Origin of the sequence: Microbacterium sp. PI-1, assembly GCF_004337555.1 — a bacterium.
GTDB classification, from domain to species: domain Bacteria; phylum Actinomycetota; class Actinomycetes; order Actinomycetales; family Microbacteriaceae; genus Microbacterium; species Microbacterium aurugineum.
In genome coordinates this window covers 45,140-95,757 of sequence record NZ_SJYZ01000016.1, presented here as the reverse complement: position 1 = coordinate 95,757, position 50,618 = coordinate 45,140, and the positions used below count along the sequence as shown (strand labels likewise).

The 50,618-nt window shown below is 67.8% G+C and carries 47 protein-coding genes and 1 pseudogene; 16 read left to right on the top strand and 32 right to left on the bottom strand.

Going from position 1 to position 50,618, the window contains the following annotated elements; translation table 11 throughout:
• Positions 1-11 precede the first annotated feature (11 nt).
• Positions 12-812: an alpha/beta hydrolase gene (locus tag E0W80_RS13835; RefSeq protein WP_205802360.1), complete on the top strand. Its 801-nt coding sequence runs from the start codon at positions 12-14 to the stop codon at positions 810-812.
• 142 nt (positions 813-954) lie between these two features.
• Here the strand turns inward: E0W80_RS13835 and msrA are convergent, their stop codons facing one another.
• The 11 genes from msrA to E0W80_RS13780 form a co-directional block, all read right to left on the bottom strand.
• On the bottom strand, positions 955-1,500 hold the full coding sequence (msrA, locus tag E0W80_RS13830) for a peptide-methionine (S)-S-oxide reductase MsrA (RefSeq protein ID WP_047522878.1): 546 nt from the start codon (positions 1,498-1,500) through the stop codon (positions 955-957).
• Complete coding sequence (gene msrB / locus E0W80_RS13825; protein ID WP_047522879.1) at positions 1,497-1,973, bottom strand: peptide-methionine (R)-S-oxide reductase MsrB; 477 nt, start codon at positions 1,971-1,973, stop codon at positions 1,497-1,499. Before msrB ends, msrA begins: the two co-directional genes overlap by 4 nt.
• A 138-nt stretch (positions 1,974-2,111) precedes the next feature.
• Complete coding sequence (locus E0W80_RS13820; protein ID WP_131493292.1) at positions 2,112-5,057, bottom strand: exo-alpha-sialidase; 2,946 nt, start codon at positions 5,055-5,057, stop codon at positions 2,112-2,114.
• A 121-nt stretch (positions 5,058-5,178) separates the two neighbouring features.
• On the bottom strand, positions 5,179-6,099 hold the full coding sequence (locus tag E0W80_RS13815; protein WP_131493290.1) for a DUF4862 family protein: 921 nt from the start codon (positions 6,097-6,099) through the stop codon (positions 5,179-5,181).
• Positions 6,096-6,782 (bottom strand): putative N-acetylmannosamine-6-phosphate 2-epimerase, encoded by a 687-nt coding sequence (locus tag E0W80_RS13810; RefSeq protein ID WP_131493288.1) that lies wholly within the window; start codon positions 6,780-6,782, stop codon positions 6,096-6,098. The genes E0W80_RS13815 and E0W80_RS13810 overlap by 4 nt, the downstream gene beginning before the upstream one ends.
• Positions 6,779-7,714, bottom strand: a complete 936-nt coding sequence (locus E0W80_RS13805; RefSeq protein ID WP_205802357.1) for an ROK family protein — start codon at positions 7,712-7,714, stop codon at positions 6,779-6,781. The genes E0W80_RS13810 and E0W80_RS13805 overlap by 4 nt, the downstream gene beginning before the upstream one ends.
• On the bottom strand, positions 7,714-8,661 hold the full coding sequence (locus E0W80_RS13800) for a dihydrodipicolinate synthase family protein (protein WP_131493286.1): 948 nt from the start codon (positions 8,659-8,661) through the stop codon (positions 7,714-7,716). The genes E0W80_RS13805 and E0W80_RS13800 overlap by 1 nt, the downstream gene beginning before the upstream one ends.
• A 16-nt stretch (positions 8,662-8,677) precedes the next feature.
• Positions 8,678-9,478 (bottom strand): ABC transporter ATP-binding protein, encoded by an 801-nt coding sequence (locus tag E0W80_RS13795; RefSeq protein ID WP_131493284.1) that lies wholly within the window; start codon positions 9,476-9,478, stop codon positions 8,678-8,680.
• Entirely contained in the window at positions 9,475-11,526 is a 2,052-nt protein-coding gene (locus E0W80_RS13790; RefSeq protein ID WP_131493282.1) for a dipeptide/oligopeptide/nickel ABC transporter permease/ATP-binding protein, read from the bottom strand. Before E0W80_RS13790 ends, E0W80_RS13795 begins: the two co-directional genes overlap by 4 nt.
• 1 nt (position 11,527) lies before the next feature.
• A complete protein-coding gene (locus E0W80_RS13785) occupies positions 11,528-12,484 on the bottom strand; it encodes an ABC transporter permease (RefSeq protein ID WP_131493280.1) in 957 nt (318 codons plus the stop codon).
• Between the two features lie 77 nt (positions 12,485-12,561).
• A complete protein-coding gene (locus E0W80_RS13780) occupies positions 12,562-14,160 on the bottom strand; it encodes an ABC transporter substrate-binding protein (RefSeq protein WP_131493278.1) in 1,599 nt (532 codons plus the stop codon).
• 130 nt (positions 14,161-14,290) lie between these two features.
• On the opposite strand from E0W80_RS13780, the gene E0W80_RS13775 reads away from it, so the two are divergent.
• Both E0W80_RS13775 and E0W80_RS13770 read left to right on the top strand, forming a co-directional pair.
• The gene (locus E0W80_RS13775; RefSeq protein ID WP_240740538.1) at positions 14,291-15,016 is read left to right on the top strand and encodes a FadR/GntR family transcriptional regulator; all 726 of its coding nucleotides are present in this window, start codon (positions 14,291-14,293) and stop codon (positions 15,014-15,016) included.
• Between the two features lie 78 nt (positions 15,017-15,094).
• Positions 15,095-16,012, top strand: coding sequence for a DUF808 domain-containing protein (locus E0W80_RS13770; protein WP_131493276.1), 918 nt, complete (start codon positions 15,095-15,097; stop codon positions 16,010-16,012).
• A 152-nt stretch (positions 16,013-16,164) separates the two neighbouring features.
• Here the strand turns inward: E0W80_RS13770 and E0W80_RS19510 are convergent, their stop codons facing one another.
• From E0W80_RS19510 to sbnA, 9 genes are read right to left on the bottom strand one after another with little or no spacing between them, the layout of a single operon-like run.
• The gene (locus tag E0W80_RS19510; RefSeq protein WP_276320543.1) at positions 16,165-16,824 is read right to left on the bottom strand and encodes a 4'-phosphopantetheinyl transferase superfamily protein; all 660 of its coding nucleotides are present in this window, start codon (positions 16,822-16,824) and stop codon (positions 16,165-16,167) included.
• A gap of 11 nt (positions 16,825-16,835) precedes the next feature.
• Entirely contained in the window at positions 16,836-18,089 is a 1,254-nt protein-coding gene (locus E0W80_RS13760; protein ID WP_205802356.1) for an MFS transporter, read from the bottom strand.
• Positions 18,086-19,312, bottom strand: coding sequence for an ATP-grasp domain-containing protein (locus E0W80_RS13755; RefSeq protein ID WP_205802355.1), 1,227 nt, complete (start codon positions 19,310-19,312; stop codon positions 18,086-18,088). Before E0W80_RS13755 ends, E0W80_RS13760 begins: the two co-directional genes overlap by 4 nt.
• Positions 19,313-19,326: 14 nt before the next feature.
• Positions 19,327-20,637, bottom strand: coding sequence for an ATP-grasp domain-containing protein (locus E0W80_RS13750; protein ID WP_165875470.1), 1,311 nt, complete (start codon positions 20,635-20,637; stop codon positions 19,327-19,329).
• Positions 20,624-21,334, bottom strand: coding sequence for a thioesterase domain-containing protein (locus tag E0W80_RS13745; protein WP_131493268.1), 711 nt, complete (start codon positions 21,332-21,334; stop codon positions 20,624-20,626). Before E0W80_RS13745 ends, E0W80_RS13750 begins: the two co-directional genes overlap by 14 nt.
• The gene (locus E0W80_RS13740; protein ID WP_131493266.1) at positions 21,331-23,091 is read right to left on the bottom strand and encodes a non-ribosomal peptide synthetase; all 1,761 of its coding nucleotides are present in this window, start codon (positions 23,089-23,091) and stop codon (positions 21,331-21,333) included. The genes E0W80_RS13745 and E0W80_RS13740 overlap by 4 nt, the downstream gene beginning before the upstream one ends.
• Entirely contained in the window at positions 23,088-26,426 is a 3,339-nt protein-coding gene (locus E0W80_RS13735) for an amino acid adenylation domain-containing protein (RefSeq protein ID WP_205802354.1), read from the bottom strand. Before E0W80_RS13735 ends, E0W80_RS13740 begins: the two co-directional genes overlap by 4 nt.
• Positions 26,423-27,415 (bottom strand): 2,3-diaminopropionate biosynthesis protein SbnB, encoded by a 993-nt coding sequence (gene sbnB, locus E0W80_RS13730; protein ID WP_131493264.1) that lies wholly within the window; start codon positions 27,413-27,415, stop codon positions 26,423-26,425. The genes E0W80_RS13735 and sbnB overlap by 4 nt, the downstream gene beginning before the upstream one ends.
• On the bottom strand, positions 27,408-28,394 hold the full coding sequence (sbnA, locus tag E0W80_RS13725; protein WP_227992044.1) for a 2,3-diaminopropionate biosynthesis protein SbnA: 987 nt from the start codon (positions 28,392-28,394) through the stop codon (positions 27,408-27,410). The genes sbnB and sbnA overlap by 8 nt, the downstream gene beginning before the upstream one ends.
• A gap of 716 nt (positions 28,395-29,110) precedes the next feature.
• Between sbnA and E0W80_RS13720 the strand changes: the two genes are divergently transcribed.
• The 3 genes from E0W80_RS13720 (at position 29,111) to pnuC (ending at position 31,690) form a co-directional block, all read left to right on the top strand.
• On the top strand, positions 29,111-30,319 hold the full coding sequence (locus tag E0W80_RS13720; protein WP_131493260.1) for a hypothetical protein: 1,209 nt from the start codon (positions 29,111-29,113) through the stop codon (positions 30,317-30,319).
• Positions 30,320-30,443: 124 nt separating this feature from the next.
• Positions 30,444-30,971, top strand: a complete 528-nt coding sequence (locus E0W80_RS13715; RefSeq protein WP_131493258.1) for a GNAT family N-acetyltransferase — start codon at positions 30,444-30,446, stop codon at positions 30,969-30,971.
• Between the two features lie 2 nt (positions 30,972-30,973).
• Positions 30,974-31,690 carry a nicotinamide riboside transporter PnuC gene (gene pnuC / locus E0W80_RS13710; protein ID WP_131493256.1) on the top strand — a complete coding sequence of 239 codons (717 nt, stop codon included), beginning with the start codon at positions 30,974-30,976 and terminating at the stop codon, positions 31,688-31,690.
• 20 nt (positions 31,691-31,710) lie between these two features.
• Here pnuC and E0W80_RS13705 read toward each other — a convergent pair whose 3' ends face one another.
• Genes E0W80_RS13705 through E0W80_RS13680 form a run of 6 tightly spaced genes read right to left on the bottom strand, consistent with a single transcriptional unit; the run spans position 31,711 to position 37,412 of the window.
• Entirely contained in the window at positions 31,711-32,448 is a 738-nt protein-coding gene (locus E0W80_RS13705) for an amino acid ABC transporter ATP-binding protein (protein WP_131493254.1), read from the bottom strand.
• Positions 32,445-33,311: an amino acid ABC transporter permease gene (locus E0W80_RS13700; RefSeq protein ID WP_047522889.1), complete on the bottom strand. Its 867-nt coding sequence runs from the start codon at positions 33,309-33,311 to the stop codon at positions 32,445-32,447. Before E0W80_RS13700 ends, E0W80_RS13705 begins: the two co-directional genes overlap by 4 nt.
• Positions 33,308-34,159, bottom strand: a complete 852-nt coding sequence (locus tag E0W80_RS13695; RefSeq protein ID WP_131493253.1) for an ABC transporter substrate-binding protein — start codon at positions 34,157-34,159, stop codon at positions 33,308-33,310. The genes E0W80_RS13700 and E0W80_RS13695 overlap by 4 nt, the downstream gene beginning before the upstream one ends.
• A 58-nt stretch (positions 34,160-34,217) precedes the next feature.
• A complete protein-coding gene (locus E0W80_RS13690; RefSeq protein ID WP_131493251.1) occupies positions 34,218-34,646 on the bottom strand; it encodes a cupin domain-containing protein in 429 nt (142 codons plus the stop codon).
• A gap of 31 nt (positions 34,647-34,677) precedes the next feature.
• The gene (locus E0W80_RS13685) at positions 34,678-35,973 is read right to left on the bottom strand and encodes an amidohydrolase family protein (protein WP_131493249.1); all 1,296 of its coding nucleotides are present in this window, start codon (positions 35,971-35,973) and stop codon (positions 34,678-34,680) included.
• A complete protein-coding gene (locus E0W80_RS13680; RefSeq protein WP_131493247.1) occupies positions 35,970-37,412 on the bottom strand; it encodes an adenosylhomocysteinase in 1,443 nt (480 codons plus the stop codon). Before E0W80_RS13680 ends, E0W80_RS13685 begins: the two co-directional genes overlap by 4 nt.
• Before the next feature lie 122 nt (positions 37,413-37,534).
• On the opposite strand from E0W80_RS13680, the gene E0W80_RS13675 reads away from it, so the two are divergent.
• A complete protein-coding gene (locus E0W80_RS13675) occupies positions 37,535-38,917 on the top strand; it encodes an LLM class flavin-dependent oxidoreductase (protein WP_205802352.1) in 1,383 nt (460 codons plus the stop codon).
• 26 nt (positions 38,918-38,943) lie between these two features.
• Here the strand turns inward: E0W80_RS13675 and E0W80_RS19215 are convergent, their stop codons facing one another.
• Both E0W80_RS19215 and E0W80_RS13670 read right to left on the bottom strand, forming a co-directional pair.
• The gene (locus E0W80_RS19215; RefSeq protein WP_047522894.1) at positions 38,944-39,120 is read right to left on the bottom strand and encodes a hypothetical protein; all 177 of its coding nucleotides are present in this window, start codon (positions 39,118-39,120) and stop codon (positions 38,944-38,946) included.
• On the bottom strand, positions 39,117-39,833 hold the full coding sequence (locus tag E0W80_RS13670) for a MerR family transcriptional regulator (RefSeq protein ID WP_240740536.1): 717 nt from the start codon (positions 39,831-39,833) through the stop codon (positions 39,117-39,119). The genes E0W80_RS19215 and E0W80_RS13670 overlap by 4 nt, the downstream gene beginning before the upstream one ends.
• Positions 39,834-39,912: 79 nt before the next feature.
• On the opposite strand from E0W80_RS13670, the gene E0W80_RS13665 reads away from it, so the two are divergent.
• From E0W80_RS13665 to E0W80_RS13640, 6 genes are all read left to right on the top strand, one after another.
• Entirely contained in the window at positions 39,913-40,359 is a 447-nt protein-coding gene (locus tag E0W80_RS13665; protein WP_131493245.1) for a DUF6194 family protein, read from the top strand.
• Positions 40,356-40,886 carry a putative immunity protein gene (locus tag E0W80_RS13660; RefSeq protein ID WP_131493243.1) on the top strand — a complete coding sequence of 177 codons (531 nt, stop codon included), beginning with the start codon at positions 40,356-40,358 and terminating at the stop codon, positions 40,884-40,886. Before E0W80_RS13665 ends, E0W80_RS13660 begins: the two co-directional genes overlap by 4 nt.
• A 118-nt stretch (positions 40,887-41,004) precedes the next feature.
• Positions 41,005-41,682 carry a response regulator transcription factor gene (locus E0W80_RS13655; protein ID WP_131493241.1) on the top strand — a complete coding sequence of 226 codons (678 nt, stop codon included), beginning with the start codon at positions 41,005-41,007 and terminating at the stop codon, positions 41,680-41,682.
• A 16-nt stretch (positions 41,683-41,698) separates the two neighbouring features.
• Complete coding sequence (locus E0W80_RS13650) at positions 41,699-42,991, top strand: HAMP domain-containing sensor histidine kinase (protein ID WP_131493239.1); 1,293 nt, start codon at positions 41,699-41,701, stop codon at positions 42,989-42,991.
• Between the two features lie 79 nt (positions 42,992-43,070).
• On the top strand, positions 43,071-43,904 hold the full coding sequence (locus E0W80_RS13645) for a hypothetical protein (RefSeq protein WP_131493237.1): 834 nt from the start codon (positions 43,071-43,073) through the stop codon (positions 43,902-43,904).
• Between the two features lie 96 nt (positions 43,905-44,000).
• Positions 44,001-44,228: an RNA-binding S4 domain-containing protein gene (locus E0W80_RS13640; RefSeq protein ID WP_131493235.1), complete on the top strand. Its 228-nt coding sequence runs from the start codon at positions 44,001-44,003 to the stop codon at positions 44,226-44,228.
• A 4-nt stretch (positions 44,229-44,232) separates the two neighbouring features.
• On the opposite strand, the gene E0W80_RS13635 is transcribed toward E0W80_RS13640, so the two are convergent.
• Positions 44,233-44,847 carry a class I SAM-dependent methyltransferase gene (locus E0W80_RS13635; protein WP_131493234.1) on the bottom strand — a complete coding sequence of 205 codons (615 nt, stop codon included), beginning with the start codon at positions 44,845-44,847 and terminating at the stop codon, positions 44,233-44,235.
• A gap of 118 nt (positions 44,848-44,965) precedes the next feature.
• On the bottom strand, positions 44,966-45,526 hold the full coding sequence (locus E0W80_RS13630; RefSeq protein WP_131493232.1) for a heme-binding protein: 561 nt from the start codon (positions 45,524-45,526) through the stop codon (positions 44,966-44,968).
• Positions 45,527-45,659: 133 nt separating this feature from the next.
• Between E0W80_RS13630 and E0W80_RS13625 the strand changes: the two genes are divergently transcribed.
• The 3 genes from E0W80_RS13625 (at position 45,660) to E0W80_RS13615 (ending at position 48,312) form a co-directional block, all read left to right on the top strand.
• Positions 45,660-46,841 carry a sensor histidine kinase gene (locus E0W80_RS13625; protein ID WP_165875468.1) on the top strand — a complete coding sequence of 394 codons (1,182 nt, stop codon included), beginning with the start codon at positions 45,660-45,662 and terminating at the stop codon, positions 46,839-46,841.
• A complete protein-coding gene (locus E0W80_RS13620) occupies positions 46,838-47,461 on the top strand; it encodes a response regulator transcription factor (protein WP_131493228.1) in 624 nt (207 codons plus the stop codon). Before E0W80_RS13625 ends, E0W80_RS13620 begins: the two co-directional genes overlap by 4 nt.
• Before the next feature lie 104 nt (positions 47,462-47,565).
• Positions 47,566-48,312 (top strand): ankyrin repeat domain-containing protein, encoded by a 747-nt coding sequence (locus tag E0W80_RS13615; RefSeq protein ID WP_131493227.1) that lies wholly within the window; start codon positions 47,566-47,568, stop codon positions 48,310-48,312.
• A gap of 25 nt (positions 48,313-48,337) precedes the next feature.
• Here E0W80_RS13615 and E0W80_RS13610 read toward each other — a convergent pair whose 3' ends face one another.
• Both E0W80_RS13610 and E0W80_RS13605 read right to left on the bottom strand, forming a co-directional pair.
• Positions 48,338-49,534, bottom strand: a complete 1,197-nt coding sequence (locus E0W80_RS13610) for a hypothetical protein (RefSeq protein ID WP_131493225.1) — start codon at positions 49,532-49,534, stop codon at positions 48,338-48,340.
• A gap of 17 nt (positions 49,535-49,551) precedes the next feature.
• Positions 49,552-50,618: pseudogene (locus E0W80_RS13605) on the bottom strand (hypothetical protein); the annotation flags it as partial.

Here is a 50,618-nt window from a genome sequence, read left to right as displayed (position 1 = left end):
GAATGGATGGCGTGACCGTCCCGCTCTCCGACCTGACCTCCATGCCCGACCCCCAGCACGTGTACGCCCTCGACGGCACACGGCTGGCCACCTACACCTGGGGGGAGCTCGATGCCCCCGTCGTGGTGATCGTGCACGGCTTCGCCTCGAGCGCGCGCGACAACTGGGTGCTCACCGGGTGGGTGCGCGCGCTCACGGGCGCCGGATACCGCGTACTGGCACTCGACCAACGCGGGCACGGCCTCAGCGAGAAGCCGCATGACCCCGACGGGTACCGCATCCGCACCCTCGTCACGGACGTCGAGACCGTGATGGACACGTACCTGGTTGACGACGCCTTCTACGTCGGATACTCGCTCGGAGCCCGCGTGGGATGGGAGGTCGTCCGTGAGCTTCCGCACCGCATCGGACGGGCCGTGCTGGGTGGCGTGCCCGACGGCATCCCCCTCGCCCGGCTCGACCTCGAGCAAGTGCGGGCCTACATCGCGGACGGCACCCCCGTCGAGGATCGGACCACGCAGAACTACATCACGCTCACCGAGAGGGTTCCCGGCAACGACCTGCAGGCGCTGGTCGCGCTCGCGGAGGGCATGCGGGCCTCGGGCATGATCGACCCCGATCCTTCGGATGCTCCGACCCGGCCGATCCTCTTCGCCACCGGCTCCAAGGACGCGATCATCGAGGGGTCCCGGGCTCTGGCCGCCGCGGCCCCCGACGGGCGTTTCTTCGAGATCCCGAACCGGAACCACTTCAACGCGCCCGGCTCGCGCGACTTCAAGGAAGCGGCGGTCGCTTTCCTCGCCGAGGCATAGCGAGGCATAGCGAGGCATAGCGCCGAAACCCCCCCTCCGCCGCCGAGCCCCCCTCCTGCTGACGTCAGCAGGAGGGGGTCTCGGCGCGGTGCGGGGGTCTCGGCGCGGTGGGCGACCGGGCAGCTCCCGGGGGAGGTCCGCGTCAGACCGCGGCGGCCTCGTCACGCTTCGGCAGCACCCAACCCGCACGCGGGAAGTGGCAGGTGTATCCGTTCGGGTACTTGACCAGGTAGTCCTGGTGCTCCTCCTCAGCCTGCCAGAACGGACCGGCGGGCTCGATCGTGGTGACGGCCTTCGCCGGCCACAGGCCCGAGGCGTCGACGTCGGCGATCGTGTCGCGTGCGACCGTCTCCTGCTCAGGGGTGAGCGGGAAGATCGCGGAACGGTAGCTCGACCCGATGTCGTTGCCCTGACGGTTCAGCGTCGACGGATCATGGATCTGGAAGAAGAACGCGAGGATGTCGCGGTACGTCGTCTTCGCCGGATCGAACACGATCTCCACGGCCTCCGCGTGACCGGGGTGGTTGCGGTACGTGGCATGGTCGTTCGAGCCGCCGGTGTAGCCGACCCGGGTGTCGAGGACTCCCGGCTGGCGGCGGATCAGGTCTTCCATGCCCCAGAAGCAGCCGCCGGCGAGGACGGCCGTCTCGGTCCCGGGCGTGCGGGTGATGGTTCCGGTGTCGGTCATGACTGCTCCTCAGAAGAATCGGTGGTGGGGTGTGCGAAGAGGGGACTGTAGCGACCGTACCCCTCCTCTTCCAGCCTGTCAGCCGGGATGAAGCGCAAGGCCGCCGAGTTCATGCAGTAGCGCAGGCCGCCCTCGGCGCGGGGACCGTCGTCGAACACGTGCCCGAGGTGGCTGTCGGCGCCCGCCGAACGTGCCTCGGTGCGCGTCATCCACAGCGAGCGGTCGGTCCGCGTGGTCACCGCATCCGCATCGATCGGCTTGGTGAAGCTCGGCCATCCGGTGCCGCTGTCGAACTTGTCGGTGGACGAGAACAGAGGCTCGCCCGAGACGACGTCGACGTAGATGCCGTCGTCGTGGTTGTTCCAGTACGCGTTGCGGAACGGAGGCTCGGTCGCGTCCTGCTGGGTCACCTCGTATTGCAGGGGGCTGAGGCCGCTGACGGCCTCGGGGGTCTTGCCGTAGTCGTTCGACATGATCTGACTCCTTGTCCGACGTCGCTGGCTGCGGCGTCATAGAGGAGAACCGACGAGCGGCCCGTTTTGGTCCCGCAGCCCTGGGAACGGGCTGTGAGTTTCGGGCCGCTCGTCGGAGCGATGCCGTCCGATGCCGACTCAGCCGACCTTCTGCCAGGGACCCCCGGTCGCCGCCGCGTGCGGCTGCTGGTTGCGCGTCCACCACTTCGCCTCGAAGCGCGTGCCGTCGTGCACCACGTCGTCGCCGGCGGTGAAGACACGGGAGGGCGTCCACACCGTCGCGCCCTCTTCGTCCGACGCGAGCTCCTGCCAGGGACCGACGGGATCGCCGGGGCGCTGGTCGCGGGTCCACCACGACGCCTGCCACAGGCGGCCGTCGAGCGAAACGAGCTCCCCCTCGGTGTAGACGCTCTTCGCACTCCACGCCGCCGCGGTGGGCAGAGTCAGCGTCCCGGCGTCGGACGAGGTCGACACGGTGCGGGCCCCGTTCGCCGCCGTCGCCTCGAAGGGCTCCGCCGCGAGCGAGCCCTGCGCCACGTCGTCGGTCGTGAGTCGGACCACGACCGGATCGAGGGTCACCGCTTCACCGGGCGCGAGCGCACCCACGTCGGCTCCGGCGGCCGTCACGGCTTCGAGCGCGACGTTGCCGGTGTTCTCGACGGTGCGGGTCCAGGTCACGGTGTCGAACGCGTCCGCCACCCCGTTCCCGTTCTCGTCCGCCCACTCGCCTGCGGTCTGGCCGGAGACCGCGGGGGTGCGCGCGATCACATCGACTTCTCCCCCCGCCACCGTCAGCTGCGTCGTCGTCTGCCCTGCCGCCTCGACGGTCCAGGTCGTGTCGGCGACGAAGAAGCCGCGGTCGATGTCGGTCTGGGTGACGGTGTGACGTGCCGTGCCGCAGTCATAGCCCGCGCCGAGCGACAGGTTCCGGTAGCGGCAGTTCCCGGCCGCGGGTGGGAGGAACGGCGAGAAGTCGCCGGTCGCAGGAACGACGGTCACGGTCATCGGGCTGCCGTTGTCGACCCGGAACGCGTAGGGAACCTGCTCGCCGACCGTGTAGGGGTTCGACCCGAGGTCGCGCCCGGCGTCGGCCCGCGCCCCCGTGATCGTGGCGGTCAGGACCCCGTCCCGGAGCACCACCGGAGCCCCCGTGTGGGTCACGGTCACCGCGGGGGCGGAGCCGTCGACCGGCGCCACCGTGAAGGCGAACTCGGGTGTGTACCAGCCACGGTCGATATCGGCCTGAGTGAGCGTACGCCGCGGTGTGTTGCAGTTGTATGCGTCGTAGGCCGGCAGGCTCAGCCACCGGCAGGCGGTGGGGGCGAAGCCCGTCGTGAAGGTGTTCGCCGCCGGAGTCACGACCGTCGTCATGCCCGCTGTGCTCACGACCCGCACCTGGAAGCTCAGCTGCTCCCCCGCGGTGTACGGGTCCGTGACGACGTTCCGCGCCGCCGACGTGTTCGTCATCGTGAGGGTCGCTCCGAGCACCGACGTCTGCGGCAGCGTGAACGTCGCGGTCGTCTGGCTCAGGCGTCCGTCCGCGGCGGTGAAAGCGGCCTGCAGGCGCTGAGCGCCGGCGGCCCCTTGCGGTGCGGTGACCTGCAGCTCGACGGTGGTGGTCGCGCCGGGTGCGAGATCCGCGATCTGCGCGGTGGTCGCCGTCCATCCGGCCGGCGTGTGGAGGGTGACGGACCCACTGAGCGCCGTCGCCTCCTGGTTCGTGACCGTGACGGGGACCGCGGTGGCCACGCCTGCGGTGAGTGCTATCGCCGGCACCGAGAGCGGCGCGCACACCGCATTCATCCACTCCTCGTCGAACGACGAGAACTGCATCGTGTCGGTGTACCCCGCCTCCCACAACACGCCCACCCTGCCTTCGTCGATCGCCGTCGCGCTCGAGTAGGCGAAGGTCCCCGTCTCGAGCGTGCGCAGCCCGGGCCAGGTCTCGCCGTCGTCGCAGGAGAGCCGCACCGCTCCGTTCACGCGGTTGCCGTTGGCGCCGTTGTTGGCGTTGGTGAAGATCAGCTTCTTCGCATCGACGGTGCCTTCGGCGGCCTCCGGGTGCAGACGGGTGATCGAGGCGTTGTTCGTGGGGTCGGGCAGCTCGGCGTCGCGGATGACCGGACCGTAGCTGTGGCCCCCGTCGGTAGAGATCGCGACTTTGCGCAGACGCCCGTTGGAACTGTCCCGTGAGTTGAGCATGACACGCCCGTCGGACAGCTCGACGACCTTGTTCTCGTCCATTCCGGTGCCGATGTACTCGCCGCGCTCCCAGGTCTCGCCGCCGTCGTCGGAGTACACCGAGTACGCCTGGATCGCGGTCGATCCATCGGTCTGCCGCACCGTGCCGGCGTACTGCTGGATGAGACGCCCGGCGTGCTCGCCGTAGCGCAGCTGGATCCCCTCACCCGAGGTGGCGAACATTCCCTTCACGTCTCCGGCGACCGGGCTGTAGACGCCGCCGCTCATCGTGCCGTTCGAGGTCTTCACGACGTCCGTGATCAGTCGTGGCGCGCTCCACGTCGCTCCGCCGTCGTCGGAGTGGATCACCGCAGCGCCCATGATCTGCCGGTTCGCATCGTCGTCTCCGTACGCGCTCCCCTGGAATCCCTGATCCTTGGAGTGCACGAAGAACGCGAAGACGCGACCGCTCTCCCGGTCGACGACGTAGCTCGGGTCGGAGTAGCCGTACCGGTCGCTCCCCGTCTTCCCCGCGGCGATGATCTGCAGCGGACCCCAGGTGCGACCGTTGTCGGTCGAGCGGCGCTGGATGATCGAGTTCGGGTTCGGGGCGTCAGCCGCGCTCCCCGGCCGCGCGTCCCATGCCGCGATGACGACACCGTCACCGAGGTGGGCGAGCGCGGGGATGCGGTAGAAGTAGTTCGCCGCGGTGCGGTCGGCACCGAGGTTCAGTTCGAGGTAGTCGCCGGGCGCGGAGTTCGGGTCGGTCAGGTAGCCGGGTGCGGGCGCAGCCGTGGCCGCCGTGGCCGGGAGGCTCAGCGCGAGCACCAGCGCCCCGATCGTGCCGCATCGCAGCCAGTGCCGACGGCGACTCCGGGGGGCGGGCGTGGGAGGAACGTGCATGGACAGACCTTTCTGTTCGTGCGGAAATCAGACGTCTGATGTCTGATTTCAAGTCACTCTAGCGAGGGTCCTCCCGCCGGACAAGAGCTCGATCTCGCGAGGATGCGGGAGTGCCCGGCGCTCAGCCCGCGGCGCGCACGACCGCGAGGTTCCGGGCGACCGTGCGCAGAGCATCCACAGCGGTGACGTCCTCGGGGCGTCTGGCCACCTTGAGCCCCAGCCAATCGACGTGACCCGCGGCGGTGAGCGCCTCGACCACCTGCGCCTCATCGAGGAGGGAACCGGATTCGGGGTGGGTCGAAGCGATCGGCAGGTGCGCATCGACCCACGCCGCCCCATACGGTCCCTGAACCGGCGCCGCACCCGAGAACGCCAGCCCCGTGAGGAGCCCGGAGGCCGCAGCCGTCGCGATCTGCGTGGTCACGGCATCGGCATGGCGCACCTCGATCGCGGAACGCCCCCAGTTGAGCCACAGTCCGATCGGCACCTCAGCCGCACGGATCGCGGTGATCTCCTCGTCGAGCGTCAGGAACCCCTTCTCCGGAACCTGGCCGGGCACGAACGCGTCGCAGTGCTCGACCACCAGACGGGCACCCGACCACTCGAACGCGGCGATCTCGTGGAGAGACCTCACGAGGGACTCCCCGGCTCCAGCCGCTCGTGGAGCGGTGTGCACCGTGACCACCGCGACGGAAGCGGCACTCTCGTCGTTGAGGCGTGCGACGTCGGCGGCGACACGCTGCAGGTCGGCGATCGCCGCCGCCCGTCCGTCCTCGTCGACCGACGCGAGGCCGTACCGAGGATCGTCCCCGAGTCGCCTCATGACGAACGGGATCGGGGTCACGGCGAGCGCGACCGCCGGCACGTTCGCGAGGAACCAGGCGTCGTCGTGCGGATGGAGGCCTCCCATCCACGGCACCTCGAGCCCGCCGACCCCGGGCAGCGCGCACAGTGCGGGCAGCAGCTCGGCTTCGAGCGCCGGATCCCATCGTGCGTGCGCGGGAGAGGCGGGGTACGCGCTGACGAGGACCGGCGCGGTCATGAGCGGGCTCCCCCGACCGCCTCAGCGAACCATGCCGTGATCGTCGAGGGATGGGTGATCGCGGTGCCGACGCACACGGCGAACGCCCCGGCGCTGATCGCGGCCGCGGCCTGCACCGGAGTGTGGATACGCCCCTCGGCGACGATCGGACGGCTGCACCGGGCGGCGGCCAGCTCGATGAGCTCCACGTCCGGCCCCGTGCTCTTCGGGCGCTCGTCCGTGTAGCCCGAGAGGGTGGTGCCGAGGAGGTCGGCGCCCGCGGCCTCGGCGGCGATCGCATCGTCGAGGGAGCCGCAATCGGCCATGATCAGCGCATCGGTGTGCGCACGGAGGCCGGTGATCGTCTCCGCGAGGGTCAGTCCGTCCGGGCGGCGTCGGCGCGTCCCGTCGAGCGCGACGATGTCGGCACCGGCGTCGGCGACGGCCTTCGCGTGCGCGAGGGTCGGAGTGATGAACACCTCGGCGTCGCCGTCCTTCCACAGCCCCACGACGGGGACCGGGAGGTGCGCGGTCGCGCGGATGTCCTCGATCCCCTGCACGCGGATGCCGGCAGCCCCACCGACCACGGCGGCCGCGGCGACCTGCGCCATCGTCCGGGGGTCCCGCATGGCCTCGCCGGGGTAGGCCTGGCACGAGACGATCAGTCCGCCCCGCAGTCTTTCGAGGGTGTCGGTGAATCTCATGGGTTCCTCCAGGCGGATGCCGCGGCTCCCCGCAGCGGCGCGTCGTCGCCGAGCGTTCCCGGCAGGATGGGCGTGCGCTGCAGCGCATCGATCGCCTCGGCGTGGAACGCGGCGCGCATCGGGCGCCACCACTCCTCGCCGATGTTCGGGACACCCCCGGTGACCACGATGCGCTCGGGGTCGAGCAGCGTCGCCGCGCCTGCGAGAGCACGCCCCACGGCGGCGGCCGACTCGTCCAGGGCGCGTCGGGCGATGGGGTCCCCCGCCGTGACCGCGATGGCGATGCCGCGCGCATCGGGGATGCCGGGGTCGCCCCCGAGCGAGAGGAAGTGCCGGTGCATCCCGATGCCGGAGCCGATCGCCTCGAGGTGACCGTGGCGTCCGCACGGGCAGCGCAGGTGCACGGCGCCCGGCACGGGAAGGTGCGCGATCTCGCCCGCGACGTGATGGGCTCCGCGGATCTGCCTGTCACGCACGAGGAGCCCTGCGCCGACCCCGGTGCCGACCGCGATGACGAGCGCGCTCGGCGCCCCGGCTGCGGCGCCGTGCCGATACTCGCCCAGGGCGTGCGCGTCGACGTCGTTCTGCACTTCCACGGGCGCGTCCGGCATCAGCTGGTCGTGGAGCCCTGCGCGGACGAGTGCGGCGAGTGGTGTGCCCGGCCAGTCGGTGAAGGTGTCGGTGGCGGAGACGATCGTGCCGCTCCCGGCGTCGACGACGCCCGCCGTGCCGATGCCGACCCCGGACAGACGCAGCCCGGACCCCGCGAGCAGCCGCCGGGCGAGCGCGACGACGGTCGCCACGACGGCTGACGGTCCTTCGGCTGCGGGGGTCGCTGCCACCTCGGTCCGCAACAACCGGTCGTGGCGGTCGGCGAGCGCTGCGGCCGTCTTGGTACCGCCGATGTCGACGGCGAGGACGACCTCCTCCATCAGCCGACGGCGACGGGGAGCAGGTGCAGCTCGTCGAGGATGGCGCGGATCCGGGACACCGCGTCGGCGTCGAGCGCCTGCACGGTGTTCGCCATCGTGGCGTGGTCGATGATGCCGCGGGCGTGCATCGCCGCCTTGAACGCACCGACACCGGTCGCGTCGCCCGACAGCCCCTTCGGCTGGAAAACGATGTCGAACAGCCGGTTGATGCGCTCCTGCTCGGCCCGAGCCGTCACCCAGTCGCCCGTCTTCGCGGCCTCCCACAGTCGGACGTATCCCACAGCCTCCACGTTCGCGAGTCCGGGGACCACACCGTCGGCGCCGGCCAGGGCCATGGCGTCGACGACGACCTCGTGGCCGGTGAGCAGCTGCAGCGGTCGACCTGCGGCGTCGTTCGCCGCGATCAGGCGCCGGAACGACACGTCGTCACCCGAAGAGTCCTTCACCCCGTGGATGACCCCTTCGGTGCCGAGCTGCACGAGCAGGTCGATGCCGAGCTTGGAGTGCACGCGCACCGGCACGTCGTAGGCCCACAGCGGGGCATCGATGGCGGCGGCGATGGTCCGGAAATGGTCGGCCACCTCGGTGGCCGAGTTCAGGGTGTACAGCGGGGCCGTCGTGACGATCGCCTGCGCACCGGCATCGATCAGCCGTCGAGCGGTCTCGATGATGCGGGGCGCGGTGAGCTCGATCGCGCCGGCGATCACCGGAACCCGGCCGGCGTCGGCGGACACGATCGTGCGGAGCAGCTCGACGCGCTGGTCGTCGGTGAAGTACGCGGTCTCACCGGTGGAGCCGAGGGCGAAGAGCCCGGACACCCCCTCGGAGACGAGGCGGTCGACGAGGCGGGCGAGGGAGGTGTGATCGATCGACCCGTCGTCGAGCAGCGGGGTGGCGACGGGCGGGACGACGCCCGCGAAGACAGGGGCGGAGGAGGTGGCAGACATGTGTGTTCCGGTCGTTTCAGTGGTGGGGTTCGAGCAGCGAGGGCGCAGCGCCCAGCAGCGTTCTGGTGTAGTCGTCGGAGGGGGCCTCGAACACGCGGGCCGCATCGCCGAACTCGACGACCCGCCCCTTGTTCATGACGGCGATCTCGTCGGAGAGATAGCGGACGGTCTGGATGTCGTGGGAGATGAAGACCATGCCGAGGCCGAGCTGCTCCTTCAGATCGGTGAGCAGATTGAGGATCTGCGCGCGCACCGACACGTCGAGCGCCGAGGTGGGTTCGTCGGCGACGATCACCTGCGGGTCCAGCACGAGTGCTCTCGCGATCGCGACGCGCTGCCGCTGACCACCGGAGAGCTGGCTGGGCAAGGCGTCCAGGGCGGATGCCGGGAGCCCCACGAGACCGATCAGGTCACGGACCTTCCGGTTCCTGGTCGACGGGCTGCCGAGCCGGTGCACCTGCAGAGGATCCAGGAGCGCGTCGCGCACCGTCATCCGTGCATTCAGGGCGGTCGCCGGATCCTGGAACACGACGGAGAGGATGCGTCCGAGCCGCTTGCGCACGGCGGGCGTGAAGGATCGCACCGGCTCCCCGCCGAACACGACCTGTCCGCTGGTGGGCTTCTCCAGACCGATCAGCACCTTGGCCGAGGTCGACTTGCCCGAACCGGACTCGCCGACGATGCCGAGCGTCTGCCCGCGCTTGACGGTGAGCGAGACGCCCGCGAGCGCATCCACGTACTCGGGCCGGAAGAGCGAGGAGGCCCGGGTCTTGTAACGGACATGCACGTCCTTGAGCTCGATCACGGATTCGTTCATCGCCCTGCTCCGATCGCCTGAACGGGCGCATCGTCCGGATGCGCGGAGTAGTAGTGCTCGGTGCCTTCGATGTGTCGCCGCACCGGGGTGACCCCCGCGTACCGCAGGGGATCGCTGGAGCGCGGTGCGAAGCGGTCTCCTGCCGGGAAGTCGCGCGGTGACGGCACGACCCCGGAGACCTGGTGCAGCCGGTCGGACCCGGCCTCGATCGAGAGCACGGCCCCGAGGAGACCCTGCGTGTACTCGTGCACGGGCTGGGTCAGCACTTCCCTGGTCGTGCCCTGTTCGACGACCTGCCCCGCGTACATCACGGTGATGCGGTGGGTGAGTTCGGCGACCAGCGCGAGGTCGTGCGAGACGAACAGGAGCGCGAAGCCGAGCTCCTTCTGCAGACGCATGAGCAGTTCGACCACCTGCGCCTGCACCGTGACGTCGAGGGCGGTGGTCGGTTCGTCCGCGATGACCAGTCGCGGGTCACGGGTCAGGGCCATCGCGATGAGCACGCGCTGACGCTGACCTCCCGAGAGCTCGTGGGGGTACGAGGCGAGCGTGCGGTCGGGGTCGAGTCCCACCAGCTCCAGCAGTTCCGCCGCGGTGCGGGTGCCGCCGCGCGAGGTGAGCTGCTTCATCTGCGAGCGGATGAGCATCGCCGGGTTGAGCGAGCTCAGTGCGTCCTGGTACACCATCGCGATGTCGTGTCCGCGCAGGGCGTTGCGCTCCTTCGGGGCCATCTGCAACAGGTCTTCCCCGTCGAACAGGATGCGCCCGCGGATGTCGGCCTTCGGGTCGAGCAGGCCCATGATCGCCAGTGAGGTGATCGACTTGCCGCAGCCGGACTCCCCCACCAGCGACATGGTCTCGCCGGGACGCACCGTGAAGCTGACGTGATCGACCACGTCGACGTCGCCGTGCCGGGGGAACGAGATGCACAGGTCCTGCACGTCGAGCAACGGCCTGTCATCGCCCGTGTAGACGAGTCGGTCGGTGCGCGAGAACTCGCGCAGACGCAGCTCGGTCAGTCGCTCGGCGAGGGGCACGGCCTCGGCGCGCGGCACCAGGGCGTCGGGCACCCCGCTCGGCACCGAGAGGTTCACCGCCGTGTCGACGGTGGGGATCACGTGGGTGTCGTCCGGCACGGCAGCGACCTCGAGCTCGTGGGTCGACTCCTCGGTGTTGGCGGCGTCGGTCGTGATCTTGCGCGCTCGCGGCGAGACCATCGCATCGGTCATCCCCTCGGAGAGGATGTTGAGGCACAGGACCGTGAGCATGATGAGGATGCCGGGGAAGAAGGTCGCCCACCATGCGCCGCTCATCAGCAGGTTGCGTCCGGCGGCGATCACGTTGCCCCACGACGGCTCGGGATCCGGTACCCCGGCCTGCAGGAACGACAGCGAGGCCTCGAACACGATCGCGTCGGCGACGAGCACGGTGGCGAAGACCAGCACCGGGGCCATCGCGTTGCGCGCCACGTGACGGACGATGATGCGCGGGGTCCCCGAACCCATGACTCGCACGGCCGAGACGTAGTCCTCTCCGTACTGGTCGAGGATGTTCGCACGGACGATGCGAGTGAGTTGGGGCACGTAGAGGAACGCGATCGTGAGCACGAGCACCGGAAGCGATTTGCCGAACACCGCCACGAAGACCGCGGCGAGCGCGATGCCGGGGAACGACATGATGACGTCCATGACCCGCATGAGCGTCTCGGAGATCCACTTCGGCGCCGTGGCGGCGATGGTCCCGAGCACACAGGCGGCGAGCAGGGCGACCAGGGTCGCGCCGATGCCGATCACGAGCGAGTAGCGGGCTCCGTACACCAGGCGGGAGAAGATGTCGCGGCCCTGGCGATCGGTGCCGAACCAGTGCTCCGCGCTCGGCGGCTGTACGGGGGTGCCGGACGCCAGCGGATCGAACGGGGAGATGAGCGGCGCGAAGATCGCGGCCAGACCGATGATCGCCAGCACCGCGATGCAGATGATCGACCCGAGGGACAGTCGGCCCCAGCGGAGGCCGGGGACGGAGAGCCGTTCCGTGAGTTTGCGTCGCATGTCACACCGCCCGGATTCGAGGATTGATGAGCACGTACAGGAGGTCGACGATGATGTTGATCACGACGAAGGCCAGCGCCACGGCGAGCGTCACGCCCTGCACGAGGTTGGGTTCGTTGTTGGTCACGCCGTTGAGGATGAGTGTTCCCATCCCGGGGATCGCGAAGATGATCTCGATCACGACCGCACCGCCGAGCAGGTAGCCGATGCGGAGCCCGAGCACCGTCACCGGAGTGATCAGGGCGTTGCGCAGCACATTGCGTCCGACGACGATCACCCGCGGGATGCCGGCACCGAGAGCGGTCCGGACGTAGTCGCGGTCGAGCTCTTCGACCATCGAGGTGCGCACGACGCGGGACAGCTGCCCGATCACCGGCACGGCGAGCGCGACGGCAGGCAGCGCCATGCGGGCGAACCATCCGGCGGGGTCGGCCCAGAAGTCGGGGAGGGGCCCGGAGGCGGGAAGCAGGTTCAAGCCGAGGGTGAAGACCTGGATGAGCAGGATGGCGAGCCAGAACGACGGCGTGGAGAGCGCGGCGACGCCGAAGACGCGGATCACCTGATCGGGCCAGCGGTCGCGGTACACCGCAGCCAGGACGCCGATCGCGAACGCCACGATCACGGCGATGATGAGACCGAGGAAGGTGAGCGCCAGGGTGACCGGGAAGGCACGGGCGACCTCGTCGATCACGGGGAGGCTGCGCGCGGAGTAGGTGCCGAGGTCGCCCTGCACCAGCCCGAAGAGGAAGTTCACATAGCGGGCGAACAGGGGAAGGTTGAGGCCGTGATCCTCACGGTAGGCCTCGAGGGCCTCGGGTGACGCCGTCTCACCGAGCGCGGTGCGCGCGGGGTCGACAGGAGAGAACGACATCACGAAGAACACGAGGAACGTGATGCCGAGGATCATCAGCGGCAGCTGCAGCAGTCGCCGGCCGATGAGGCGGAGCGTGTGGGACACGTGCCGCTCCTTCCGGGTGGGGTGGGGCGGGGGTGCGCTCCTCGGGTGAGTGCACCCCCGCCGGGGTCGGTCGGGTGCTACTTCGCCGCCACGCCGACGTCGAGGAACGACAGTCCGGTCGTGGGGACGGGCTGGAATCCGACGAGCTCCTGGCCGCTCCACGCGGTCGGCAGCTTGCGGTGGAACAGCGGGTAGAGCACGGCCTCGTCGGAGATCAGATCGAAGGCCTGGTCCCAGGTCTTCTGCTGCTCCTCGCCCTCCTGCTGAACGGCGGTGTCGAGGAGCGTGCGCAACTCGGCGTACTCCGGGGAGTCGGCCCAGTTCGTACGGGTCTGGGTCCAGACGTTCTCGCCGTACCACCAGTTCATCAGCAGGTCGGGGTCGACACCGAAGACCGAGGGGTCGCCCGGCGCGACGGCGACCGTGTAGTCACCGGAGTCGACCTTCTCGTACATCGAGGCGGACTGCCCGATGTCGAGCGTGGTGTCGATGCCGATCGCGTCGAGGGACTCCTTGATCAGCGGAGCGACCTCCTTGACCCATCCGGTGTCGGTCGTGAGCAGTGTGATCGACAGGTCGGAGACGCCGGCATCCGCGAGCAGCTCTTTCGCCTTCTCGGGGTCGTACGTGTAGACCGTGGAGGCCTCGTGGTAGTTCGGGTACGTCTCCGGCAGGAACGACGTCGCCGGGGTGGCGTTGCCGAGCATGCCGGTTCCGATGATCTTGTCCATGTCGAGGGCGTAGTGCAGGGCCTGACGCACGCGGACGTCGTCGAACGGCGCCGCCTTGGTGTTGAACATCATGAAGAGCAGGCCGAACGACTGCACACTCTCGACGTCGGCTGCCGAAGCCAGGGTGTCGACGTCGATGTACGGCACGTCCTCGATCGCCTGCACGGTTCCCGTGGACATCGCGGTCACACGGGCGGAGGCGTCGGCGAGCAGGTTCCAGTTCATGCCGGCAGCGAGCGCGGGGCGCGGGCCGTTGTAGTCCTCGTAGCGCTCGAAGACGAGCTTGTCCTCGGGGACCGCCGAGACCAACGAGTACGGGCCGGAGCCGACCGGGTTGGCAGCGAAACCCTCGGGGTCGGCTTCGACGACCGACTTCGGAACGATCTTCACGACGCCGAGACGATCGTCGATCAGCGAGAACGGGTAGTCCGTGGTGATCCGCACCGTGTCGTCGTCGACCGCGGTGACCGTGTCGATGAAGTCCACGAACGACAGGAAGAGCGAGTTGTTGTCCGGGTCGAGCACACGGTCGTAGCTGAAGACGACGTCGTCTGCCGTGACCGGGTCGCCGTTCTGGAAGGTCGCTCCTTCACGCAGGTCGATCTCGTAGGTCGTGTCGTCGACCTTCGTCGGGAAGTCGGCCGCGAGGGCCGGCGCCGCCTTCTGGGTGACGGGGTCGAGGTCGATCAGTCCCTCGAAGATGTGCCAGTTCGCCGAGACCGTGACGGCACCGGACGCGACCATCGGGTCGAAGCTGCCGTTCAGCGTGTACGAGATACCCGCTTCGATGATGCCGTCGGGGTCGATCTCACTTGCCGCAGCGCTCCCGTCGGGGGTGCTGGTGGTGCCTGCGCCGCAGCCGGCGAGGGCGACGGACGCGGCGACCGTGCCGGCGACCGCCATCGCGAATCGACCCGCGCGGCGGCGGGTGATGTATCGGTTCATGTGTGCTCCAGGGTGGTGGGGGTGGACATCTTGAGGACATCTGATGTCTGATGTACTCTAAACACAGGTTCGATCAGATCACAAGGGTGAGATGATCGGAGCGTTTCTGCCAGGCACGAGAAGGAGCCCCATGAAGTCCACCACGAGTAGGGCGTCACGCATGCGGCGCTCGACCACGGCGGATCAGATCAAGCAGCTCATCCTGACCCGCGGACTCACGCCGGGCGACCCGCTGCCGACCGAGGCGGAGCTCTGTGACGAGCTCGACGTCTCGCGATCCTCCGTGCGTGAGGCGATCCGCACGCTCTCCACGCTCGACATCGTCGACGTGCGTCACGGGCACGGCACCTACGTCGGCGCGATGTCGCTGGATCCGATGGTCGAAGCCCTCGTGTTCCGCGGGGTGCTGTCGCCGGAGGGATCCCTGCAGGCACTGCGCGAGGTCGTGGAGGTGCGCCTGGCGCTGGATCTGTCGATGGCCGAACGCGTGGTGGCCGCCGCCCAGCACGACCCCGATCCCGAACTGGATGCACTCGTCGCCGACATGGTCGACAAGGCCGGGCGTGGGGAGCACTTCCTCGACGAGGACCGGGCGTTCCATACTCGGCTCTTCGGCGCGATCGACAACCGCCTGGTCGGACAGCTCGTCGGTGCCTTCTGGGATGTGCACACCGCCGTGCTTCCACAGCTGGGCATCCCTCAGCCTGACGACATCCACAAGACAGCGAAAGCGCACGGCGAAATGCTCGAGGCCGCACGCTCGGGCGATGTCGAGCGCTACCGACGCGCGGTCATCGAGCACTACCAGCCGCTGCAGCGCGTGCTGGCGAGCGCGGAGGCCGACGCCCAGGGCTGAGCCGCGACACCGCACGGAACACGTCCTCCGTATCGATAGAGTTGCCTCCGCACCGCAACCTCTCGAGGGGAACCGCCCATGTCCGTTGGACTGCTCGCCGTCGTCGACGACATCCTGAGCGCCGCGATGAAGGCGTCGGCCAAGGCAGCCGGCGTCGTGATCGACGACGCCGCGGTCACCCCGCAGTACGTGCAAGGTCTCACACCGGCCAGGGAGTTGCCCGTCGTCGGCAAGATCGCTCTCGGGTCGCTGGCGAACAAGTTCCTGATCATCATCCCGGCCGCGCTCCTGCTGACCGCGTTCGCGCCGTGGGTGCTGCCGTATCTGTTGATCCTCGGCGGGGCGTACCTGTGCTTCGAGGGTGCCGAGAAGGTGCTCGAATGGTTCGGGGTGCAGCACGGTCACGCCGATGAGGGCGCCCGCGACGAGAAGAAGCTGGTGCTCGGCGCCGTGCGCACCGACCTGATCCTCTCGACCGAGATCATGCTCATCTCGCTCGCGAGCCTCGAGAAGGGGCTCGACATCTGGGCGACGCTGGCGATCCTCGCCGTGATCGCCCTCCTGATGACGGGCGTCGTCTACGGCGCGGTCGCACTGCTCGTGAAGATCGACGACATCGGCCTGAAGATGGCGAAGAACCCGGTGCAGCGCGTGCGTCACACCGGCACCAGGATCGTCCGCTCCATGCCTGCGGTGTTCCGCTTCATCAGCGTGCTGGGCACGGTCGCGATGCTCTGGGTCGGCGGTCACCTCGTGCTGGTGAACCTCGGCGAGGTGGGCTGGCACTTCCCGGTCGACGTGCTGCACGGGATCGAGCATGCGCTGGAGCCGTTCGGCGGTTTCGTGGTCTGGGTGGTCGAGACGATCGTGTCGGCGATCGCCGGCCTCGCGCTCGGGCTGGTGATCGTCGGAATCGTCCTGGGCATCGCCCGGCTCTTCGGCAAGACTCCCAACTTCCACGAGGGCGAGGCGTCCCCCGCCGACCTGCACGTCTGAGCGGAGCGGAGCAGCGCTCACGGTGGCGGCATCAAGCCAGGGATGATTCAGACGACCACCCGCTCTCTACTTGGTCAAGTGAGAAGCAGCCAAGAGCCTCGGCTTGTTACACGCACTCACTGCGGGCGCACATCTGACCTGGACGCACGCCGTCATAGGACGACGGCGGTCGCCACGACTGTCCCGAGGAGTCCCCACCTGCCACGAACGACGCTGCGGGGAAAGCCTGCGCCACGCGCCAGACCCGGCGAGAGTCGGGCTTTGAAAGATCCCGAGACATCGAGGTCGACCACGATGTCAGAGAAGCCCACCCACCGATGAGTCGCGGGATACCAGCACTTGAACGTCGACTCCTTCGCGCTGAACAGGAGTCGATCCCACGCCACTCCCCGGTCCGGAAGCCGATCGAGGCGCGCCCACTCGGAAGGATCAGCGATCTCCGAGGCGACGCCATCCGGGAGGCGTTCATTCACCTCCGCATCGATCCCCAGCGCGTACACCCTGCGGCTGGGCGCCACCGCAGCAGCACGGAAGCCGGCGCAATGAGTCATGGATCCCACCACGCCATCCGGCCACACAGGCGCGCCTCCGGGTCCGGGCAAAATCGAGCCGACGGGCGCCCCCAGGGCTCCCAGCGCTTCCCGAGCGCACGACCGGACCGCAGCGAACTCGCGTCGCCGGGACTCGACACTTCCTTCGATGAACGACGTTTCGTCGGAACGGAGCCCGCCAGACACCCCGGGCCCGAAACTCTCGACGCATATGACCTCATCGGGCGTCAGACGGTCGAGCAGATTCGGCTCGGGAGCCATCTCGCCGGACATCAGAGCCTGCTCACGGGCCGCACCACGAACGCTGCGATGGCAACGCCTGCCAGAGACGTGAGAAGAAGCCAGTAGGCAGGAGCGAGACCCGCCTGTGACACGAACAGAAAGACGGAAAGCCCTGCCCACGACCCGAGGCTCTCTCCGACAGCCGAAGTCAGCTGCCTCATGTTCATCGATTCGACAACGGGACGCCCGGCGGAGGCGTTCGAGAAGACGACGTTCAGCACGGGTGTGAAGACAGTCTCTCCCACCGAGAAGATCACGACGCCGATGCCAATCAGGAGGACCGCGAACTCACCCTTCTCGAAAATGAAGAAGATCATGGCTCCACCCAGAATCACCACGCCTCCGAGCAGGATCGCCAGGAGGGAGACTCGTCTCCTCATCATCTTTTCAACGACGAACGAGACGGGCAACTGAATAGCGACTACCAGCACACCGTTCAGCGAGTAAAAGAGTGCCCGCGTCAGAGGATCGTCTGAGACAGCAGAAAAGACCAGCGCGAAGCTCGAGAAGAACTGTCCCATGAGCACGCTGCCGCAGGTGGCGATAAGGGTGATTCGACGCGCCTCCGGCGTTCTTAGGAGCTCGCGTACAATTCCCCATGTGAGCGGTGGCCGGTTGGACCCGTGGCTGAGGAGCACATCCCGCGGCACTGTGAAGGGCACGAAAACCGCAGCCAGCATGAAGACCCCGCTGAGACCGATGAGGAACTGTACGTACAGACCGCCATCGAAGACAAAGCTCCCGAGGATCGGCCCGAGCGCGGCGCAACTGTTGGCCACGACCTGGATGACAGAGAACCATCTATTCTGTCGTGCACGATCGGCGGTGGACAGCACCACGAAGCTGCGAACCGATGTCCCGTTGGTGCTGAATCCCAGTCCCGCCAAGCCCAGCGCCATGACGAGCACGAGCGGGCTCTCGCTGATCGCGATGACACCGTAGGCGATCGCGATCAGGCCGAGCGCAGATCGCAGACTCGCACGGACCGACAGCCGGTGCAGAACCGGCGAGACGAAGAGCGAACCGCCACGCGTCATCAGAGTCAGCGCGGCTATGGCCCACGCCGCCCAAAGACCATTGTCGTCGCCTAGCCTCATCGTGAGCAGGAGCGGCAGGATGGGGACCAGAGCGAAGTAGGCTCCCTGGCTCAGAATCTGGTCGGCCGAGATGAGGCTCATTAGGCGCGCGCGAACGCCCTGCGCCTGATGGGCCTCCTGCTTGGCGGGCTCCGCGGAATCGTTCAATCGCGCATCCCGCTCTCGACTCTTGGTCGAAGCTGATCTGCTCGCTCGCGCGCGTCGTCGTACAGGCCACGGGCTCCCAGTGCCTCGGCACTCACCACGAATCCGAGGCGGTCCCACGAGGACCGGGGTCGGCGCACGATGTCTCCTCGAGCACCGGTGTACGACGAGACGTACTCTGGTGAGAGCATCGTTGCGTCGACGTCCGAGACGATTTTCCCGTCGACATCCGCATAGATGAATGCGACGGAAGCCCTTCCCCACGCTCGATCCGGGAATGCGAAGGAACCGCCGCACATGATCGCACTCCACGCCGCAGTTGGAGAGAAACCCCAAGCGTGCTCGATCAGGTTGAGGATCTGATCGCCGGGGGGCCGCCCCGCGCACTCGATCAAGCGCGGTCCCTGAGCGGTTCTCATGAACTCAGCGTGCAGCAACCCGAACTCGAAGCCGATGGACGATACGAGTTCCTGCATGACAGGGAGGCACCAGTCCTCGACCGCGACGATCTCGTGACCGATCTCCACTCGATGACGACTGTCAAGCACATGCTTCGCAGTGAGGTTGACCCACTGCACGCGACCGTCACTCACCAGCGCTTCGACACTGCACTCATCGCCGACGAGGAGTTCTTCGACTAGCGCCCGGGATTGTCCTGACCATCCCGTGATTGTCTGATCCTTCTCGAATGCACTGAGAATGTCGTTCCAGAGCGCCGGCCCATCCGAGTGCCGATCCACTCGTGCCACACCGAGACTCCCCTGTCGATCGACCGGTTTGACGATCGCACTGTCCGCCTGACGGGCGAGGAAGTCGGAGAGCTCTTCGGGCGATGACACCAGCCTGAAGGCCACAGAGCCCCAGTCGTATGATGACGTGGTCTCCCGCAGAAGCGCTTTGTTCCTTAACGTGCGAGCCGCCTGGACACCCGCGCCGGGAAGGTCCATCGCAAGAGCGAGTTGCGCGGCCCCTTCCACCGCATATTCGAGCCCGGGGAGGATCCCCACCACGCCGTCTCGTTGAAGATCGCGCACCAGCGAAGGCGGAACCTCGAGCGGCTCGTGCTGGTACTCGTACCACAGGGGGCGCGCCTCGACCACACCGATATCGGAAAGCCACTTCCCCAGACTCTTCGCGTTCCAGATTTCACGCTCTTCGCAGTAATGACTCGGGCTCGCTCCCGAAGCGTGCATCTGCTGTGTCGCATTGCGGTTTATGCCGACCATCGCCGTTCTGCGAGTCATGCTATGTCCTCCACGGAATCGACAGCGAAACTGCACGCCTGACGTGCGGATCGCAGAATCTGTTCGGCATGCTCCACGGTGTCTGCACCCGCGAAGATCACGGCGATGTTCGCTCGGAGCCCGTTGACGGGTGGGGCGTACTCACCCACGCCGTACTCCCAGTGAACCGACGATGCAGGGGGCAACGATGAATTCACTCCGGCCATCATCACGCGACCAGGCTTGGACTCGATGAAATCCACGGCCGCATATGCCTTCTTCTGGGGAAGCGCCGGCAGAGAACGCCCACTCAACGAGTCGATGAGCTCATCGTAGATACTCAGGCCGGGTCGTGCTGCCTCGATCATGTCGGGAGCGATGAGACCGCCCGCTTGGCGCACATGGAACTCTCCCCACACGAGGCACCCATCATCACGCACCCAGAACTCGACATGGAGATGCCCCCATTCGATGGCGAGGACGTCGACGCACCGCTGCAGCTGACGAGAGATCTCCTCATCTCCGGGCAGCTGAGGGTGGTGAGCCGGGAACCGGTGACCGATCTCGACGAATCCTGTGTTCTTCGCCTTTGTCGTCACGCCGTAGACTCGCACGACTCCGTCCACGGTGATGCCTTCGACCGAGAACTCCTCGCCCGTCACGAACTCCTCCGCGCAGTATCCCTCCGCCTCCGACGCGGCGAGCGCGTCGATGACTTCGGCCGTGGAGCTGAGATACCGAACTCCAGCGCTGCCCATCCCCGTCGCCGGCTTGAGGATCCAGCCGCTGGTTGAGTGGATCTCCTGCGCCGACACGTCGTCGCCGTCCTCCGAGACGAGGACGTTGCCGCCATTCGCTCGGGCGACAACTCGATAGCTCTGAGGCTGGAGAATGCCGGCGCTGCGAAGAGCCTCCCTGCACGCCGGCTTGTCCTGGATCGTCTTCACCACATCGACGCTGTTGCTCCGAGCACCGAGCTCGGCACCGATCTGCGCGGAGAGAAGCTGATAGTTCTCCCGAATGGCCGTGACCAGCCCGATGTCATCAACACGCGCCCGTCGGAGAGCTCGAGCGACGTGCCCCAGAGACTCCGACGAAACTTCTCGCGCATACGGCCCGGGAATGGTGACGACGTGATCGAGAACGATGGGAGGGCGACCAGCGCGAAGTGCGCCCTCGAACTCCACACCGCAGATCAGCATTCCCTTGTCACGACATGCTCGTGCGAACGATTCGAACCAGCTTCTCGACGCCGTCGAGCCCGAAGTGATCACTCCCACCAGAACCGCCCACTGAGGGCTCTTGTCCGCCGACTCACGAGAGAACATCGATCCACTCCTTCGTCCCGAAGTCCGCGTGTGCGTAGTGGCCACCGGGCAGGTGCAGGTGCGTGAACGTAGATCGCGTCGCCTTCTCCCAGGACGCCGCTTCGGATTCTGGAACGAGGTGATCATCGGACGCTGTCACGCACGTCAGGTCGGCGTGCAGAGACACGCCACCGGAGCCGCCGTACGAGTCGGCGAGCAGAAGATCGTCCAGGGTCGGCTGCACGAAGATCTCGTCCGCGTCCTCCATCTCGAGAACCTCACGCGGGGTGAGCCCGTAGTCGATCATGCGTGCGCGGGCAGAATCAAGATCCCACCCCGTATGGGCACGGACGTAGTTGCCCGGAGCGACACCGCAGATGGCGACGAGTCGATCGACCCGCACGTCGCGCCCCTCCAGAGCAGCGCACACCGTGAAGCCCAGAGCCGCACCGAAGCTCACTCCCGCGACAATCAGAGTCGAGTCGTCGAGATCGATCGTGGCGATGGTCTCCTCTACGAACTTCTCCATCTCTGTGAAACCCGGTTCACCGAAGCGCGTACCGCGCCCTGGCGGACAGTACGCCCATGAGTCGTACACGCCCTGAAGCGCCCGCGCCGATCGAAACGCAGGGGCTCCCGCCCCGGTCGGCGGGAACAAGAGGACTGTTGCGCGCGAATCATCGGCGTGACTCACCTGCTGCCATGAGGAGTTCTTCATCGACTGAGTCCTTTCGGATCCGAGTCCCGAATAACGCTGAGCACGAACGTCATCGACGGATCGGCGTAGAACCCGCGCAGGGGCACCCGCACTCCGAACTGTCGCCGCACCGCAGCCAGAAGACCTACTGCGCGCAGAGAGTCACCACCGTCGTGAAAATAGTCATCTCCCACGGCAGTCGAATCCTGGCCGAGCGAACTCGTCCACAGACGAGCTAGGGTGTCCCGCTCGACCGAGCCGCCCTCGGAGTACCCCGAGTTCCGACTGTCCCGCATCGCCTCTTTCACCAGCGCGGCGCACTCCGCACGATCCACCTTTCCCGTGCGGACAGTGGGAAGCGTCTCGACGGGAACGAGCAGTCGTGGCACCATGTGCGGCGGCAGCGAACGCGCGAGCGCTGTGCGCGATACTCGACCCCGCCAGTCCTCGGGCACCACGAGCGCGAGAACGCTCGCTCCGGAGTCTTCGATGTACACCGCAGCACACTGGCCCGTCCGGCCACTGAGTTGCATGGCCGCTGCTTCGATCTCCTCCAGATGCACTTTGAACCCTGAGACGTTGACCGCGTTGTCGGCACGACCAGTGAGGAAGAGCTTGCCATCCTGCATATATCCGAGGTCACCTGATCGGAATTCCCGTAACTCTCCCGTTCCTGAGAACGCGTCACCGTCGGACAGAACCCCCCGGATGAGGTACCCGTCCGCAAGCGGCAGCCCCTGCACTGCGACGGATCCCTCCACGCCTTCGTCGCACTCGACACCGGACGAATCGCGGATGACTATTCGGGTGTGAGGGATCGGAGATCCGAGTGAAACCGATGCCGCGGAGAGGTCCGTCGATGAGAGTTCATAGGCGCTGGTGTTCGCCGTCGTCTCGGTCGCCCCATAGAGGTTGAGGATCCGTGCATTCGGAGCGGTCACCGCGAGGTCGCGGCCGAGGCTCGTCGGGAACCGATCCGCGCTACTGCACACCAGCTTCAGCGCAGGAAGAGCAGATCCGTGCTCTTCTGCGGCTTCCACCAGGCCGCGCAGGGCCACGGGGGTCGCGAAGAGGTGTGTAGCGTCCGCGGACGATACGACGTCGAAGAAGAGATCCGGCCGCCCTCGTTCCGCGCTCGAGATCAGGACCGCGACGACACCACCCAGAACGGAACCCAGAATCTCCCAGTACGACGCGACGAAGGAGAGGGGCTTCTGCACGACCACGCGGTCCGTGGGTGCGAAGGGGAACTCCGTCCACATCCACTGCAGCCGGTTCGCGATCGCGCCGATTCCGACCTGAACCGCCTTCGGGCGTCCCTCCGAGCCGGACGTGAAGTAGATGAACTTCGTCGTTGTGGCCCACCGCTCAGGGCCGAAAGCATCGAGACGAATCTCGGTGAGTCGCGGAGACTCCGCTTCGTCCAGAATGCGTGCGGCTGACGCGTCGTCCAAGAGGTACACCGAATCGCCGAGCTGTTCGATCATTCGCTGCTCTCGGGACGCGGCCTCCCCGGGAGGTATCCAGGCGGTGCGGGAATGAACCGTCAGCGATGCGACCATCAGGGCCATCGAGATCGGTGAGAGGTCGAGCTGAGCAGCGAGCACCTGATCCCTCGTCACCGTCCGCTCGATCCATCGGCGCCACTTCTCGACATTGCCGAAGAACTCGCCATAGGTCTGCGATGCCCCGTCGGCCGCTTCCACGCAAACAGCATCCGACCGGACCGTGCCGGTCCGCAGCGGAGCAGTCGGCATCTCCATCAGCGGGGCCATCATCCCACCTTCTCTCGGGTGTCGACCGACTCCACAGCGCGTATGCCGGAGAGGTCGAGATCGTGCATGGCCCGCCGAATGAGTTCATCCACGCGGACCGAGGACGAACGCAGATCCGATCGTAGATACCAGGCGGTCAGCGCAAGGATCTGTCGCGCCCTCTGTTGCGAGACATTCGCCTGCTTGAAGGCCAGCTGAATCGTGTAGTCCTCGCCGTGTTGCTGGACGTAGAGCGAACCGTCATACTTCGTGAAGCCCGTGTCGAGCTCGATGAACCGAATGCTCTCAGTGCCCTTCCACGACTCGGACGTGGGGTAGGTCAGCATGTTCACCATCGTGCTGAAGAGAGGGTCCCCGTTGGTGCGTTCGGCATACTCCGACACGACCGAGCTGAACGGACTGTCGCTGAACGAGACGGCGCGCGTCACCGAAGAGGACAGATCTCGCGCCAGCTCGTCGCACGGGCGACCACGATCGATGAGGATTCGCATCGCGACCATGTTCAGCGTTAGCGTCGGGACATCCACGAGGGTGTGCAGCTCTCGGCGGGACACGGGCGCCCCGACCACGAAGTCGTCACTTTCGGTGACTGTCGCCAACGCGAGAGAGTACGCAAGAACGAAGACGGCGAACGGGGTGGTGGAGAGTGCGCTCGCGTTCGTTCTGATGGCCACGGTGGTGTCATGACCGAGCGATGCCTCCACGATCGACGAGGAGTAGGCGTCGTGAGACGCATCGTCGATGTCGCTGAGGAGCGGCTGCAGAGAGATGCCGCTCAGGCTCTTCGACCAAAAGGCACGAGACTCCTCGGACATCTCCACATCGACCACGGGGCGGTTGAAGTACCGGGCCACGGCAGAGAGGTTGGCGCGCGCCAACTCGGCCGCCGTGTCAGCGCCGTCTGCGTCATACAGTTCCGAGATGAACTCGGCGAGTTTCATCGTGCCCCAGCCGTCGATGAGGATCTCGTTCATCGTCACGACGAACCAGGTCTCACCGGTCTCCACTCGCAGCTCATGCACGCGCAATGACGGTTCGTTTTCGAGGTCGAACGGCTGAGCGGCGAGATCCTTGGACCTCGCACGCGCATCCGCGCGCGACGAGACGTACTCGACATCGGCCGTCTGCGGGATGTCGCCCGCGGAGGGGAAGACCTGGATGAACTCACCGGACTCTGCGACTTCGAACCGCGCGAACAACTGAGGGTTGGCGTGAAGGGCGGAGAAGAGCGCCTGACGAGTCTTCGGAGCGTCGAGACCTCCTCGGCTCTCGAGAAGTACCTGATAGTTGTAGTACGCACTTTCCGGCTCAAGCAGCCATTGGAAGTAGATGCCCATCTGAGCCAGCTTCATCGGGCAGGTGGCCGGGAGCCGATCGTCCGTGCTTCCGCTCATCACCCGCGATTCGATCGTGGAGTCTGCGACGGGGTCGTCACGCTTCGAGGCGACATCCCGTTCGAGCTCCTCCAACGGGCGGCCCGAGAGGAGATCTGCGACGCGCGCGCTCTTCCCCTGTGCCCGGAGACGACTGGACAGCTGGATCGCGCGAAGCGAGTCACCACCGGCCTCGACGAAGCTGGACGTCGAGTCGACCCCGTGCCCGAGAACGCTCTCGACCAGCGAGAGGAACGACGTTCTCGCCGGCTCCCCGTCAGGTCGATGACGATCGATGAGCGCCGTGCGTCCGAGCACCTCGTCACCACCACCGAGCTCAACAGCGAGCGATTCGAGCCGATTGATGTCGACCTTCCCGTTCGCCGTGAGCGGGAGTTCGTCGACCTGAAGCCACCGCGATGGTCGCATCGGAGCGGGCAGCACATCCCTCGCCCGCATCTCCAGTGCCTCCGACGTGACGGGACTGCCGTCGGCCACCGAGAAGAAGGCCACGAGACGCGCGTCCCCTGGACGCAGGAAAGACTCGTTCGTCTCGCGGATCACGATGGCGCTTCGTTCGCGAACCGCAGGTATGTACTTCACCACCGAGACCGCGCTCAGCCCGGCGGTCTCTCGGAGGATCCTGTTCTCGATCTCTCCGGGTTCGATGCGAACCCCGTTGATCTTGACCTGACGATCGCTACGGCCCTCGTACACGAGCAGACCGTCCGCGCGGACCCGAACGAGGTCGCCTGTGCGATAGATGCGGAAGGGGTAACCGTCGACGGTCGCGAAAGCTCCGGCGGTCTTCTCGTCCTCACCGACGTAGCCGAGTCCGACGCACGGGCCGGCGACGAAGAGTTCGCCTTGCTCGCCCGGCGAGACGGAATGCCAGGAATCCTCCGAGTGCCGCAGCACGTAGAGCGCAGTGTTCGCGATGGGCGCGCCGATCGGAACCGTGCCCGGTGCGAGTGTCTTCTCACTGATCTCCGCATGAGTGACATCATCGGAGCACTCGGTCGGACCATAGGCATTCACGAGTGGGATGTGCTCGAATCTCGCGCCCCAGTCCTGCGCGAGTCGGAGGGGGAGCTCTTCCCCTGTCACCATCATGCAGGCAAGCGCCGACAGCTTCGCAGCCGTCGGTATCGCGTGGATGAGTTCACGGAGCACAGTAGGGACGACCTCGACATGCGTGATGCGCTCTCGGGTGAGAAGATCCGACAGTCCGAACGGGTCCTGAGCTTCATCATCGTGGACGACCCGAACAGCTCCGCCGACCAGCAACGCCACAGCGAACTGCCACACGGACACATCGAACGTCGTCGGAGCCGTCTCTGCGACCACGGAATCCCGGTCGAGATCAAGCAACTCGACCTTGCTGTGCAGGTGATTCAGCATGCCCATCTGGGCTACGAGCGCGCCCTTCGGCTGCCCCGTGCTCCCCGACGTGAAGAGACAGTAGGCGGGCGCATTCGCAGGATCCGAGACCCGGCGAATGAGCTCGCCATGAGTGGCGGGATCGTATGTAACGTCAGCCTCAGCGTCGTCGGCAAGGATGATCGCGGGATCCGTCGTCCGCGTGACGTGCTCGAGCCGGTACGCAGGCCAGGCCGGGTCCACGGGAACGTAGATGGCACCGATGGCGTTGCAAGCCACGATGTCGATGAGGCACTCGACGCTTCTGCCCCGGCGCGAGAGAACGAAGCGCTGAGCAGCGGCGACCTCGCGGAGGTGGGCCGCGCGACGTCGGACTCTCAGGAGCATCTCGCGATAACTGATCTGCTCGCCTTCGACGTCGACGGCCGCTATGCGCTCCGGTTGCCTTTCAGCCCAGTCTTCGAGATAGGCGTAGAGGGTGAGGCCCAGATCCCAGTCCCTCGCCGGACTGACCAACGCAGCCCCGTGAGTGATCAGCTGAAGACCGTTCCACTGCAGACTCTCTGTCAAGTTCATGGTGGTCATCGCCCCATCTCGCCGTGGAAGTCCGTGACCCGAACGCCTGAGCAGTCGATCTTCGCCTGCTCGAAAAGCGCGTGCGATATGGCCAGATCGAGTACACCGAGCCCGAAGGGCGAGAAGACGGTCGCCCGCGTCGGGTCCAGTTCGACATCGCCCTCGATGACCTGCGCGAGAGTCCCTGTGACGAAATCGCGAGTCGCGTCGAGCTGTTCGAGCAGGTGCGGCGTAGTGTTCGCCTTCAGGCAGTGCTCCACATCGTCGAAGATGTTGTTGGTGTCGCGAAGCGTCTCGGGGGCGAGATCGCGAAGCGACACGTTCAGCACAAGCTGACCCGGCTCGAAGCGCTTCGTGTTCGAGACATAGGGCGTTCCGGCGCTCGTGGCGAACACGAGCACGTCGGCCGCCATGACCTCGTCCAGGGTTCCTGCTGCGTGATCACCTCCGGATTCCGCGATCATCCGCGCGACGGAGTCCGGATTCAGGTCGTGGACGCGCACCGGCACAGCGGTCGGATAGAGAGCGCCGATGAATCTGAGGATCGCACGAGCGATCGGCCCGGAGCCGACGACGCCGATGCTGGACGGCGCTCCGTGCAGGGATCTCACGGCAAGGGCGGCCGAAGCAGCCGTCCTCGCGGCGCTGATGCGACTCCCCTCGATCAGTGCGGTTGCGAATCCGGAGTCCGGATCGTTCAGGATGATCACCGCTGACGCGCGCTGGAGTCCGCGCTCCACGTTGGCAGGGAAGCTCGATATCCACTTGATGCCGATCGATCGCGAGCCCTCTTTCGCGATGTGCGCGGGCAGGGCGATGATGCGGTCCTGCGGCTGCTCGGGGAACCTCAGGAAATAGCTGTCGGGGTTCACTGTCTCGCCGCGGTTGTGCGTCAGGTAGGTGTCTTCGACGATGTCGATGATCTCCGTCTCACGTCCACGGAGGAATTCATCGACACGATCGGCGCCGATGACTGTCAGATCCTTGGTGTCAAACATTGATTTTCTCGTAGTCATAGATTGCTGAACTCGCCATCGGCGAAACATCGACGTCCAGCGCCGCAGGTCCGAATTTCTGGTTCACCCAAATGTCGTTGTACACGGTATTCAGATAACGTTCTCCGAGGTCCGGTGCCACGACGACGATTCGGCTCCCCGTTGGAATTGTTGAAGAAAGCGCGCGGAACCCTGCCAATATTGTTCCGGTCGACCCCCCTGGAAGGTATCCTTCAGAAGCGGCCACTCGCCGACATTCACGTACTGCGTCCTCTTCACTCACGTAATACTGGTGCGGAACAAGAGAGCGGTCGAATAGCGGGGGCCTTACGCTCGCCCCCAGACCAGGAATGTGCCTTGTCGAAGGCGGCCCACCGAAGGTGACGGAACCCGCACTGTCAATTGCATACACCTCCGTACGCACACCACGGGCTGCGACGCCGTGAATCACACCCATCAGAGTTCCGGTCGTTCCCGCGCCGACGAAGATGACATCTGGATCGCCGAGTTCTGCCACGATCGCCGGATACGTCAGCGTGCTGTGCGCCGTCGAATTCGCCGAGTTTGAATACTGGTTGGTCCACACGGGGCCGTTCTTCAAACTCTGAAGTTGTTGAATTCTCGCGAGTCGAGTTCCCAGATAGCCGCCGGACTGGTCTCTTTCGTTCACGACCTCGACTCGAGCGCCCAAGGCTTTCATGTGCGCGACGGTCGCATCGTTCGCGTTTGGATCCGTGACGATCGTGAGGCTGTATCCGCGCCGCGCGCACACGGCCGCGAGGGCGACACCGAGGCTGCCCGACGAAGACTCGACGACGCCACCACCAGGCTGCAACCGACCATCCTTCTCCAGATCGTCGATCAATGCCACCGCGGTCGTCAATTTGATCGAGCCAGCCGTGTTCAAGCCCTCCAGTTTCACGTACAACTCGTGATCCGGGAACGCCTTATGCATGCGCATGAAGAGAGAGTTCTCCCGCATTCCTTCGATAGAACTTACTTTCACGAACTCCCCCTAGAAGTGATCTATTCAATCTCTTGGGCCATGGCGAAATTCATCTTCCCATCGCATATCGCCGTTATCCATCTACGTTCGCCTCATGCTGCGCCGGCGACTGAAACCGCGTCGCGAACCAGAATCCAGCCACCAGAACCGACGCGATCAGCGCCACGGCCGAGACCTGTGGACACCGACCGATGTCGTCGGCTCGTTCTCTGTTGCCGCGCCATCCTCTTCGGCGGACTGGAACATCACGGTGCGGCCGGCGCATTCTCCGTGACGATCGTGAGCAGTTTCGCCTTCCGTTTCACGGCTTCCTCACGGATGCGTTCCGGCTGGTCACGATTCTCCGCAACGAACTTCTGGCGTTCCTCCCGAGGCCGGCGCCTCCACCACGGCCGGATCCTGCAACACGGCCCTGACCGCCTGCGTCGCCAACCCACGAGGTAGTTGATCCCTCTTCAGCGTCGTGGGAGTTCTCCACCGTGGTCCGTCCCGCACTGACTTCTTGGACATCGTCATCCTCCAGGTTGGCGAGCAGTTCTGCGCGACGATACCGATAAGCGTCCGTGCATCCCTGAGGCGTGAGGGGAGTTGAGTATCAGCGCGGCAAAAGTGAGTACTCCTAGCGAGGCCCTCTGTGTGGCCCCGCGACCGAGTGACTACTCCCGCATCGCCGTTGCCGTATCCTCGACGCCATGTCCGCCTCCCCGCACACGCTGAAGCCCGGCGACGCGTCGCGCGGTGCCGACCGTTGGTTCCGCGAGCAGGGGCTCCCGACGTTCGTGCCGCTGCGCCGCTGGTTCACGGACCTGCCCCGACGCGTGGCGCCGCTGATCGCCTGGGTCGCCGTGGCTGCGTACCTCTTCCAGGACGGGATCGAGCTCGTGATCGAGTTCGCCATCGATGACGAGTACCCCGAGGTGGCCGCGTTCATGCTGCTCCTGGCGCTGGTCATCTTCGTGCTGGCGGCGGGTCTCGCCTGGGCCGCCTACTTCCTCGTCCGTGCCCTGCTGCGTCGGCTTCCGGTCGGCATCGGCACCGCGGTCGCCCTCCTCGTGATAGCCGGATGCCTCGCCTTCACGATCGCGTGGGGCTACAGCGCACAGCCGGACGCCTCGGTCGGACCCGTCCTCCGCACGCTCCTGGTGCTCGGCCTCTGCATCCTGGTGACCGGCATGGGCGGTGGTGCCTTGATCTCCTGGGCCTCCCGCCTCGCGGTGCGCAACGCATCGGCGATCGGTCACATGGCCTCGATCGCGCTGCCGGTGATCCTCATGCTCGTCGTGTTCTCCTTCTTCTCCGTCGAGGTGTGGCAGATGGCCTCCGCGATGTCCTGGGGATCGATCGCGCTGCTCACCCTCGTCGTCGCGGTGCTCGCGGGTATCGTCGTGCTGCGGGTCGCCGCCTCCGAGATCGAGGACGACGCGCAGGCGCCGTCGGATGAGCAGCGCACCGCCCTGCTCATCGGCACGCCCGCCGAAGGACGCCGCGTCGCGCCCGGCGCACCGCGAAGGCTGCGCGCACCGCAACGCATCAACATCCTGCTCGCCCTGACCGTCGCTCAGTTGGTGCAGGCGCTGTTCTTCGCCGGGCTGCTCGCGGCGCTGCTGATCATCATCGGCGCGATCACCGTCCCCGCGGGGCTCGTCGGCCTCTGGCTCGGGCCCGGCAGCGCCACACAGCCGATGACGGTGCAGCCTCTCGAGTTCTTCGGGGCGACGCTGCCGCTCACCGTCAACCTCCTCAAGGTGGCGACGATCCTCGCGGTGATCGCGGCCCTCCCGTTCGTCTTCTCCGCCGTCAGCGAGACCCGCTACCGCGAGCGGTTCTTCGACCCGATCATGGTCGACATGCGCCGAGCGATCCTCGTGCGCGATGCGATCGACACGACACCGTCGCGCTGACGGGCGTAACTGTTCGGTTGCGACGCATCCGTGGTCCTCGCATCCTGCTAGCGTCGGCGATGCGCCCCGAAGCGCCGACGCAGCATGCGCACCCGAAGCGCAGAAGAAGAGAGACCGCCCGCCGATGACAGCCGTGCGAATCAGGGATGCCGAGACCGCCGATCTCGAGACCATCACCGCGATCCACAACCACGCCGTGGTGCACACCACCGCGATCTGGAACGAAGAGGCGGTGGACCTCGAAGACCGCGCCGCCTGGCTCGCCGACCGCACCGCGCACGGCTACCCGGTCCTGGTCGCCGTCGACGATTCCGGCGTGCTGGGCTATGCGTCCTACGCGCAGTGGCGACCGCACAGCGGCTATCGGCTCACCGTCGAGCACTCGGTCTACGTTCTCGGTGGTCAGCACGGCCGCGGCATCGGCACCACCCTGATGGCCGCGCTCATCGTACGCGCCACCGCTGCGGGGATGCACGTGATGATCGCAGGCATCGAGAGCGGGAACACCGCATCCATCGCCCTGCACGAACGACTGGGCTTCGTCGAGGTCGGGCGGATGCCGCAGGTCGGCGCCAAGTTCGGGCGCTGGCTCGATCTGAGCATGCTCCAACTCGTCCTCGACGACCGCCCCGATCCCGACGCAGGATCCTGACGATGAACCTGCTGCAGTGGTTCGTCGAGGCGTTCAACTCCCAGTGGGTGTTGCCGGGCGGGCAGACGCTCCTCGTGCGTGAGGTCGTGGGCAACGCCTTCGGCCTCGCGAGCGCCCTCGGCGGCATGCGCCGCAAGGTGTGGGCCTGGCCGGTCGGCATCATCGGCAACCTGCTCCTGCTCACGGTCTTCCTGGGCTCCGCCCTGAGCCCCGACCCTTCGTTGCCGCACCTGCTGGGTCAGGCCGGACGGCAGATCATGTTCATCGCCGTGGCCGTCTACGGCTGGATCCGCTGGCGGAATCTCGACGGCGGCCGGGTGGTGCCGCGCTGGGCGCCGACGAGCGCGCGCATCGGCATGGTCCTGGTGATGATCATCGGCACCGTCGCCCTGACCCCGCTGTTCCGGCTGCTCGGATCGTGGGAGCCGGTCTGGGCCGATGCCTGGACCTTCGTCGGTTCCCTGCTCGCCACCTACGGCATGGCGAAGGGGTGGACCGAGTTCTGGCTGATCTGGATCGCCGTCGACGTGGTCGGGGTGCCGCTGCTGTTCAGCTCCGGCTACTACGCGACCGGCTTCATGTACGTCTTCTACGGAGTCTTCACCGCCATCGGGTTCGTGATCTGGTGGCGAGCGCAGCGCCGCGCCGCCCACCCGATCGAGATCCTGCCGCCCGACCCGAGCCCGCGGCGGCCGGAGGAAGAGGAAGAGCTCGCCTGACGCGGAGGATCGGACCGCGGTCAGTGCCGCACGCGAGCGAGGAACTCCGCAGTCGCGGCCTCCTGCGGGGCGTCGAACACCTGCGACGGCGGCCCCTGCTCGACGACGACGCCGTGCTCGAGGAACACGATGCGGTCGGCGACCTCGCGGGCGAACGACATCTCGTGCGTCGCCATCACGATCGTCGCGCCCTGACGCTTCAGCTCCCGCACCAGGTCGAGCACCTCGCCCACCAGCTGCGGGTCGAGCGCACTCGTGATCTCGTCGAGCAACAGCACCTCGGGCTGCGTGAGCACCGCGCGCACGATCGCCACCCGCTGCTGCTGGCCGCCGGAGAGCCGGTCGGGGTATTCGTCGGCCTTGGCACCGAGTCCGAGCGTCTCCAGGAGCGCGCGCGCCTTGGCACGGGCTTCCGCCTTGCGCATGCCGTGCACCCGGACGGCGGCGAGCGTGACGTTGTCGAGCACGGTCAGGTGCGGGAAGAGGTTGAAATGCTGGAAGACGACACCGATCCGCGCCCGCACCCCGTCGGCGTCCACGCGCGGATCGGAGATGTCCTCGCCGACGAGGAAGATCTGCCCGTCGTCGATGTTCTCGATGAGGTTCATCGTCTTGAGCAGGGTGGACTTGCCGGAGCCGGACGCGCCGATCAGCACGACCACCTCGTGGGTGCCCACCGACAGGTCGATGCCGCGCAGCACGTCATGATCGCCGAAGCGCTTGCGCACGCCCCTGGCCTCGATCACCGGGACACTCATACGACTCCTCCGGCCTGCTCGCGCTTGTTCATCCGAGCGGTCACGATGTCGGTCAGGCGGATCATGGGCCAACTGAGGATGATGAACATGAGCCCTGCGACGAGGTAGGGCGTGTAGTTGTAGGTCTCGGCGACCATCAGCTGGGCGGCGCGGACGGCGTCGACGGCACCGAGGACCGAGATCAGACCCACGTCCTTCTGCATCGACACGAAGTCGTTCATCAGCGCCGGGACCACCTTGCGGACGCCCTGCGGGATCACGACGATGCGGAGGGTCTGCCCGTGCGTCAGCCCGAGCGATCGTGCGGCGATGCGCTGCGAGGGGTGCACCGCCTCCATCCCTGCGCGGAGCACCTCCGCGACATACGCCGAGTAGGTGAGGACCAGGGCGATCGTGCCCCAGAACATCGCGGGCATGCGCGGGAAGATCATCAGTGCCGGGATGCCGAAGCCGACCAGGTACAGCACGATCAGCAGCGGGATGCCGCGGAAGAAGTCGGTGTACGCGGCGGCGAGCGCGCGCAGCGGGAAGAACACCGGTCCGCGCAACGAGCGCATCGTCGCCAGGAGGGTGCCGAAGATCGCGACGCAGACCACCGCGATCGCGAGCACCAGGAGGTTGACGAGCAGGCCCTGGAAGATCGGCCCGATGCTCTCCAGTGCGACCTGCGGGTCGAAGAACGTCTGACTGACGACCGCCCAGCCGGGGGTGTTGACCACGACGAGGAGCAGCACCGTCACGAGGACGATGCTGCTGAGGAGCGCGATCAGGACGGAACGCGTGGTCGCCCGTCGCCGCAGAACGCGGCGTGACAGCTCGAGTTCGCTCGGCTGCCACTCCGCGTCGACGGAGGTCGAGGTCATTTCAGGACGGGGACGTCGACGGCGTCGCTGAGCCACTTCTGCTGCAGCTCGTCGAGCGTGCCGTTCTCGCGCAGGGCGTCGACCGCCTCGGTGACATCCGCCGTGAGTGCGGATCCCTTGGGCAGCACGATGCCGAAGTCGTCGCCGCCGTTCGCGTCGGCGAACTGGCCGGTGACGACACCGTCGTCAAGCTGAGCGCCCACGACGTAGAAGGCGCCGGGGAGGTCGGTGATCATCGCGTCGATCTGGCCGCCCTTGAGCGCGAGCACGACGTCGTCGACCGAGTTGAAGACGCTGAGGTTCGCCTCGCCGAGCTGCTCCTTGGCCACCGTGTAGCTGGTGGTGCCGCTCGCGACGCCGACCGTCGTGGCCTTGAGCTCGTCGATGGTCGTCGCGGAGGCCGCGGGCGAACCGCCGACCGCGACGACCGCCTGCGTGGTCGTGTAGTACGGCGAGGAGAAGTCCACGGCCTTCTTGCGGTCGTCTGTGATGGAGAACTGCTGGAGGTTGATGTCCCAGTCCTTCGGCCCCGGAGCGATGGCGCCGTCGAAGGTCGTGCGGACCCAGACGATGTCGTCGGCCGCGAAGCCGAGCTGCTCGGCCACGGCGTTGGCCACCGCGCCCTCGAAGCCCTCACCGTTGGAGGGGTCGTCGTCGACGAACCACGGCTCGTAGTTCGGCTCCCCGGTGGCGATCGTGAGCTTGCCCGCCGTCACGGTCTGCAGACCGGAGTCGTCACCGTCGTCGCCGGTGTCGGCGGACGGAGAGGCACAGGCGGCGAGGGTGACGGCGAGGACGGTGGCAGCAGCGGCGGCTGCGGCGCGGCGGAGGGAGGGAGCGAAGGGCACGATGACTCCAGTGCGAGGAAGGGTGAGGAGGAAGCTGCGAGGCAGGACGGGTCTGCCCTTACAGAGTAGGCGATGCGGCGAGTCGCCAATCCGCGAAATCGAAACCTGGGGACACGAAACACGAGACGAGGACTTCCTCGGCATCCAGGGGACGCGCTGCCTGCCAGACGCCGGCGGGCACCAGTACCTGGGCCGCGTCGTCGGGACCGAGCACGATCGCGGTGGCTTCGCCCGGCTCTGCCGCATCTCCGCCGAGACGGAGCTCGAGTCGGCCGGGACCGTGCCACAGCCACAGCTCGTCGCTGGTCACGACGTGCCATTCACTGCGCTCGGAGGGCCGCAGCAGGTAGTGGATGCACGTCGCCGCGGGTCGCGGGCCGTTCGCGGTCTCGACCGGAAGCGGACTCGTCCACGTGCGGCGGAACCATCCGCCCTCGGGATGCGGCGCGAGGTCGAGGCGCTCGGCGGTCGTGGGGCGCTGTGTCACGCGACACCTCCGGGTTCGGATGCGGGTACGGTCACGGGGCGACCGCCGGACGGTCGAAGCTGTCGATCGCGTAGCGGACCTCGCCCGACACCACGGTCGCGGCGGTGCGGCCGGCGCCGTGGTCGACGAGTTCCGCGACGGCATCCGGTCCGGCCTGCACGTCGAAGAAGGTGAGGTCGGCGAGCGCACCCACGGCGAGGTAGCCGGTGCGGTCCGGGCCGACGTCGATGCCCATCGCGTGGGCGCCGCCGAGGGTGGCCGCGCCGAGCAGGCGTGCAGGGAGATCACGGTCGGTGTATCCCTGCGACCGGGCGATGCGAGCGAGTTCGGCCACATCGGCGAGCACGTCGAGCGAGGGGCTCGACGACAGCGAGTCGGTCCCCACCGCGATCGGGCTGCCCTCACGCAGGTACGCGGCGATCGGGGGCTCCTCGAGTCCGATAACGGCATTGGACCTCGGGCACAGGGCCACCGTCGTGCGGCGCTCGCGCAGGATCGCACGGTCCCTGGCGCTCATGTACACACCGTGCGCGATGTGGCAGTCGGGTCCGAGAACGCCGAGCTGGTCGACGAACTCGGTCGCGCTGGTGCCGAATCCGGCCTTGCGCAGCTCCTGGAAGCTGGCGAGCCCGGCCGTGTGCCACGCCTGCGGATGCTCGTGCGCGAACTCCCTCTCGAATGCGGCCTCGCCGAGGTGGATGTGGATGCGCCCGCCGCGCTCGCGCACGATGTCGGGGATCTCCAGGAGCGGCTCGATGTCCAGTGAGTACGGGGCGTGCGGCGACAGGCCGGTCCCGGGCGGGGTCGGCAGGGCGTCCAGCGCCTGCTCGACCTGCGCGCGTCCGGTGCGCGCCCAGTCGGCGTTGGTCCAGCTCATCACCTCCCAGTAGGTGATCCCGTGCAGCCCCGCGTCGTGCAGGGCGGTCGCGGCCGAGCGGTCGGTCACCACGTCGGCGAGCGCCGTCGTACCCGCCCGCAACGCCTGTGTCGCGCCGTCCGCAGCATCTGCGGCCCAGTCACGCCCGCCTTCGTACACCGGGTCGAACGCGCGCACCCAGTCTTCGAAGCCGTCGTACTGCCCGCTTCCGACCGAGGCCATGCCGGTGTACTGCAGATGGGTGTGCGCGTTCACGAGGCCGGGGGTCAGGACACCCGGCCAGTGCACCTCGTCGGCGTCTATGCCCCGTTCCGCGAGGGAATGCAGCACCCATGCGCGCTCCCCGACGTGCATGATCCGGCCGTCCCGCACGGCGACCGCCCCATCGACGATCGGCGGCGCGGTGATCGGCACCACGAGTCCTGCCGAATAGACCGTGACGGCACTCATGCGGACTCTCCTCGGAACCGTGGCGAGCGCCACTCCTGCTGCGCTTCGACCTGCGCCGGACTGCGCTGGTCGATGCGCTCACCGCGGGCTGCGAGCGCGGCGGCGCCGATCGTGGTGTCGGCCTCGGCCGGAAGCGGATGCACCCCGGGCGGCAGGTCGTGCGCGAGCAGGTGCCCGACGGCGAAGAGCTGCACCGAGAACGACAGATCCATGATCTCGATGGGGTTGCCCTCACCGGCGGACAGGTTCACGCAGCCCGCCCGGGCGATCACGAGTGCTCCGTCACCGGCGCGTTCGACGGCACTCGAGGCCTGGCCGTTCTCGCCCGCGTACGGTCGCAGCATGGCAGGGTCGAGGTCGACCTCGTGCGGAACTCCCCCGGCGACCGCGACGATCGCCGCAGCGCGCAGCACCTCGGCGTCGATGGTGTGCGGAGCACCGGTGGCCGAGACGACGAGCGCGCCCGGGGCGAGGTCGTGCAGGCGGCCGATACGGAATCCGTCGTGGGCGGCGCGCAACGCGCGGACGGGGTCGGTCTCGGTGACGAAGACGTCGACCCCGAGCGCGCGCAGGTGCGCCGCGACGCCTTCACCGACGGGGCCGTAGCCGACGACGACGGCCGGCTGGTCGCGGAGGTCGATCCCCACGGCGTCCAGCGCATCGGCGATCGCGAACACGCACGATTGACCGGTGCCGTACCGGTTGTCGAAGGAGGTCTTGGTCAGGGCGTCGTTGACCGCGATGACCGGGATCTCGAGCACTCCCTCACGCTCCATGAGCCGCAACGGGGCGAGCCCGCTCGTGGTCTCCTCCGCGGCACCTCGCAGTTCGGCGGCGAGGCCCTCCTCGTGCGCCAGGCGGATCAGGTGCGAGCCGTCGTCGAGCAGCAGGTCGAAGCCACGGCGCAGGAAGTCCACGGCGGCAGCGCGCTCGGCGGCACCCGAAAGGCTCGGATCCCCGTCGACCGGGATCCCGCGCCGGCGCAGCACCGCGGCGACCTCGACGTCGATCTCATCGGGATGGGCGTAGACGGCCACGATGGCTCCGGCATCCCGCAGCAGCAGGGCGAGTTGGGCGGTCTTCGGCTCGAGCACCATCGCGATGCCGATCCGGAGTCCTTTCACCGTGCCGGCGTCGCCCAGGCGTGCGGCGAGAGCGGTGGCGACCGACATGTGCCGTCCGGCCGCGTCCACGCGGTCCTCGGCCGTTTCCCGTACCGGGAGGGGCCCACCGTCGAGCAGGATCTCGCAGGATCCCCCCGGCGCGAAGGTGACACCGCCGTCTCCGAGGCGCGCACCGAGGGCGGGGAGGAGGGATCGCAGCGCATCGGCCACCGCATCCGTCCCGACGACCGAGAAGTCCCGACCGGACACGAGCAGGTTGGTCTCACGGGCGAATCGGCGCACCAGACGCTGGGCGGTCGAGATCTCGTCGGTCACCAGTCAAGGGTAGAGCCCGCGGAGGAGAGCGCATGCCAGAGGGGCCGGTCCTGCGGACCGGATTGTGTCCGTGCGTGTCGGCCGCCCTGGATTCGCGCACGCCGTTCGCCTTTCATGGGTGCATGACACGTCAGATCCGCTTCAACGCCTTCGACATGAACTGCGTCGCCCACCAGTCGTCCGGGCTGTGGCGGCATCCCGACGACCGGTCACGGCAGTACAACACGCTCTCGTACTGGACCGACCTCGCGAAGCTCTTGGAGAGCGCGACGTTCGACGGCATCTTCATCGCAGACGTGCTCGGGACCTACGACGTCTACGGCGGCACGAACGAGGCCGCGATCCGCAACGGCGCCCAGGTGCCGGTGAACGACCCGATCCTGCTGGTGAGCGCGATGGCTGCCGTCACCGAGAACCTGGGATTCGGCATCACCGCCGGCACCGCCTTCGAGCACCCCTACCCCTTCGCGCGCCGGCTGAGCACGCTCGACCACCTCACACAGGGCCGCGTGGGGTGGAACGTCGTGACCGGATACCTGCCCAGCGCCGCGCGGAACATGGGCCAGGAGGACCAGCTCGCCCACGACGACCGCTACGACCATGCGGACGAGTACGTCGAGGTGCTCTACAAGCTCTGGGAGGGGTCGTGGGAGGACGACGCGGTGGTCGAGGACCGCGAGCGCGGCATCTTCACCGACCCGGCCAAGGTGCACCCGATCGGGCATGACGGCAAGCACTTCAGCGTGCCGGGCATCCACATCTCCGAGCCGTCACCGCAGCGCACGCCGGTGATCTACCAGGCCGGCGCCAGTCCGCGCGGGGTGAAGTTCGCGGCCGAGAACGCCGAGGCCATCTTCGTCGCGGCGCCCTCGAAGGAAGTGCTCGCCGGCACCGTGAAGCGCATCCGCGATGCCCTCGAAACGGCGGGCCGCGACCGGTACGACGCCCGCATCTACACGTTGCTCACCGTGATCACCGCCGCCACCAGCGAAGAGGCGACCGCGAAGCACGCCGAGTACCTCTCCTACGCGAGCCCCGAGGGTGCGCTCACGTTCATGTCGGGATGGATGGGCGTGGACCTGTCGCAGTACGCCGAGGACGAGCCGGTCGGGAACGTCGAGTCCAACGCGATCCAGTCGGTGCTGCAGCACCTGAAGGAGGAGGCCGACCTCGGCCGCGAATGGACCGTCGGGGACTTCGGGCGGCACAACGCGATCGGCGGCCTCGGCCCCACGATCGTCGGGTCCGGCGTCGAGATCGCCGACGAACTGCAGTCCTGGGTGGACGAGACCGACATCGACGGTTTCAACCTCGCCTACGCGGTCACCCCCGGCACGTGGCAGGACATCATCGAGCACGTGATCCCGGTCCTGCGCGAACGCGGCGCCTACCCGGAGGAGTACGCGCCGGGCACCCTCCGCAACAAGCTCCACGGTCGCGGCGACCGGGTGCAGGACACGCACCGTGCCGCGAAGTACCGGGTCGGGGAGTTCGCCCGGGCCTGACGCGGAGGCTCACGGGCAGGAGTGCGTCAGTCGTCGCTGCGGCTGAAGATCCCGCGGAGCACGAGGAAGACCACCACGGCGACGACCGCGACGATCGCGAGCTTGAAGATGAACGCGAGGACCGAGAACAACGCGCTCACGATCCACCACGCGATCACGACGGCGAGGATGACGCCGAGGATGGTCCAGATGTTCTTCGTCATGCCTCCAGCCTACGGAGTCGAACCGGGAGAACGAGCAGATCGTGCACGTGCCCCGCGGCGGCGAGGAGCGCGACGCTGCGTCGGGTGAGCGCCGCGAGCCGCTCCGCGAGGATCACCTCCACCTCGTCCGTGCGATCGTGGGCGCGTACCTGGTCGAGGATGCGGGCGATCGCAGGGATGCCGTACCCACCCGAACGGAGTGCGGCGACGACACGCGCCTCGGTGATCGCCGTGGAACCGTAGGAGCGCGCCGACGCCGCACTCCGGAGCGGGTGGACGAGCCCCTCGCGCTCCCAATGACGCAGGGCGGAGGGGCGGATGCCGAGCGCCTGGGCGAGTTCACCGATGGCCATCGCATCATCCTCGTCGAAGTCGTCGTCGGCTTCCTCCCTGGCGACCTCGAGGCCGCGGAGCGCTTCCCGCACGCGTGAGCGCTCCTCGGCGAGGTCGGCGTGCAAGAGGTCGATCCGCTCGGCGGCGTCTTCCATCGATGCGTCGATCAGTTCGGGCATCAGTCGTCGTGCGGGCACAGGGCCGAGGGCCGCTGCCATCGCCCGGTAGGCACGCAGCGCCGTTTCATGGTGCGGACCGTAGCGGCGGTAGCCGTTGGGCCCGCGCGCGGCCGCGGGGAGGACGCCGAGCCTCTCCAGGTCTCGCACCTGTTGGGTCGAGTACCCCACACGTCGCCCGAGCAGCGCTGTCGTCAGAGTCACCTCTTGAGGGTTCATCATCGAAATTCCCTTCGCCACGGAGAAAAACTCCACATAAGCGCTTCAACTTCATCATTGAAGCATGAACATGCAGAAGATCATCGATGCCGTCCGTGGATTCGACGGCGTCCTCGTCATCACCCCCCAAGCAGGTGGCCCCTACCCCGAGCTCTCCTGGGGAGACGCCTACTTCTACTACGCCCCGGACGGGCGGATGCCGGAGCGCACACAGCCCTACGGGACGATCATCACGAAGAACTATCCGGACGACGAGTCCTCCGCGCTCGACACCCCCGGGCGCTTCCGGGTGAACATCCACGTCGGCCAGGGCAAAGCCGACCCACTCGTGGCCGCGGACGCACAGCCGACCGATGTCGATGTGTTCCAGCCGCATCCGCTGTACGGCACGGCCGGGTGGGTCTGCGTGATCGATCCGGCCGCGCGGACGTCGGACACCGTGCTCGCCCTGCTCCGCGACGCGCACGAGTCCGCCCGCGCTCGCGCCGACCGCCGAGCGCGACGAGGATGACCACCGTGCAGGGCATGGCCGAGGAGGATCGGCGCCTGGTCGCGGTGTGGGCCGCCGACTGTGCCGAACGCGTGCTGCCCCTCTTCGAGAGGGAGGCGCCGGACGATGACCGTGCGCGCGACGCCATCGCCAGAACTCGCGCCTTCGCACGGGGAGAACTCACCGCTGCGGGAGAGATCCGCCGCCGCTTCGTCGCCGGTCGCGCCGCCCAGGCTGCGACCGCGCCCGCCGGTGCGGCCGCTGCGCGGGCGGCTGCCCAGGCTGCGGGCGTCGCGCACATGGGCGCTCATGCGTTCGGGGCGGCCGCCTATGCCGCGAGCGCGGTCGAGCTCGCGCACCCCGACGACTCCGACGCTCGCGCCGGAGAGGTGCACTGGCAGCTCGCGCACCTCTCCCCCGAAGCCGCGGCGGCGCTCCGACGACTCCCGCCCCTCGGTGCGGACACGGCGGGCCCGCTCGGCCCGGGCCTCCTCGCCACCGGAACCCTCGGCGCCGTGATCCGGGAGCTCCAGGCCGCCCTCTCCTGACCCTTTCGGATCGCGCAACTGGTCGCATCTGACGCCGAGATCGAGCTGTTTGCGCGATTCGAAAGGGCGGGGAGCGCGCTTCAGCCGCGGTTCAGCGTCGACGGGCCACACTGGAGGAATGCGGATCCTGGTGGTGGACGACGAGGTGCGTCTGGCCGAGGGCGTGCGCCGTGGCCTGGAGGCCGAGGGGTTCGCCGTCGACGTCGCGCACAACGGTGTCGACGGGCTCTGGCGTGCGCGGGAGACCCGGTACGACGCGATCGTGCTCGACCTCATGATGCCGGGTATGAGCGGGTGGAAGGTGTGCGAGGCGCTACGCGCCGAGGAGAACTGGACGCCCGTCCTGATGCTCACCGCGAAGGACGGCGAGTGGGATCAGGTCGAAGCGCTCGAGACCGGGGCCGACGACTACGTCACGAAGCCGTTCTCCTTCGCGATCCTCGTCGCACGCCTGCGCGCCCTCGTCCGGCGCGGTGCCGTCGCGCGCCCGGCGATCCTCGAGGCCGGGGACCTGCGCCTCGACCCCGCCGCGCATCGTGTCTGGCGAGGCGACACCCCGGTGGCACTGACCGCGCGGGAGTTCTCCGTGCTCGAATACCTCCTGCGTCACCGCGGCCAGGTGCTGTCGAAACGCGCCCTCATCGAGGGTGTCTGGGACGACGACTTCGACGGGGACCCGAACATCGTCGAGGTGTACGTGGGGCATCTGCGCCGCAAGCTCGACAAGCCGTTCGGACGCGAGGCGATCGAGACCGTCCGCGGTGCGGGGTACCGGTTGGCGGCCGACGGTGGCTAGCCGCAGTTGGCGCTCCGTGCGCGGCAGGACCACGCTCGGAGCCACGGTGGTCGTGGCCGTCGCCCTGCTCATCGGCTCCTTCTCCTTTTACGGTGTCCTGCGCAGCAGCATGCACGAGAACACCGTGCGTGCGGCGGAGCAACGTCTCGAGCAGCTCTCCGACCGCACGGGCGGACCGGGTGGCCGGGGCATCGACGCCCTCGACGATGAGATCCTGCAGCTCATCGGACCGGATGGCTCCGTCCGCGCCGCGAGCGAGGACGCCCGCGAGAAGCTGGGCTCCACACCGCTCCCGATCGACGATGACCCGCAGACGACGACGGTCGACGGTGACCCGGTGCTCGTCGTCTCGGAAGAGCTCGACGATGACCGGACGCTCGTGCTCGCCGTCGCGATCGACGACGACGCCGAGACCCTCGCGACGGTGGCGACCTTGCTGGCGATCGCCGTCCCCCTCCTGCTGCTGCTCGTCGCGGTGACCACATGGCTCGTCGTCGGTCGCGCGCTGCGTCCGGTCCAACGCATCCGTGAAGAAGTGGACGGCATCACCGCCGAGCGGCTCCACCAGCGCGTGCCGGTGCCCGAGACGGCCGACGAGATCGCGGCACTCGCGACGACCATGAACGGCATGCTCGATCGCCTCGATGCCGCCGCCACCGCACAACGACGCTTCGTGTCCGATGCTTCCCATGAGCTGCGTTCGCCGCTCGCGACCATCCGCCAGCACGCCGAGCTCGCGCAAGGCCACCCGGAGGTGACGAGCATCGGCGAACTGGCCGAGGTGGTGTCGGAGGAGGGACTCCGGCTGCAGGGCATCGTCGAGTCGCTGCTGCTCCTGGCGCGTCTCGACGAGGGGGCGAGCACGCGCGGCGAAGCGGTCGACCTCGATGACATCGCGCTGGGCGAGGTGCGCCGATTGCGCGCGGCGGGACTCGACGTCGACGGCTCGGGGATCGCCGCGGCCCGGGTGCACGCGGACCCCCGTCTCCTGGGCCAACTGGTGCGGAACCTCGCGGACAACGCCGTCCGCCACAGTCGCGGCCGAGTCGCCATCGGTGTCGTCCCCGCGGACGGGCACGTGTTCGTGATGGTCGAAGACGATGGCGCCGGGGTCCCTGTCGAGGAGCGGGAGCGGATCTTCGAACGTTTCGTCCGGCTCGACGAAGCCCGCAGCCGAGACGCCGGCGGGAGCGGTCTGGGGCTTGCGATCGCCCGCGGCATCGCCGTCTCCGCCGGTGGGACGCTGATGGTCGACGACTCGCGCTGGAGCGGCGCCCGCTTCGTGCTCGCACTGCCCGTCGCGCCCTGAACGCCCGGGGTGGTCGATCCTGAAGAGGTCTTCAGGTCGCTTCAGGATGGCTTCAGCGACTCCGGGGGACCATCGGGTCATGGATGACAAGACCCCCACCCCCGACCAGACGCCCGAGAGCACCCCGGATGCGCAGACCGTTCCGGTATCCCCGGCTCCGGAGTCCGCCGCTCCGACCGTCGGCGACGGGCAGCACCCGACGTTCCCCGCAGCCGATCCGGTCGCCGCTCCGGCGAAAGCTGCTCCCAGGTCGGGACGCACGCGCGCACTGCTCATCGGGGGCGGCATCGCGGCAGCCGTCGTCCTCGCAGGCGGCGGTATCGCCGTCGGCGCCGCAATCAGTGATGAGTTCGACGACGATCACCGCCCCTCGATCTCCGGCGACGGTCGCCACGACGACAGCCACCACGACGACGGTCGCCACGACGACGGTCGCCATGAGGAGCACCGCGGCGAGCGCGACGACGCGCGGATGAACGACCGGGGTCCCGCGACCGGTATCGGCGCGTCCTCGGCCGATGAGCTGATCGACATCGCGGATGCCGCGCGCGGCGCCGCCGAGGGCGAGGTCACATCGATCGACGCGAAGCGTGACGGGACCTGGGAGGTGCAGTTGACGGCCTCCGACGGCAGTGAGAGCGAGGTGCGAGTCACCGAAGACCTCGCCGCATCCGTCATCGCGACGGACGCCGCGGACGACGATGACACCGCACCCCCGCTCACTCTCGACGATGCCACCATCCGCGCCCTCGTCGCAGCAGCCTTCGAGGAGGCTGAGGGCACGATCACGGATCTCGACGTCGATGGGGATGACACCAGCCCTTATGACGCCTCGGTCCTCACCTCCGACAACCGCTCGATCGACATCGACTTCAGCGCCGACTTCGCGGTCGTCGGGACCGACCTCGACTGATCGAGCCCCGTCCGAATCGCGCACATGGCTTCATCCGGTGCCCCCATCGAGCCGTGTGCGCGATTCGAACGCTTGCCGCGCGACTAGCATTCAGGGATGACGAGTTCCGGACCGATCGACGACATCTCCATCGGCGGTGAGGTGATCCGCCTGGGGCAGTTCCTCAAGTTCGCGGGTCTCCTTGACTCCGGCGGTGACGCGAAAGAAGTGATCATCGACGGCTACGTGACGGTCAACGGTGAGGTGGATCGCCGCCGCGGCCGCCAGCTGCGCGACGGGGACCTGGTCTCGTTCGAAGGCCGCACGGTCCGCGTCCGGCCCTGACGCCTCAGACCGCCACGGCGCTGATCGAGGCGTGAGGTCGTGCTCCGGTCGGCACGCGGGTCTCACTGTCGATCACCGAGAAACCTGCCTCTTCCAGCAGCGCGGACATCCCGTCGACGCTCCAGTGGTGCGCGGTCGTCACGGCATGGGGGAACGGCTCACCGTCGGGGCCGTCGAAGAAGCCGAGGAGCAGGGCCCCTCCGTCTTCGAGAGCCGACCGCACCGTCGCCAGGAGCGAAGGAAGCTCGCCCGGGCTCGCATGGATCAACGAGTACCAGGCGAGCACGCCACGGAGCGAGCCCTCCTCGAGGTCGGCCTCGGACAACGACGCGACACGGTAAGGCACACCCGGGTATCGGGCGGTCGCGAGGGAGATGAACTCCGGCACGAGGTCGATGCCCTCCGCCACGTGGCCTCGCGCGGCGAGGAACGCCGTCCAGTGGCCGGGACCGCACCCCGCGTCGAGGAGGCGACCGTCGATCCCCTCCGCCCAGTTCGCGATGCGTTCGCGGTCGGCGGCATCCATCTGGTCGATGTCGCCGAAGAGTTCCGCGTACTCCCCCGCGCGGGCGGAGTATCCCTCGCGGATGCGGCCGTCGCTCCCGGTGTTCCTCGGCATGGGTGTTCGTCCCTTCACCGGGTCGTCCGGATCGTCGACACCCACGGTAGCGGGCGGCTCCGGGAACGGCGCCGACCTCGTGCCGCCCGGCCTCGGGTGGGTGGGCGGCACGAACGGATCAGCTTTCGGCGTCCTCGCTGATCGCGGCGAGTCCGGCGGCAGCGCACGTCTGATCGGCGTCCCCGGAAGGCGCACCGCCCACACCGATGCCGGCGATGGAGGCGTCACCGACCTTCACGCTGACGCCTCCGGCCAGGAAGAGGGTTCCGGGAAGGTCGCGGAGGGCGTCGGCGCGAGCGACGAGGTCACTCGTGTCGGTCCCGAAGGCCGCCGCGGTGTAGGCCTTCTGTTGCGAAGCCTCGATGGTGTGCGCCGCGGCGTTGTCCCCGCGCACGAACGCCTGCAGCTGCCCGGATCGGTCGACGACCGAGACACTGACGAAGCCGAGCCCGTCGGCCTGGCACTGGGCGAGGGCGGCCTGCGCGGCGACCATCGCGGTCTCGGCCGTCAGACGTGACGGGGTGACAACGGCATCCTCGGTCACGGTGACGACTGCTGTCTCGGTGTCTGCGGGTTCTGTCGGGCCCGATTCCGTGGCGGCCGTGCATCCGGCCAGGAGGAGCAGGGCGGAAACCGCCCCGACGGCGGTGAACAGGGAACGGGGGCGGAGCATGGTCATCGGATGGTCCTTTCGGTGGATGTGCTCTTCCATCCTTCGAGGCCGTGACTGCCGCCACATCGACCGATCAGCCAGCGCAGGATCTATCGAACGGATGATGCACTCAGCCGGGGCCCGGATAATCGTGGGAGACATGACCCCTGCGCCTTCCTCGGACTCCACGACGCGGCCCGTCGAGATGTCGACCATCGACATCGCCGTGGACGTGGCCTTCGCGGTGCTCCTGGTCGTGTGCGGGTCACGGTACGTCGTGAACCACGGCCTCGACGAGGTCGGGGTGTTCGTCCTCATCGGCGCGTCGATCTCCTGGCTCGCCTACCTCGCCGGTCGGGTCCGAGAGCCGAGCGTGGTTCGCCGTCGCGTCGGCGTGGCGGTCGCGATCACCGCCTGGATCGTCCTGGTGGTCGCGGCTCCCAGCTTCGCCTGGTGCGCCCTCCCTCTGTTCTTCGCTGCCCATCGCGCTTTCTCCGGAGCATGGGCCCTCGCGCTCACGGTCATGATCGTCGTCGCCGTCGGAGTGAGCCTCTACCGATGGTCGGGGTGGCTCGACATCGGAATGCTGTTCGGCCCCCTGTGCGCCGGGGGGATCCTCACGCTCGCGTACGCGGCGCTCGAACGCCTGCACGCGGCCCGCGGTGCGCTCATCACCGAGCTGGAGACGACACAGGCGCGGCTGGCATCGACCGAACGCGAGGCGGGGAGGGAAGCCGAACGACGTCGCCTCGCTGCCGAACTCCACGACACCGTGGTGCAGGGGACCGCCAGCGCCTTGCTGCTCCTCGAGGCAGAGGAGCAGCGGAACGGCGGGGCATCACCCGAGTCGAACCGTGCGCAGGACGTCCTCCGCGCCAACCTGGTCGAAACGAGGCGGGTCGTGCACGGCCTCTCGTCCACACGGCTGGCCGAACACTCCCTGGCATCGGCGTTGGCCGCGTCCGCGGCGGAACTCGGCGCGGAGTTGCACGTGATCGGCACCGATCACGTGATCTCGGAACCACAGGCGCACGCACTGCTCCGGATCGCCCAGGAAGCAATGGTGAACGCCGTCCGGCACGCGCACGCCGATCGGGTGATCGTGACCCTGACCTTCGACCAGGCCAGGATCGGGATCGACGTCGGTGACGACGGCATCGGATTCGACCCCGAAGCCGCAGGCCGCGCCGACCGCGGCTACGGCCTGCGCGCGATGCGCTGGCGCGCGACCACAGCGGGAGGCACGTTCGACGTGGAGTCTTCCCCGGGGAACGGCACGATCATCTCCGCCACCGTTCCGTCGAGCCCCCTTCCCCCGCGCACCGCGGAGCACGAGCGATGATCCGCGTGATGCTGGTCGACGACCATCCGGTGCTGAGATACGGGATGGCCGGACTGATCGACACCCAGGATGACCTGAGCGTGGTGGCGCAGACGGGAGACGTCGATGAGGTCATCCTGCTCGCAGCGACGCAGACGCCGGATGTCGTGCTGATGGACCTGGATCTCGGAGCAGAGATCTCCGGTATCGATCTCACCGCCCGCCTGAGGGCGGAGTCGCCCGGCACTCGCGTGCTGGTCTTCACCACCTACGACACCGATGCCGACATCGTGCGGGCGATCGAAGCAGGCGCCACCGGGTACTTCCTCAAGGACTCACGCCCCGCCGATCTGTTCGCCGCCATCCGCTCCGCCGCCGCCGGGATCTCCGCGCTCTCACCGACGATCGCGACCCGCCTGCTCGGACGCACGCAGAAGCCGGACGAGACACTGACCGCGCGCGAGATCGAAGTGCTCGAGCTCCTCGCGCGCGGGTACTCCAACAAAGAACTCGGACATGCGCTCTTCGTCAGTGAGGGCACGGTGAAGTCGCATCTCCACCACATCTACACGAAGCTGCGCGTCGACAGTCGTGGCGCGGCGATCGCGCATGCCGTCCGTGAGGGCATCGTCCGCATCTGACCGCCGACGCGCCGTGAGCGGATCTCTATCGATCGGCTGATTCGTGCCGGCACGTCGTCGGCGAGGCTGGAAGGAGACCGCGGTTCACCCACCGAGGAGATCCCATGCCCGCTCGCCGGACCCACACCGCTCTGATCATCCTCACGCTCGCCGCAGTGCCACTCGTCGGGTGCACGCCGGAACGAGCCCCCGCGGTCTCCGTCACGCCGCACGCACCGACCGCGTCGCCATCTGCGGATGCCTCGCCGAGCCCGTCGGCTGAAGAGGTTGCCGCCGCGACCACTGCCCTGTTCGACGCGGTCGCGCGCGACGATCATGCCGCCATCGCGGAAGCGATCGACGCCGGCGCCGAGCTCGAGACCCGCGACTCCTCCGGCCGCACACCGCTCGTGATCGCGACGAAGAGCAACAGCGCGGACACCGCGATCCAGCTGCTCGAGGCGGGCGCCGATCCCGATGCGAAGGACGACATCGAGGACTCCGCATTCCTGTACGCGGGCGCGGAGGGCTACGACCGGATCCTCGAGGCGACGATCCGGCACGGCGCGGACGTCACCTCGACCAATCGCTTCGGCGGAACGGCACTCATTCCGGCCAGCGAGCACGGGTATGCCGAAACCGTGCGGATCCTCCTTGCCGCGGGGGTCCCGGTCGACCACGTGAACGACCTCGGATGGACCGCCCTGCTCGAGGCCGTGCTCTTCGGAGACGGCTCAGCGAGCTACGTCGAGGTCGTCGGCCTCCTCGTCGAAGCGGGCGCCGACACCAGCATCGCCGACTTCCAGGGGCGCACCGCTCGCGACACCGCCCGGGACCGCGGACATGCCGAGATCGTGCGGGCGATGGGATGACCCGAGGATCACCGATCGCCGCGCGTCAGGGCCAGCGGTAGACGGGAACCGTGGCACCGAACGCGTTTCGTGGGGTGGTGTTGCCTGTGCCGAGCTGGCCGTTTCCATTGCTGCCTGCGGAGGCGAAGGTGCCCTCCTGGCCGAGATACAGGGCATGGCCCGCTCCCGCTCCGACTTCGCGAGTGAGCGAGCCGGGCGCCAGTGGAACGAGTGTCGGGTCCGCCACAGCAGTGCTGTTGGTGCCGAGACCGAGTTGGCCCCCCGCATTGGCTCCCCACGCGAACAACTGCCCGCCCGACGTCCACGCGTAGAACGACGAGATTCCCGCAGACGGGACCGAGGCTGCGGCGCCGACGACGCCGGTGACGCCCGCGACGGGTGACAATGCGCTCGCCGTCCCGTGAAACAGGTCACCGCTCGCCGTCCAGACCAGGGTGTTGTTGCTGCCTACCGTGACGCCGGCCGCCGGCGGGGTGGTGATCCCCGTGACGATCGAGCCGGACGCGGCCCCGAGGAGGTTCCCCCAGGCGATCACGGTGCTACCACCGTCGACGCGAGCAGCTCCCCCGAACCGCCCGGCGGAGGCGTCCTCCACATTCCGCGTGAGCATGGCCTGCGCGGACACTCGGGCAGGAGGACTCTGACCCGTCGCCGCCCGCCCCAGGCGCCCTCCACCGCTGTCGCCCCACGAGTAGAGAGCCCCGCTCTCGGTCCAGGCGAGGTAGTAGAAGCCTCCACTGGAGACACCGACGACCGGATCAGCGAGTGACGCGAAGAATGGATGCGCGGTGGGCGTGGGGGTCGTCCCCGAGATGGTTGAGTTTCCCCAGGTGAACACCTCGCCGTCTTGGGTCAGCGCGATCGCCGTGTTGATGCCGGCGGATGCTTCGATCACCACTTCTCCGTTGAGCGCGACGACACGCTCCGGGATGAGGCGCGAGCCACCCGTGGACCCGTCTCCCAACACACCGTTCGCGTTGGTGCCCCACGTGTACAGGGCCCCGTCCGGAGTCCAGCCGATCGAGTAGCTCTCGCCCGCATCGATCCCCGCGAACTGAATCGGCACAGCATCGGTGCTGCGCACACTCGCCTGAACCGCGCCCGCATCCTGCAAGCTGGCCTGCGAGGGAACGGCTACGAGCATCACCGTGGCAAGCGCGACCAGGAGCCCGCCGCTCGCCAGGAGCGTTCGTCGCGACCGACCGCCTTCTCGGCTCCCCATCGTGATCTCGTCTCTTCCTACAGCACGCTCTTCGCATTCATGAGCAGTTCCTTCCGGCTGACACGATCGGCTGCGCGAAGGGCTGCGCCCAGCCCCAGGAGCAGCGCAGCGAGTGTGAGTCCTCCGCCCAGCGCCGCACCGGTGACGGCGAGACCGCCGCCCCCTCCACCCGGGGGCGCGGGGGGAGCCGGAGGTGCTGCGGTGGCGACGGTGACGGTGGACTCGCTCGGCGGAGGCGGCGCGACGCCGTCCGGGGGCGTCCCGTTCGCGGTCGCCACGTTCACGACACTGCCCCGAGCAATATCGTCCGTCGTGACCGTGTAGGGCGCACCCGCGCACTCCATCATCGTCGCCGGTGGCAGCGACTCCGAGTCGCAGGTGACAGCACCGATCATCGGGTCGTCGATCGTGACGGGGGCGAGCGTCACATTCCCGGTGTTGCGCACCTGGAAGCGGTAGTCGATCGTCTCGCCGACGTCGGCGAGGCCGTTTCCGTTCGCATCGTCGAGGGTCGCGCTCTTCACCATCTCGATTCCGGCCGTGGGGAAATCGGTCGGTGTGGTGACCGTGTCAGTGGGCGGCTCGACCGGCTCCACCCCGTCGGGCACCGTGCCGTCAGCGGTCGCCGTGTTCACCACCCCACCGGCGAGGAGATCCGCCTCCACCACCGTGTACGGCACATCGGCTGTGCACGTCATCGACGCACCACCCGCCAACGACGTCGCCGGACACGTCACACTCCCCGCCAGAGGATCCGTGACCGTGATGTCACTCACCGTCACCGTGCCCGTGTTCATCACCACGAACGAGTAGGCGATCGTCTCGCCGAGCCCGGCGAGACCGCTCGAATCCGCGTCGTCCACCTGAGCGATCTTGGTGATCGCCAGCCCCGCGCTGTCAGCAGGGGTGGGGGTCGTGACCGTGTCGGTGGGTGGCTCGAACGGTTCCACCCCGTCAGGCACCGTGCCGTCAGCGGTCGCCGTGTTCACCACCCCACCGGCGAGGAGATCCGCCTCCACCACCGTGTACGGCACATCGGCTGTGCACGTCATCGACGCACCACCCGCCAACGACGTCGCCGGAC

Coding starts and splice junctions, on each gene's coding strand:
- msrA (WP_047522878.1), bottom strand. CDS start 1,500: ATGACCGACACCGGAACCATCACCCGCACGCCCGGGACCGAGACGGCC.
- msrB (WP_047522879.1), bottom strand. CDS start 1,973: ATGTCGAACGACTACGGCAAGACCCCCGAGGCCGTCAGCGGCCTCAGC.
- E0W80_RS13820 (WP_131493292.1), bottom strand. CDS start 5,057: ATGCACGTTCCTCCCACGCCCGCCCCCCGGAGTCGCCGTCGGCACTGG.
- E0W80_RS13815 (WP_131493290.1), bottom strand. CDS start 6,099: ATGACCGCGCCGGTCCTCGTCAGCGCGTACCCCGCCTCTCCCGCGCAC.
- E0W80_RS13810 (WP_131493288.1), bottom strand. CDS start 6,782: ATGAGATTCACCGACACCCTCGAAAGACTGCGGGGCGGACTGATCGTC.
- E0W80_RS13805 (WP_205802357.1), bottom strand. CDS start 7,714: ATGGAGGAGGTCGTCCTCGCCGTCGACATCGGCGGTACCAAGACGGCC.
- E0W80_RS13800 (WP_131493286.1), bottom strand. CDS start 8,661: ATGTCTGCCACCTCCTCCGCCCCTGTCTTCGCGGGCGTCGTCCCGCCC.
- E0W80_RS13795 (WP_131493284.1), bottom strand. CDS start 9,478: ATGAACGAATCCGTGATCGAGCTCAAGGACGTGCATGTCCGTTACAAG.
- E0W80_RS13790 (WP_131493282.1), bottom strand. CDS start 11,526: ATGCGACGCAAACTCACGGAACGGCTCTCCGTCCCCGGCCTCCGCTGG.
- E0W80_RS13780 (WP_131493278.1), bottom strand. CDS start 14,160: ATGAACCGATACATCACCCGCCGCCGCGCGGGTCGATTCGCGATGGCG.
- E0W80_RS13775 (WP_240740538.1), top strand. CDS start 14,291: ATGAAGTCCACCACGAGTAGGGCGTCACGCATGCGGCGCTCGACCACG.
- E0W80_RS13770 (WP_131493276.1), top strand. CDS start 15,095: ATGTCCGTTGGACTGCTCGCCGTCGTCGACGACATCCTGAGCGCCGCG.
- E0W80_RS19510 (WP_276320543.1), bottom strand. CDS start 16,824: ATGGCTCCCGAGCCGAATCTGCTCGACCGTCTGACGCCCGATGAGGTC.
- E0W80_RS13755 (WP_205802355.1), bottom strand. CDS start 19,312: ATGGTCGGCATAAACCGCAATGCGACACAGCAGATGCACGCTTCGGGA.
- E0W80_RS13750 (WP_165875470.1), bottom strand. CDS start 20,637: ATGTTCTCTCGTGAGTCGGCGGACAAGAGCCCTCAGTGGGCGGTTCTG.
- E0W80_RS13745 (WP_131493268.1), bottom strand. CDS start 21,334: ATGAAGAACTCCTCATGGCAGCAGGTGAGTCACGCCGATGATTCGCGC.
- E0W80_RS13740 (WP_131493266.1), bottom strand. CDS start 23,091: ATGATGGCCCCGCTGATGGAGATGCCGACTGCTCCGCTGCGGACCGGC.
- E0W80_RS13735 (WP_205802354.1), bottom strand. CDS start 26,426: ATGACCACCATGAACTTGACAGAGAGTCTGCAGTGGAACGGTCTTCAG.
- sbnB (WP_131493264.1), bottom strand. CDS start 27,415: ATGTTTGACACCAAGGATCTGACAGTCATCGGCGCCGATCGTGTCGAT.
- sbnA (WP_227992044.1), bottom strand. CDS start 28,394: ATGCGGGAGAACTCTCTCTTCATGCGCATGCATAAGGCGTTCCCGGAT.
- E0W80_RS13720 (WP_131493260.1), top strand. CDS start 29,111: ATGTCCGCCTCCCCGCACACGCTGAAGCCCGGCGACGCGTCGCGCGGT.
- E0W80_RS13715 (WP_131493258.1), top strand. CDS start 30,444: ATGACAGCCGTGCGAATCAGGGATGCCGAGACCGCCGATCTCGAGACC.
- pnuC (WP_131493256.1), top strand. CDS start 30,974: ATGAACCTGCTGCAGTGGTTCGTCGAGGCGTTCAACTCCCAGTGGGTG.
- E0W80_RS13705 (WP_131493254.1), bottom strand. CDS start 32,448: ATGAGTGTCCCGGTGATCGAGGCCAGGGGCGTGCGCAAGCGCTTCGGC.
- E0W80_RS13700 (WP_047522889.1), bottom strand. CDS start 33,311: ATGACCTCGACCTCCGTCGACGCGGAGTGGCAGCCGAGCGAACTCGAG.
- E0W80_RS13685 (WP_131493249.1), bottom strand. CDS start 35,973: ATGAGTGCCGTCACGGTCTATTCGGCAGGACTCGTGGTGCCGATCACC.
- E0W80_RS13675 (WP_205802352.1), top strand. CDS start 37,535: ATGACACGTCAGATCCGCTTCAACGCCTTCGACATGAACTGCGTCGCC.
- E0W80_RS19215 (WP_047522894.1), bottom strand. CDS start 39,120: ATGACGAAGAACATCTGGACCATCCTCGGCGTCATCCTCGCCGTCGTG.
- E0W80_RS13665 (WP_131493245.1), top strand. CDS start 39,913: ATGAACATGCAGAAGATCATCGATGCCGTCCGTGGATTCGACGGCGTC.
- E0W80_RS13660 (WP_131493243.1), top strand. CDS start 40,356: ATGACCACCGTGCAGGGCATGGCCGAGGAGGATCGGCGCCTGGTCGCG.
- E0W80_RS13655 (WP_131493241.1), top strand. CDS start 41,005: ATGCGGATCCTGGTGGTGGACGACGAGGTGCGTCTGGCCGAGGGCGTG.
- E0W80_RS13645 (WP_131493237.1), top strand. CDS start 43,071: ATGGATGACAAGACCCCCACCCCCGACCAGACGCCCGAGAGCACCCCG.
- E0W80_RS13640 (WP_131493235.1), top strand. CDS start 44,001: ATGACGAGTTCCGGACCGATCGACGACATCTCCATCGGCGGTGAGGTG.
- E0W80_RS13635 (WP_131493234.1), bottom strand. CDS start 44,847: ATGCCGAGGAACACCGGGAGCGACGGCCGCATCCGCGAGGGATACTCC.
- E0W80_RS13630 (WP_131493232.1), bottom strand. CDS start 45,526: ATGACCATGCTCCGCCCCCGTTCCCTGTTCACCGCCGTCGGGGCGGTT.
- E0W80_RS13625 (WP_165875468.1), top strand. CDS start 45,660: ATGACCCCTGCGCCTTCCTCGGACTCCACGACGCGGCCCGTCGAGATG.
- E0W80_RS13620 (WP_131493228.1), top strand. CDS start 46,838: ATGATCCGCGTGATGCTGGTCGACGACCATCCGGTGCTGAGATACGGG.
- E0W80_RS13615 (WP_131493227.1), top strand. CDS start 47,566: ATGCCCGCTCGCCGGACCCACACCGCTCTGATCATCCTCACGCTCGCC.
- E0W80_RS13610 (WP_131493225.1), bottom strand. CDS start 49,534: ATGGGGAGCCGAGAAGGCGGTCGGTCGCGACGAACGCTCCTGGCGAGC.